Origin of the sequence: Empedobacter stercoris, from assembly GCF_020281205.1 — a bacterium.
GTDB classification, from domain to species: Bacteria; Bacteroidota; Bacteroidia; order Flavobacteriales; family Weeksellaceae; genus Empedobacter; species Empedobacter stercoris.
The window spans coordinates 57672-115342 of sequence record NZ_JACXZC010000006.1 but is presented as its reverse complement, the minus strand read 5'-3'; the positions used below and the strand labels follow the sequence as shown (position 1 = coordinate 115342).

60 protein-coding genes, 1 pseudogene and 1 riboswitch (1 of these 62 only partly in view) are annotated in these 57671 nt (G+C 32.2%); of the genes and pseudogenes, 17 read left to right on the top strand and 44 right to left on the bottom strand.

Annotation, left to right across the window (positions count from 1 at the left end; genetic code table 11):
- The 18 genes in view from IF125_RS04810 to IF125_RS04725 are tightly spaced (at most 50 nt apart) and all read right to left on the bottom strand, a layout consistent with a single transcriptional unit that may run on beyond the window.
- Positions 1–362 carry the 5' end (the start) of a beta-ketoacyl-[acyl-carrier-protein] synthase family protein gene (locus IF125_RS04810; RefSeq protein WP_225541703.1) on the bottom strand. It extends 835 nt beyond the left edge of the window, so 362 of the gene's 1197 nt are visible here — the first part of the coding sequence; it begins with the start codon at positions 360–362; its stop codon lies off the left edge, out of view.
- Entirely contained in the window at positions 362–619 is a 258-nt protein-coding gene (locus tag IF125_RS04805) for a phosphopantetheine-binding protein (protein WP_188319844.1), read from the bottom strand. The genes IF125_RS04810 and IF125_RS04805 overlap by 1 nt, the downstream gene beginning before the upstream one ends.
- A 27-nt stretch (positions 620–646) precedes the next feature.
- On the bottom strand, positions 647–1186 hold the full coding sequence (locus tag IF125_RS04800) for a 3-oxoacyl-ACP synthase (protein ID WP_225541702.1): 540 nt from the start codon (positions 1184–1186) through the stop codon (positions 647–649).
- Positions 1179–2300: a beta-ketoacyl synthase N-terminal-like domain-containing protein gene (locus IF125_RS04795; RefSeq protein WP_225541701.1), complete on the bottom strand. Its 1122-nt coding sequence runs from the start codon at positions 2298–2300 to the stop codon at positions 1179–1181. Before IF125_RS04795 ends, IF125_RS04800 begins: the two co-directional genes overlap by 8 nt.
- Entirely contained in the window at positions 2300–2737 is a 438-nt protein-coding gene (locus tag IF125_RS04790) for an acyl-CoA thioesterase (RefSeq protein WP_171623085.1), read from the bottom strand. Before IF125_RS04790 ends, IF125_RS04795 begins: the two co-directional genes overlap by 1 nt.
- Entirely contained in the window at positions 2712–3989 is a 1278-nt protein-coding gene (locus tag IF125_RS04785; RefSeq protein ID WP_225541700.1) for an ABC transporter permease, read from the bottom strand. Before IF125_RS04785 ends, IF125_RS04790 begins: the two co-directional genes overlap by 26 nt.
- A gap of 1 nt (position 3990) precedes the next feature.
- Positions 3991–4716 carry an ABC transporter ATP-binding protein gene (locus tag IF125_RS04780; protein ID WP_225541699.1) on the bottom strand — a complete coding sequence of 242 codons (726 nt, stop codon included), beginning with the start codon at positions 4714–4716 and terminating at the stop codon, positions 3991–3993.
- A gap of 2 nt (positions 4717–4718) precedes the next feature.
- Entirely contained in the window at positions 4719–5720 is a 1002-nt protein-coding gene (locus IF125_RS04775; protein ID WP_188319840.1) for a BtrH N-terminal domain-containing protein, read from the bottom strand.
- Positions 5704–6108, bottom strand: coding sequence for a hypothetical protein (locus IF125_RS04770; protein ID WP_171623081.1), 405 nt, complete (start codon positions 6106–6108; stop codon positions 5704–5706). Before IF125_RS04770 ends, IF125_RS04775 begins: the two co-directional genes overlap by 17 nt.
- Positions 6105–6560, bottom strand: a complete 456-nt coding sequence (locus IF125_RS04765) for a hypothetical protein (RefSeq protein ID WP_225541698.1) — start codon at positions 6558–6560, stop codon at positions 6105–6107. The genes IF125_RS04770 and IF125_RS04765 overlap by 4 nt, the downstream gene beginning before the upstream one ends.
- A gap of 3 nt (positions 6561–6563) precedes the next feature.
- On the bottom strand, positions 6564–7004 hold the full coding sequence (locus tag IF125_RS04760; RefSeq protein ID WP_225541697.1) for a hypothetical protein: 441 nt from the start codon (positions 7002–7004) through the stop codon (positions 6564–6566).
- A 1-nt stretch (position 7005) separates the two neighbouring features.
- Entirely contained in the window at positions 7006–8145 is a 1140-nt protein-coding gene (locus IF125_RS04755; RefSeq protein WP_225541696.1) for a beta-ketoacyl-ACP synthase III, read from the bottom strand.
- Between the two features lies 1 nt (position 8146).
- Entirely contained in the window at positions 8147–9058 is a 912-nt protein-coding gene (locus IF125_RS04750; protein WP_225541695.1) for a dialkylrecorsinol condensing enzyme DarA, read from the bottom strand.
- Between the two features lie 50 nt (positions 9059–9108).
- Complete coding sequence (locus IF125_RS04745; protein ID WP_225541694.1) at positions 9109–9978, bottom strand: LpxL/LpxP family acyltransferase; 870 nt, start codon at positions 9976–9978, stop codon at positions 9109–9111.
- A gap of 5 nt (positions 9979–9983) precedes the next feature.
- Positions 9984–10232, bottom strand: a complete 249-nt coding sequence (locus IF125_RS04740) for a phosphopantetheine-binding protein (RefSeq protein ID WP_225541693.1) — start codon at positions 10230–10232, stop codon at positions 9984–9986.
- Positions 10233–10235: 3 nt separating this feature from the next.
- The gene (locus IF125_RS04735) at positions 10236–11462 is read right to left on the bottom strand and encodes a beta-ketoacyl-[acyl-carrier-protein] synthase family protein (RefSeq protein WP_171623074.1); all 1227 of its coding nucleotides are present in this window, start codon (positions 11460–11462) and stop codon (positions 10236–10238) included.
- Between the two features lie 5 nt (positions 11463–11467).
- Positions 11468–12199 (bottom strand): 3-oxoacyl-ACP reductase FabG, encoded by a 732-nt coding sequence (fabG, locus tag IF125_RS04730; protein ID WP_225541692.1) that lies wholly within the window; start codon positions 12197–12199, stop codon positions 11468–11470.
- Positions 12200–12202: 3 nt separating this feature from the next.
- The gene (locus IF125_RS04725) at positions 12203–13717 is read right to left on the bottom strand and encodes an HAL/PAL/TAL family ammonia-lyase (protein WP_225541691.1); all 1515 of its coding nucleotides are present in this window, start codon (positions 13715–13717) and stop codon (positions 12203–12205) included.
- 86 nt (positions 13718–13803) lie between these two features.
- Here IF125_RS04725 and IF125_RS04720 point away from each other — a divergent pair, with 86 nt between their 5' ends.
- Positions 13804–15048, top strand: coding sequence for an NAD(P)/FAD-dependent oxidoreductase (locus IF125_RS04720; protein WP_225541716.1), 1245 nt, complete (start codon positions 13804–13806; stop codon positions 15046–15048).
- An 84-nt stretch (positions 15049–15132) separates the two neighbouring features.
- Positions 15133–15999 (top strand): cupin-like domain-containing protein, encoded by an 867-nt coding sequence (locus IF125_RS04715; protein ID WP_225541690.1) that lies wholly within the window; start codon positions 15133–15135, stop codon positions 15997–15999.
- A gap of 60 nt (positions 16000–16059) precedes the next feature.
- Here the strand turns inward: IF125_RS04715 and rplS are convergent, their stop codons facing one another.
- From rplS to ppk2 (IF125_RS04695), 5 genes are all read right to left on the bottom strand, one after another.
- Entirely contained in the window at positions 16060–16410 is a 351-nt protein-coding gene (gene rplS / locus IF125_RS04710) for a 50S ribosomal protein L19 (RefSeq protein ID WP_171623070.1), read from the bottom strand.
- 115 nt (positions 16411–16525) lie between these two features.
- Positions 16526–16981: a polyphosphate kinase 2 family protein gene (locus tag IF125_RS14235; RefSeq protein WP_262903653.1), complete on the bottom strand. Its 456-nt coding sequence runs from the start codon at positions 16979–16981 to the stop codon at positions 16526–16528.
- A 4-nt stretch (positions 16982–16985) separates the two neighbouring features.
- Positions 16986–17330, bottom strand: a complete 345-nt coding sequence (locus tag IF125_RS14230; RefSeq protein WP_262903652.1) for a polyphosphate kinase 2 family protein — start codon at positions 17328–17330, stop codon at positions 16986–16988.
- A gap of 17 nt (positions 17331–17347) precedes the next feature.
- Entirely contained in the window at positions 17348–18166 is an 819-nt protein-coding gene (ppk2, locus tag IF125_RS04700; protein WP_225541689.1) for a polyphosphate kinase 2, read from the bottom strand.
- A 17-nt stretch (positions 18167–18183) separates the two neighbouring features.
- A complete protein-coding gene (ppk2, locus tag IF125_RS04695) occupies positions 18184–18990 on the bottom strand; it encodes a polyphosphate kinase 2 (RefSeq protein WP_375781345.1) in 807 nt (268 codons plus the stop codon).
- 193 nt (positions 18991–19183) lie between these two features.
- Here ppk2 (IF125_RS04695) and IF125_RS04690 point away from each other — a divergent pair, with 193 nt between their 5' ends.
- From IF125_RS04690 to IF125_RS04675, 4 genes and pseudogenes are all read left to right on the top strand, one after another.
- Positions 19184–19555, top strand: coding sequence for a hypothetical protein (locus IF125_RS04690; RefSeq protein WP_225541687.1), 372 nt, complete (start codon positions 19184–19186; stop codon positions 19553–19555).
- A 153-nt stretch (positions 19556–19708) separates the two neighbouring features.
- A complete protein-coding gene (locus IF125_RS04685; protein ID WP_225541686.1) occupies positions 19709–20005 on the top strand; it encodes a YHS domain-containing protein in 297 nt (98 codons plus the stop codon).
- On the top strand, positions 19998–20654 hold the full coding sequence (locus tag IF125_RS04680; RefSeq protein WP_225541685.1) for an SCO family protein: 657 nt from the start codon (positions 19998–20000) through the stop codon (positions 20652–20654). The genes IF125_RS04685 and IF125_RS04680 overlap by 8 nt, the downstream gene beginning before the upstream one ends.
- Positions 20655–20819: 165 nt before the next feature.
- A pseudogene (locus IF125_RS04675) lies at positions 20820–22004 on the top strand (IS256 family transposase).
- A gap of 142 nt (positions 22005–22146) precedes the next feature.
- On the opposite strand, the gene IF125_RS04670 reads toward IF125_RS04675, so the two are convergent.
- The 3 genes from IF125_RS04670 to IF125_RS04660 all read right to left on the bottom strand — a co-directional run bounded on the left by IF125_RS04670 (position 22147) and on the right by IF125_RS04660 (position 24727).
- Complete coding sequence (locus IF125_RS04670) at positions 22147–22812, bottom strand: response regulator (protein WP_225541684.1); 666 nt, start codon at positions 22810–22812, stop codon at positions 22147–22149.
- Between the two features lie 14 nt (positions 22813–22826).
- Positions 22827–24485 carry a tetratricopeptide repeat-containing sensor histidine kinase gene (locus IF125_RS04665; RefSeq protein WP_188319831.1) on the bottom strand — a complete coding sequence of 553 codons (1659 nt, stop codon included), beginning with the start codon at positions 24483–24485 and terminating at the stop codon, positions 22827–22829.
- 86 nt (positions 24486–24571) lie between these two features.
- Complete coding sequence (locus tag IF125_RS04660; protein WP_188319830.1) at positions 24572–24727, bottom strand: hypothetical protein; 156 nt, start codon at positions 24725–24727, stop codon at positions 24572–24574.
- Positions 24728–25080: 353 nt separating this feature from the next.
- On the opposite strand from IF125_RS04660, the gene IF125_RS04655 reads away from it, so the two are divergent.
- The 4 genes from IF125_RS04655 to IF125_RS04640 all read left to right on the top strand — a co-directional run bounded on the left by IF125_RS04655 (position 25081) and on the right by IF125_RS04640 (position 28586).
- On the top strand, positions 25081–25839 hold the full coding sequence (locus IF125_RS04655) for a hypothetical protein (RefSeq protein WP_188319829.1): 759 nt from the start codon (positions 25081–25083) through the stop codon (positions 25837–25839).
- A 69-nt stretch (positions 25840–25908) separates the two neighbouring features.
- Entirely contained in the window at positions 25909–27327 is a 1419-nt protein-coding gene (gene rlmD / locus IF125_RS04650; RefSeq protein WP_188319828.1) for a 23S rRNA (uracil(1939)-C(5))-methyltransferase RlmD, read from the top strand.
- A 16-nt stretch (positions 27328–27343) separates the two neighbouring features.
- Complete coding sequence (locus IF125_RS04645; RefSeq protein ID WP_171623059.1) at positions 27344–27946, top strand: DUF6452 family protein; 603 nt, start codon at positions 27344–27346, stop codon at positions 27944–27946.
- Positions 27900–28586: a DUF6048 family protein gene (locus IF125_RS04640; RefSeq protein ID WP_171623058.1), complete on the top strand. Its 687-nt coding sequence runs from the start codon at positions 27900–27902 to the stop codon at positions 28584–28586. The genes IF125_RS04645 and IF125_RS04640 overlap by 47 nt, the downstream gene beginning before the upstream one ends.
- 69 nt (positions 28587–28655) lie before the next feature.
- On the opposite strand, the gene lon is transcribed toward IF125_RS04640, so the two are convergent.
- The 4 genes from lon to IF125_RS04620 form a co-directional block, all read right to left on the bottom strand.
- Positions 28656–31094, bottom strand: coding sequence for an endopeptidase La (gene lon, locus IF125_RS04635; RefSeq protein WP_171623057.1), 2439 nt, complete (start codon positions 31092–31094; stop codon positions 28656–28658).
- 197 nt (positions 31095–31291) lie between these two features.
- Complete coding sequence (gene bshA / locus IF125_RS04630; RefSeq protein ID WP_225541683.1) at positions 31292–32428, bottom strand: N-acetyl-alpha-D-glucosaminyl L-malate synthase BshA; 1137 nt, start codon at positions 32426–32428, stop codon at positions 31292–31294.
- 23 nt (positions 32429–32451) lie between these two features.
- Positions 32452–33534, bottom strand: coding sequence for a serine hydrolase domain-containing protein (locus IF125_RS04625; protein ID WP_262903651.1), 1083 nt, complete (start codon positions 33532–33534; stop codon positions 32452–32454).
- A 44-nt stretch (positions 33535–33578) separates the two neighbouring features.
- Entirely contained in the window at positions 33579–35333 is a 1755-nt protein-coding gene (locus IF125_RS04620) for a glycoside hydrolase family 3 protein (RefSeq protein ID WP_225541682.1), read from the bottom strand.
- A 113-nt stretch (positions 35334–35446) separates the two neighbouring features.
- Between IF125_RS04620 and IF125_RS04615 the strand changes: the two genes are divergently transcribed.
- Positions 35447–36526, top strand: a complete 1080-nt coding sequence (locus IF125_RS04615) for a TerC family protein (protein WP_225541681.1) — start codon at positions 35447–35449, stop codon at positions 36524–36526.
- Positions 36527–36592: 66 nt separating this feature from the next.
- Here IF125_RS04615 and IF125_RS04610 read toward each other — a convergent pair whose 3' ends face one another.
- From IF125_RS04610 to IF125_RS04595, 4 genes are all read right to left on the bottom strand, one after another.
- The gene (locus tag IF125_RS04610; RefSeq protein WP_225541680.1) at positions 36593–37081 is read right to left on the bottom strand and encodes a c-type cytochrome; all 489 of its coding nucleotides are present in this window, start codon (positions 37079–37081) and stop codon (positions 36593–36595) included.
- Between the two features lie 88 nt (positions 37082–37169).
- The gene (gene rlmF / locus IF125_RS04605; protein WP_171621987.1) at positions 37170–38084 is read right to left on the bottom strand and encodes a 23S rRNA (adenine(1618)-N(6))-methyltransferase RlmF; all 915 of its coding nucleotides are present in this window, start codon (positions 38082–38084) and stop codon (positions 37170–37172) included.
- 67 nt (positions 38085–38151) lie between these two features.
- Positions 38152–38409: a chaperone modulator CbpM gene (locus tag IF125_RS04600; RefSeq protein WP_225541679.1), complete on the bottom strand. Its 258-nt coding sequence runs from the start codon at positions 38407–38409 to the stop codon at positions 38152–38154.
- Positions 38410–38413: 4 nt separating this feature from the next.
- Positions 38414–39307: a DnaJ C-terminal domain-containing protein gene (locus tag IF125_RS04595; protein ID WP_225541678.1), complete on the bottom strand. Its 894-nt coding sequence runs from the start codon at positions 39305–39307 to the stop codon at positions 38414–38416.
- 211 nt (positions 39308–39518) lie between these two features.
- Here IF125_RS04595 and IF125_RS04590 point away from each other — a divergent pair, with 211 nt between their 5' ends.
- The 3 genes from IF125_RS04590 to IF125_RS04580 are packed head-to-tail and all read left to right on the top strand — an operon-like array spanning position 39519 to position 41123.
- Entirely contained in the window at positions 39519–40463 is a 945-nt protein-coding gene (locus IF125_RS04590) for an ADP-ribosylglycohydrolase family protein (RefSeq protein ID WP_225541677.1), read from the top strand.
- Positions 40464–40515: 52 nt separating this feature from the next.
- Positions 40516–40737: a VF530 family protein gene (locus tag IF125_RS04585; RefSeq protein ID WP_171621992.1), complete on the top strand. Its 222-nt coding sequence runs from the start codon at positions 40516–40518 to the stop codon at positions 40735–40737.
- On the top strand, positions 40737–41123 hold the full coding sequence (locus IF125_RS04580; RefSeq protein ID WP_171621993.1) for a hypothetical protein: 387 nt from the start codon (positions 40737–40739) through the stop codon (positions 41121–41123). Before IF125_RS04585 ends, IF125_RS04580 begins: the two co-directional genes overlap by 1 nt.
- A gap of 54 nt (positions 41124–41177) precedes the next feature.
- Here IF125_RS04580 and purD read toward each other — a convergent pair whose 3' ends face one another.
- From purD to IF125_RS04555, 5 genes are all read right to left on the bottom strand, one after another.
- The gene (purD, locus tag IF125_RS04575) at positions 41178–42434 is read right to left on the bottom strand and encodes a phosphoribosylamine--glycine ligase (RefSeq protein WP_225541676.1); all 1257 of its coding nucleotides are present in this window, start codon (positions 42432–42434) and stop codon (positions 41178–41180) included.
- A gap of 119 nt (positions 42435–42553) precedes the next feature.
- Positions 42554–44065 (bottom strand): bifunctional phosphoribosylaminoimidazolecarboxamide formyltransferase/IMP cyclohydrolase, encoded by a 1512-nt coding sequence (gene purH / locus IF125_RS04570; protein ID WP_225541675.1) that lies wholly within the window; start codon positions 44063–44065, stop codon positions 42554–42556.
- A gap of 90 nt (positions 44066–44155) precedes the next feature.
- Positions 44156–44716: a phosphoribosylglycinamide formyltransferase gene (gene purN, locus IF125_RS04565; protein WP_225541714.1), complete on the bottom strand. Its 561-nt coding sequence runs from the start codon at positions 44714–44716 to the stop codon at positions 44156–44158.
- Positions 44717–44876: 160 nt separating this feature from the next.
- Entirely contained in the window at positions 44877–45377 is a 501-nt protein-coding gene (locus IF125_RS04560) for an FKBP-type peptidyl-prolyl cis-trans isomerase (protein ID WP_171621997.1), read from the bottom strand.
- 136 nt (positions 45378–45513) lie between these two features.
- The gene (locus tag IF125_RS04555; RefSeq protein ID WP_171621998.1) at positions 45514–47193 is read right to left on the bottom strand and encodes an AAA family ATPase; all 1680 of its coding nucleotides are present in this window, start codon (positions 47191–47193) and stop codon (positions 45514–45516) included.
- 98 nt (positions 47194–47291) lie between these two features.
- On the opposite strand from IF125_RS04555, the gene IF125_RS04550 reads away from it, so the two are divergent.
- Positions 47292–47510 carry a zinc-ribbon domain-containing protein gene (locus IF125_RS04550; protein ID WP_225541674.1) on the top strand — a complete coding sequence of 73 codons (219 nt, stop codon included), beginning with the start codon at positions 47292–47294 and terminating at the stop codon, positions 47508–47510.
- 77 nt (positions 47511–47587) lie between these two features.
- On the opposite strand, the gene purM is transcribed toward IF125_RS04550, so the two are convergent.
- From purM to IF125_RS04525, 5 genes are all read right to left on the bottom strand, one after another.
- Complete coding sequence (gene purM, locus IF125_RS04545; RefSeq protein WP_225541673.1) at positions 47588–48580, bottom strand: phosphoribosylformylglycinamidine cyclo-ligase; 993 nt, start codon at positions 48578–48580, stop codon at positions 47588–47590.
- Between the two features lie 71 nt (positions 48581–48651).
- Positions 48652–50157, bottom strand: coding sequence for an amidophosphoribosyltransferase (gene purF, locus IF125_RS04540; protein ID WP_188319816.1), 1506 nt, complete (start codon positions 50155–50157; stop codon positions 48652–48654).
- Between the two features lie 18 nt (positions 50158–50175).
- Positions 50176–50898, bottom strand: a complete 723-nt coding sequence (gene purC, locus IF125_RS04535) for a phosphoribosylaminoimidazolesuccinocarboxamide synthase (protein ID WP_171622002.1) — start codon at positions 50896–50898, stop codon at positions 50176–50178.
- A 240-nt stretch (positions 50899–51138) separates the two neighbouring features.
- Positions 51139–54846 carry a phosphoribosylformylglycinamidine synthase gene (locus IF125_RS04530; protein WP_225541672.1) on the bottom strand — a complete coding sequence of 1236 codons (3708 nt, stop codon included), beginning with the start codon at positions 54844–54846 and terminating at the stop codon, positions 51139–51141.
- Between the two features lie 104 nt (positions 54847–54950).
- Positions 54951–55049, bottom strand: a riboswitch (purine riboswitch).
- Between the two features lie 162 nt (positions 55050–55211).
- Positions 55212–56453, bottom strand: a complete 1242-nt coding sequence (locus IF125_RS04525; protein WP_171622004.1) for a glycosyltransferase — start codon at positions 56451–56453, stop codon at positions 55212–55214.
- Between the two features lie 104 nt (positions 56454–56557).
- On the opposite strand from IF125_RS04525, the gene IF125_RS04520 reads away from it, so the two are divergent.
- Positions 56558–56959 carry a hypothetical protein gene (locus IF125_RS04520; RefSeq protein ID WP_225541671.1) on the top strand — a complete coding sequence of 134 codons (402 nt, stop codon included), beginning with the start codon at positions 56558–56560 and terminating at the stop codon, positions 56957–56959.
- Between the two features lie 99 nt (positions 56960–57058).
- Positions 57059–57640, top strand: coding sequence for a tRNA-(ms[2]io[6]A)-hydroxylase (miaE, locus tag IF125_RS04515; protein ID WP_171622006.1), 582 nt, complete (start codon positions 57059–57061; stop codon positions 57638–57640).
- Positions 57641–57671 lie beyond the last annotated feature (31 nt).

Below are 57671 nucleotides of genomic sequence, written 5' to 3'. Positions count from 1 at the left end.
AAATCAAAAAAATAATTTTCAGTTCGATCCATTCCTCCTACACTCGTAGAGGAAATCAACCCCGTTCTTACTTCATTTACATCTTCTATCTTAGCTTTTTTTAAAGCTTCTTTTACAGCTACAAGCCCTAGCATTGCTGTTCTGGAAAAGTTGTTGTCCGAAGATAAATTTAAAAAAGTTGCTAATTCATCATTAGATAATTTTATTTCACCCACAAAAATTTCATTTTGATGAATAGATTCAAAATTTTCAAGGCGTGATAAGCCATGTTTTTGATGAATTAAAGAATCATGGTTATCTTCGACATTCTTACCAATTGCCGAGATAATTCCCATTCCAGTTATAGCAACTTTTTTTGTCATTATTTTGTTCTATTTTTTTGGATATAATCTGCCATAACTTCAACCGATTGAAAGATTGTTTTTCCTTCTTTTGGATCAGTAATTTTAATTCCATATTCCTTATCCAATAAAACAATCAATTCTAATGCATCAATAGAATCTAACCCCAAACCGTCTCCAAATAGAGGGTCATCATTTTTAATCTCTTCTACCGAAACATCTTCAAGATTTAAAATTTCGATAATTTTCACTTTTAAATCGTTTATTAAATTTTCCATAATGTTTTTATTCTAACTAATATTATTTTAATCTATTAAGTACATTTTTATTTCGTAATCTTCTTGCAAATAATCAACCCAAGCCAACACAACTTTTTTTGCTTTATTTTTGATAATCAAATAATTTGCATATTTCTTTAGTCGATCTTCATCAAAATTCGATGAAATAAAAAAAGCATTTTCAGTTTTCAAATGATGACGAATACTGACTTCTCCTAAACAAACATTTGCTAATGTGTAAACAAATACAGCTGGACTTGGAAAAATTTCATCAGTCGATTGAATACTTTTTTGATGTTTCAAATCTGAATCTAAACTTGAATTTCTATTGGCAAAAACCAACGCTATTTCTTGATTTTCATTCAATGTATTCTCGTCTTTTAGAATGATCTCAGCAGCTAAAAAAGCCAATTTACTTTGATTATCCATTTTATAGAATTTTGGATAATCTATTTCTAACAATTTAAATAAATTTTTAGAAAATAACCCAAAATCTCCTGAAGAATCTTCGAAATAAAGTTCGTCATTCAACCAAACTTGTTCTTTTTTAATTTCAACTTTAGTCATCTTGAACTTTTTTAAGTATGATTACAGCATTACTTCCGCCAAATCCAGAAGAAGTTTTTAGAATAACATTGATTTCTTTTTGAAGATTTTCCTTTAAAATATTTTGAGAAACTGAAGTTCCTACTTCTTTGAAATTATTACTTTTCAATATAATGTTTTCTTCTGCTTGTTTCATCGAAATCACCAATTCTAACAATCCAGACGCACCCAATGTATGTCCGTAAAAAGCTTTTAGACTATTGGTCGGGGTTTTACTCATTTGCAAACGATTAAAAGCAATTGATTCCATTTCATCGTTATACAAAGTCGCCGTTCCATGAGCTGAAATATAATCTATTTCATTTGATGAAACATTTGCTTCTTTCATCGCCGACTCGATACTCAAAACCAAACCTTCACCTGTTCGTGATGGTCCCGAAATATGGTTTGCATCATTAATAGAAGCTTCTCCCAAAATTTGAAAACTATTTTTTTCTTTATTTTTCGAAAGATAAATACAAGCTGCTGCTTCGCCTAAATTAACACCTTTTCGAGCCTGATCAAAAGGTTTGCACAACTCGAAATCCATTGCTTGAAATGAATTGAAACCTGTTAAAACAAAATCTGTTAATTCATCTAAAGCCAAAACATATACATTGTCAAAAGTATCCATTTCAATGAAACGTTTTGCTACATTTACCGCCAAAACACCAGATACACATGCATTTGATACGATTATTGGTTCTGATTTGAATTCAAAATAATCAGCGATTTTTTTAGCGAAATTTGGAATAGATGCTTCGTTTATAGAATGTGAAAGATGATTAATATTTCCTTTCGTTGTGGATAAAACAAAACCCGTTCGAGAACTTATTTCCGCTTGCTCAACAATAGATTGAAGAGCTATAATCCCAATTAATTCTAATCGAGTATATTTTTTATTATCAATTATTTGATCTTTTAAATTACAGAAAATTTCTTCATTAATTTTTCCTGCATAAAAATGTTTTAAATGACCAAATGATTCAACTTTAGTGACGGCAGAATTTCCCTCCAACAATTGATTCCAGTTCGTTTCAATTGTATTACCGAAAGGCGTTAAAATATTCGCACGATTGATGTAAATTTTCTCCATTACAATAATCCTACTTTTTTCTTCCATTGTTCAAAGAATGCTGGAAATGTTAACATTAATTCCCCTTCGTTGTCTAAAAATACTTGAATTGTTTCACCAATACAAACTAATTTTTCATCTTGATTAAAAATCTTGAATTTATAAATCATCTTTGCAGCCAAAGTATCTACAAAAGTGGTTTCTATTCTACATTTATCTCCATATTTCAACGGAAACTTATGCTCGCAAACTGATTTGATAATCGGCGTTACAAAGCCACTTTTTTGAATATCCAAGTAACTAATTCCAAAATGACGGCCAAAAGCTTCTCTTCCATCTTCAAAATATGTAATATAATTCCCATGCCAAACGATTCCCAACGGGTCGGTTTCATTAAATCGAACAGCGAAATTAGAATGATGTACTAAGGTTTTAATCTTCTCTTTTGAATCTATCATAATATAATGCGACAAACAAGGTAATAATATAGAACAAAATTAACAAAATAATATTCGGTACAATCTCTATGAATGACTGATTTCGTAGAATAAGACTATAATAGCCATCTAGCGCCCAATTCATCGGTGAGATTTTTGCGAAATGTTGCATAAAATCTGACATTGCAAAAACAGGAATCCATACTCCTCCTATCGCTGCTAAAATAACGACTAAAGTTGCTCCAAATGGAGCAGATTGTTCTTGTGTTTTGGCTATTGTTCCAATTAAAAGTCCCAAACCAATTGCGGCTAAAGACGCAAAAACAGTCAGTCCATAAATAGAAAATAAAATACCATCTGTTTTAAAACTTGGTAAATCAATCAATGGAAAAACGAATTTAGCTACACCTAAAATCATTATAAACTGAAATAAACTTATGGTTAAATAAGTGATTGTTTTACCAATAATTTGAACTGAATAAGGCATCGGACTAGTTAATAATCGTACGTGTGTTCCTAAACTTTTTTCTTTTACAATATTGATAGATAAAGGAACAACGATAAAAAATATAGCAAATAATGTCCAAGCAGGAACATTATGTTGTGTCACGTTTGGTTTTAAAATTGATTTTGAATCTTCGGGAACAATTTCTTGAAAATGAATGAATTTTTCATTTTGAAAACTCAAATCTTCAGACCCCATTTCTTGTTGAAATGCCTTATAAATACTTTTATTTTCTGTGTCCGTTATTAATTGATCCAATACATTCGAAACATTGTCCTTAAATGCCAAGGAAGTTGCTGGATCAAAATAAAGTTTAATCGTTTTTGGACTAACCTGTTGATTGTATTTAACTTCCGTACTATCGAAAGCAAATTCATTTAAAATTTGCTCAACATTTTGATTGATTTTATAATCCAAATCTTTTGATAATCGTTCAGGTATAACAATTCCGACTTGATATTTCCCTTTGAACACCTCTGATTTTAGTTCATCTTCTGTTAATTTTTTTCCATTTAATTCTGAAACAATTTTCAAATTGCCCGATTGAGAAATATGTTTTTTAACCACAGCAGAAATACTATCCTGATCATGATCAATAAATAGTACTGGAATAGTTGCTTCTGCAAACGAATCGTAGGTACTTTTCTGAATTTTAGTTACCGTTACAACCAAAATCAAAGGCATTATAAAAAGAATCACCAACCCACCAATATCGCGAATCAGCAATAATATTTCTTTTTTAATACATGCTAAAAGTTGTTTCAACATATCATGACAATTTAGTTAGATAAACAAATGCTTCTTCAAGATTATACGCATTTACTTGTTGAATCAATTGTTTTGGTTGGGCAGTTATAATCGATTTTCCTTGATTCATAATAGTAACCTGCGTACAAAAACCCTCCGCTTCTGCCATATGATGCGATGTATAAACGATCGACATTCCTTGCTGATGAAGTTCTTGTAAATAATCCAATAACGCAATTTTGGACTGAATATCAACACCAACAGTTGGCTCATCTAAAAATAGAATTTCTGGTTGATGAAGAATGCCTGCCAATAAATTAATACGGCGTTTCATTCCACCCGAAAAAGATTCAATTTTTCTATCCAAAAATTTACTCATTCCAACTTTTTCTGTCAAAAGCAAAATCTTTTCATGCAATTCTTTTGAAGGAACTTTATAAATCTTTCCGAAAAATTCTAAATTTTCTCGTGCTGTCAACGTTGGATACAATGCATATTCTTGTGGAACAATTCCAATAATATTTTGAATCTTTTTTAAATCATTTTTCTGATTAAAATTCTGAATCACAATATTCCCAGAAGTGGGTTTAATCAAACCTGAAAGTATCGACATCAATGTTGTTTTCCCTGCTCCATTTGGACCAAGAACACCATGAATTTCGTTTTGTTTTATCGTTAATGAGAAGTCTTCTAACGCAAAAACATCCGAATTTTTATATTTTTTATATAATTTTTCAATCTCAATCATCTCTAAATTGCTTTTCTTAAACGCTTAAAAAACGACTCTTCTAAATCTGCTAATTCCAACAATTGATCAGAAATTACATCATAAATATCTTGGGCATTGTTTCTTTTTTTATATACTCTTGAAGCATTTAAAGCAAAATCGCGCCATTTATCGCCTATTTCAGAAATTTCTAAGGCAAAATCATTCAGATGTGGTTGGTTTATTTTTTGTGCAGCCTCTTGTAAAAAAGCAGCATAAATATAACGAAAACCTCCACCACCAGTTCCGATTTCTTCTTGCATACGAATCATTTGAGCCAAGAAATAATTGGTTTTTGCATTTCCAACTTTCTTTGGCATTTTTTTAATTCTTTTTGCAACCATTCGTATACCTTTAACACCAACAATTGGTACTGGTGCTAACATTTCGCGACACGTTTTTTTTATTCCTTTTGTAATCGCTTTCTGATAATCTATATGTTCTGGAATATATTCAGGATAATACAAATGACCTTTTGGAGCTAAAACTCCTTTCGAAAAACGAACTTTTTCTAATTCATTTTCTGTCAATTTTGTTGTTTCTTGCATCACAGGATCACTAATTAAATAAGTTTGATCTTGTTTACCAAAAACAACCAAATTATGTCCATTGAAATGGAATTTATATTCTTCGGGAAAATAAGTTAAATTGTATACACCAACCTGCAAACCACATGGACGATTAGCTAATAGTTGTTGATCTAAAAAGGTTTGAGCAGACTTTGTAGAACGAAATTTATGACGTTTAACCTTTATTCCAAGATTTTTTGCTGCACGATTAAAGATCATTCCAGGCATTGGACGATAACTAATAGCAGGCGCATGATTCACTTTAAGAAATGGCAAGAAGACAAAGAATAGTCCCGAACCAATTCCAAAAATCATTGGTTCTGAAATATCAATTCCTTTATTTTTTAACAAATTAGAAGCAACACCGTTCTCGCAATGTGCAGATTGAAAATGTTTAAAATCAGTTAGGGTTTCCATTAAAGTTTTTTAGTTCATCAACCGAAATTTCAAAAGCTTCGGCATATTTTTTTAGTGTTGATTCTTTTAGTTTTGCGAAAACAGTTGGCTTTGAATGTCGTTTGACAAAAAATTTCCAAATTCCAACATAATTAGAAAGGATATCCCAATCCATACGTTTCAATTCCATGAAATATAATATTGGACTTGCTTTTCCTTCCATCACTTGTTGTCTTGCTTGCTCTGTACGCTCATCTAATATTTTTAATGTTTCGGACTGAACAAGATTCTTCGCTTCCCAACCCGTACTCAACGTTTGAGAAAACTCGCCTTGATCATCAATCGCGTAATATACTTCATTAAAATCTTTTAAATGTCCTTTATCTTGTGGTACTTCTGATTGTTTCATTTTTTATGGTTTTGAAGCATCAAATTCATCGTAGCTGTTGCAATAATCTCTTCGTCAAGTACAACTATTGCCTGCATTAAACTAATTGTAAATTCATCATAATCATAAACTTCTAACAATGTTGATTTTGTTGTTATTGTTTGATTAATTTTTGGTAATTTCAAGATTTCAGCCTGTTTTATCGTACTAATAAAACCTATCACATCTCCTTTATGAAGATCAGCAAAATTGATAAAATAATTTTGTCCTATAATCGTTGAGCAAACTTGCGCCATATTTTCGAGTAAACCGACTTCAGTAAAATATTCGTTCTGAATAAATAGTTGAGTTGGTTTTATCGTAAATAATGCTTCAACATACGTTTTTTCTAACCAAGAAATCGTATCCACAAAAAGCATTGGCTCACGATGTGGAAGGTATTGTTGAATATCAATTTGTTGATTTACTTTCATAAATTATGTTTCTGCAATCACTGTTTTCATCTCTCCTTTTGCAATTACCTCTTCTTCAATCTTTGTTTCGATTGATACCAAAGTCACTCCCATCACTTCGTGTAAAATAGTGGCAGTTGTTACCAAATATTCATTAACCTTAGGCAAACGGTTAATTTGTATTGACTTCATTGACCCAATATAACCTGTTGGTGCTGATTCATTTCGAATATAAAATTGATACCCTGTATACAACGCTACTGTTTGCGCCATATGTTCTAACACTCCTGGTTCTTTTAATTCATTATTACTCACAAATATTGAATCATTTTGTACCGATAAACCACCAACTACTTTTCCTTCTTCAAAATCAAAAATAGCATCAACCATTATCATTGGTTCGCGTTGTGGAATCAATAATTTGATAAACTCTATCGAACGATTAGGTAATTGTAAAGTATTCATTTTATACGACAGTTAAATAAGCATACGAATAAGAAAAACGTCCACTTTCTGGTACACAAAGCATGATACGATTTCCTTTTTCAAGGTTTCCTTTCTGAAAAAGTTCATCAAGCATTAAAAAAACAGATGCCGAGCCTACATTTCCAACTTTACTCAAATTCATAAACCATTTTTCAAGCGGAATTGTGATACCTTTCTTACAAAATTCATCATATAATCCTTGAACAAAATAATTTGATGAGACATGAGGCAATAAATAATCGATCTGATCTGATGATAATTGATGTTTATCCATTGCAGCTTTCATGCTTTCCACACCTTTAATTAAAATATTGTCGTTTAAAACTTTGACATCTTGTTTCAATGAAAAAACCGATTTTTTTAGCCAATCTTCCGAAGAATAATCGCTCCAAGGTTTCATTTCTCCATTCGGTAATTTATCACCACCTGCATACATACAGGTTTCTAATTCGTGTGCGTAAGAATAAGATTCCATCCACTCTATTTTTAATGAAATAGTATCTTCGTTTGGTGTATTTTCTAATAAAAAAGCACCTGCACCATCAGACAACATCCAACGTAAGAAATCTTTTTTGAAAGCGATAATCGGTTGTTCTTCTAATTCTTTCAAATTTTCAACTTCATGTTCAAATTTTTCTGCTTTCATCCATGTCGAAACTCGTTCCGATCCAGAACAAATTGCATTTTTAGAATTACCCGATTTTACTGAAAGATATCCAAATTTCAGTGCATTCATTCCCGAATTACAAACACCAGAAGAAGAATTTAATTCTACTGAAACGTTATTAGCTAATAATCCATGTACCATTGCTGCATGAGAAGGTAATAGGAAATCTGGTGTAGAAGTTCCACAAGACAATACCTCAATATCGTTTTGTGTAAATCGATCATCCAACAAATTGACGATTGCTTTCATCGTCAATTCAGCATTAGAATGCGTTATATTCCCTGATTTATCAAGTGCGTAATAACGTGTTTTGATTCCATTGTTTCTTAAAACGATTCTTCTTGCTTTTGACGGAATTTGATTAATCTTCCCTAAAAAATCTTCCATTTCTTCATTTGAAATAGGTTGATTTGGCAAAAACTTAGAAGTTTTGGTGATATATACGTGCTGCATATTATTTTATTCCTTGATAATATTTTACCTGTTTTTTGTATTTAAAATAATTAAACGGATAAAATATAATATATAACAAATTTACTATCGGAGATATTATCCAAATAGCCACAATTAAATAATAATAAAAGAATTTTAAGAACTTTTCTCGCTGTTTACCTTGCTTAGAATCAATCATTTTTGACCAAACTTTAAACATTCGGTTTCCCTTTTTATCTACAGAAACCAAAAAAGGTTTAACCTCTACAGCACCAGCTAGTACTAATTTTTCTTGTAAATCTGAATAATTATTATTTTGGATTGAATTTAGAATAATTTTACCAAATCTTCTACTTTCTTGTATTGTTTTTTCATTAATTCCTGGCAAAGGCAACAAATTAAACATTCGTTTTTTAACTCCTGAAAACATCCAATTTACAATCGTCATTGCACTTATTAAATTTGGTGTATGATCTACTAACGCAATATTTCCGACCAATTTCGCTTTTTGTTCTTTCAAAATTACCTTGATTTTTTCCTGTGCTAAAAACCACATATTTCGCGAGCCACTAATCGTAATAATTTTAGTATGTTCTAAAAGTTTTTGCGATTGCGAATCTCTTAAAAAAGAATTAATTGGAATGGAAGGAGATAAAAACCAAACCTGATAATACAATAAAATCAAATCATATTTTTGATTTAAAATTTCAGAGGGGATTGGTTTAATTTTCTTCTTTTTTTGAAGAAAGCTGTCAGGAAAAGCATTAAAAAAAGAATAAAAATCCCACGGAAAAGGAAACTTCTCCTCCATTTTTATGTTATAGGTCGTTAAACTAATATCTTGGCTTTTATTTAAATCATAAGTTGTTTGATTTACAATCTCTTTCAATTGTCCTGACTGCGAATAATAGACAACTAATATGTTCGGTTTCATGGAATAGAAAATGTTTTATAGTGGTTTGAAAATTCATAATGTTGTGTAATTTACTTCCAAAAATCGAAATAATTGAACCATTGATAAGGATATTTTTTTACAATGATTTCTAAATTCGTACAAAACTCCTTCAATAGAGCGTTTGCATCACGATGTTTGAAATTCGCTTGACGAGCATATAGATGATAATGTAGATTTTTTTCTTTCATGACATACACGAAAGCAACGGGCACTTTCAATCGAGAAGCAATAGAAAATGGTCCTGCAGGGAAATTAGCTTCTTTGCCAAGAAGAACTTCTGACATGGTCTTATTTCCTTCGAAATAACGATCACCTGTAAAACAAATCAATTCATTTCGGCTAAGCGCATTGTTAATTTCGAAAATATGTGATAAATCCTCTTGAATTAAGATAAATTTCACCGAAGGTTTCATGGAAATACTTTCCAAATATTCTTTGATGACGTTTCGTTCTAAATCTGTCGTTACCAAATTTATTTGACAATCTAAATCGATGTCAGCAAAAAAATGTTCTGCAACTTCGAAATTTCCAACATGTGCGCTGATTAAAATTCCTCCTTGTTTTTGATCTAACAAATTTTTCAACAATTCAATCCCATCAAATTCATACGTAAATTTATTACGTAAACCTGCATTAATTGCTGTTTTATCAATTAATGTTTGACCAAACGTATAATAACTTTTATAAACGCTTAAAATTGATTTGAAAATGGAAAAATTTAGACGATGACGAAAGTAATTGTAGATTGATTTATTGCTATCGACAGCTGTTATAAAGTAATAAAAAGCTACAAAAATTAAGACTGAATATGCAGCCTTAATTCCGAGCTTTTTCATCACGTTGACAAATATTTTGTAACCAAGGACCGTTCCTTTAGAACGACCATCCCATTGTTTCATATTTGTTATTTGTTCTCTAACTTTTGTTCTACAATTGTATAAAAGTCTTCAAAAGTAATCATACTTTGAAAATCTTCTTTTACTAATTTAACACCAAAATTAGATTCAATGATTACCACTAAATCGACATAGTCTAAACTATCTAAATCTAATGATTCTTTGATATTTTTTTCTTCTGAAATCACAGAAGTATCAACTTCAAATTCATCAATTAAGATAGCGTTTAATTTTTCAGCGATTTGACTTTTCACCATTTTTTAGGAATTAATTTTTTTAATTACAAGGGCAGAATTCGTTCCACCGAATCCAAAAGAATTTGACAAATATACATCAAATTCTTTATTTAAGGTTTCTTTAACAATGTTTAATTTAGCTGAATCTTCATCTGCATCTTCGAAATTAATATTAGGCGCAATAAAATTATTCATCATCATTAAGTTAGAATATATAATTTCACTTGCACCCGCCATCCAACATTCATGTCCTGTCATCGATTTTGTCGAACTAACATAAGGTCTCGTTTTCCCAAAAACTTGATCGATTGCTTTTGCTTCATTCGCATCACCAACTGGTGTAGAAGTCGCATGAGCATTGATATATTGAATTTCATCAGCCGATAGATTTGCTTGTTTTAACGCTCTATTCATTGCTATCGCAGGCCCATCTACATTAGGTGTAGAAATATGCCCCCCATTTGATGAAAAACCATAACCCAAAACCTCAGCTATAATTGGAGCACCACGTTTTATAGCCGATTCATAACTCTCTAAAATCAACGTTGCCCCTCCTCCACTTGGTACTAATCCATCACGATTTTTATCAAAAGGACGGCATGCTTTTTCTGGATGCTTTTCATTGGCTGAAAAAACACCTAACCCATCAAAGCTTGCCATAGCATATTTATTTATTTCTTGCGCTCCACCGCATATAATCATGTCTTGCAAACCATCTTTGATCATCATAAAACCCAAACCAACAGAATGAGAACCACTTGCACAAGCAGCACTAATGGTCATGTTAATTCCTGTCAATTCGAAAATTGTAGCAAGATTCATGGTCACAGTAGAATTCATTGATTTAAAAATAGCTCCAGAACCTATTAATTCTGTGTCTTTTTTCTCCCGAACAATATCAATAGCATCAATAATTGCTTTCGAAACGCTATCGTTTCCGTAAATAATGCCAACTTCGTTTGATTTCACATATTCTTCCGTCAAACCAGCATTCTTCAAGGCTTCTAAAGTTGCCATATACGCAAACTCTGTTTCTTGGCCAACTGTAATTCGTTGACGACGATTTAAAAAAGGTTTCAAATCAGCATGAGGAACCATTCCTGTTAATGCGGATTTGAATCCAAATTCTTTACGTTCTTCATCAAAAATAATCCCTGATTTTCCTTGACGCAAAGATTCGGTTACTTCTTCTAATGATGTTCCTAAACAAGAATAAATTCCCATTCCTGTTATTACGACTCTTTGACTCATTTTAGCTAAGAATAAATTCCTCCATTTATATTGATTACTTCACCTGTAATATAACTCGATTTTTTAGAAACCAAGAAACTTACCAAATCAGCTACTTCTTCGGTTTTTCCAAAACGATTGGCTGGAATTATTTTTTTTAATTCCTTTTGATCCAATTCATCTGTCATATCGGTTTCGATAAAACCTGGCGCAACAGCATTTACTGTCACATTGCGTTTGGCAATTTCCTGTGCTAAGGCTTTTGTAGCACCAATAACTGCTGCTTTCGCTGCTGAATAATTCGTTTGTCCTGGCGTTCCTTTCAATCCAGAAACAGAAACAATATTCACAATTCGACCAAATCTATTTCTTAATAATGGATTGATAAAGAAATGCGTCACGTTGTAAAAACCATTTAAACTTGTATTAATCACATTCGACCAATCATCTTGCGAAATCCACATAAACAAATTGTCTTTTGTTATTCCAGCATTGTTAACAATTACTTCTACAATTGCATCTGAATTTTTTTCTGACCAATCTGTCAAAACTTGTTGGGTTTGATTAGTATCAGCTACATCAAATTTCAAAATTTCACCTGAACCTCCTAACCTTTCCACTTCTCTCAAAGTCTCTAACGCAGCAGCTTCATTCGAATTATAATTGATTAAAAGATGATACTCATGGTCTTCGGCAATTTTTAAACAAATTGCTTTTCCTATTCCACGCGAACCACCTGTTACTATTGCACATTTCATGCTTTATTTTACTTTATTATTTAGTAAATAATTTTTAACTTCCTTAAGATAAGGATAAATCACCTCATCTTCCTTAAATGCAGGAACAATTTTACGAATTGAATCATAAAATGCTTTTCCTTTTGATGATAATTTATCTTGTATTTGTAGATATTCTATCGCTTGTGTTACAGCTAAACTTTGAACTGTCAATACCTCAAATGTATTATCAATCACTTTTGCACAAATTGTAGCGGCATTCGTTCCCATGCTCACAATATCTTGATTATCATTGTTATTTGGAATACTATGCACATACATCGACGTAGAAAGTGTTTGATTTTCTGCCGTTGTAGACGTAGCTGTAAACTGCGCTGCTTGTAAACCAAAGTTAAAACCAAGTGTTCCTAAATTCACAAAAGGTGGTAGAATATCATTAATTTTTGGATTCACTAAATAATTTAATTGACGCTCACTAAGCATCGATAAACGCGTGACTGCTAATTTCAATTTATCTAACTCTAACGAAACATAATCGCCATGAAAATTACCTCCGTGATGAACCGTTTGATTTTCTACATCAATAATTGGATTGTCACTTGCCGAATTAATCTCGTTTTCTATTACTTCTTTTGCAGCATTCCATGTATCGTAAATTGGACCTAAAATTTGCGGAACACAACGTAACGAATAATATTCTTGTACTTTTTCTTGGAAAATTTTCTCTTTACGTTCTTGGTACAATTCATTTTCTCGTTTTTTCACCAATTGACTATCATATAAAAAGTCGGTCATTTTATCTGCAACAACTCGCTGTCCTATATGTTGTTTAGCTTCATTTAATGGTTTTGAATAATGGTCATCAAAAGATTGAACAATCTCATTCATCATCGAACTCAACGTAATCGATAGATTAATCAATTGATCTACTTTAATCAAATTTACCATTCCGATACCTGTCATAACCGAAGTCCCATTCATAATAGACAAACCTTCGCGAATATGAACTTCTATTGGCTGAAGATTTTCAATCTCAAAAACTTCTTTCGTTGATTTGATTTCTCCTTTATAAAACACTTCCCCTTCACCGATTAAAGCTAATGCTAAATGTGCTAACTGAACTAAATCTCCACTGGCTCCTACGCTACCATGTTGATAAATAACCGGTAAAATATCACGATTCACCAACTCTTGCATCAACAACAAGACCGATGGATGAATTCCTGAAAAACCAAGAGACAACGTATTTAAACGCGCAATAATTGCTGCTTTTGTTTGATCTAACGTCAATGGTTCTCCTATTCCTGTACAGTGGCTTCTGATTAAATTATATTGAAGTTGAATTGTATCTTCTTCCTCAATACGATATTGAGCCATTGGACCAAAACCTGTATTTACTCCATAAATTATTTTATTTGTTGAAAACTCTTTCAGAAAATTAAAACTATTCTCCACTCGCTCAAGTGTTGATTTATCCAGCACTAATTTTTTATTTGCAAAAAGTATGTTTTCTATAGTGTCAATTGTTAATTTTGTCATGTTATTGATTAGGTAAAATATTTAGCGATTTTTGGTTACTTGTTTCCTCAATCAATTGCAAAAATAATTAAAAAACTATACAAAAAATCATGATTGAAAATACAGATGTTTTAATCATTGGTGCAGGACCTTCTGGATCTGTTGCTGCAGCCTATTTGAGAAAGCACAACGTCAATGTAATTGTGTTAGAAAAAACACAATTTCCACGAATTGTTGTTGGCGAAAGTTTAATTCCTCGTTCAATGGATCATTTCAAAGAAGCGGGTTTATTGCCTTATTTGGATCAACAAAATTTTGAAGTAAAAGCTGGAGCAAGATTTATTCGTGATGAACAAATTTGTGTTTTCGATTTCAGTAAAAAATTTGGTAAAGGTCAAGATTGGACCTGGCAAGTTCCTCGTGCTGATTTTGACATGACTCTTGCGAATGCAATTATTGACAAAGGTGCTGATTTACGTTTTAATGAAGAAGTTATTGATGTACAATTTGAACAGAAAAGATCAATCACAACTGTAAAAAAACAAAACGGTGAAACCTATCAAATTAACGCTAAATTTTTAATTGACGCAAGTGGATATGGTCGTGTTTTACCTCGATTATTAAACATTGATAGCCCCTCAAAATTAAATCCTCATTCGGCTATTTTCACACATATAGATGATGTTCGTCGACCTCAAGGACAAGAAGGTACACAGATTTCTTTTGATATCATCGAAACAAAAGTTTGGCTATGGGTAATTCCTTTTTCAAATGGTAAAACGAGTGTCGGAATTGTTGGTCCAACAAATTATATCAATCAATTATCAACCAATCAAAGTACTGTTGAGGCTTTACAAAATGCAATTAAAAAGTCTGATTTTTATTTCAATCGATTTGGTGATTTACCGTTTGAGTTTGAACCTAAATGGTTGAAAAATTATTCGGCAGCAGTTACAAAAATGTATGGAGATGGTTATGTTTTGACAGGAAATAGTACCGAATTTTTAGATCCTGTTTTTTCTTCTGGAGTTTGTTTTGCGACAGAAAGCGGTTTGAAAGCTGCAAAACTCGCCATTAAAGAAATAAACAACGAAAAAGTTGATTGGCAATCTGAATATGAAGATTATATGAAAGAAGGCATTGATGTTTTTACAACTTATGTACAAGAATGGTATACTGGAAATTTGCAAGAATTATTTTTTCATCAACCCGAAAATCCTGATGTTAAAGAAAAAATTTGTGCTGTTTTAGCTGGATATGTTTGGAATAAAGAAAATCCTTTTGTCAAAAAACACAGTAGCGTGATTCGAAATATGGCCTATTTGATCCGAATGGTAAACGAAAAAGAATAATAATGAAGTCGACAATCTGTCGATTTTTTTTATTTCAAATTCAATTAGTTTCTCTATTTTTGAGTAATCCAATACTACAAATACATGCAATTTCAGACAATTGATACGGTAGAATCGATATCGAAAGAAGAATTTATAAAAAATTATCTCAAAAAAAGAAAACCTTTATTATTAAAAGGTTATGCTAAAAACTGGAAGGATTTTGATAAATGGAATCTTGATTATATCAAAGAAAAAGCTGGTGAACAAATTGTTCCTTTGTACGATAGTAAACCCGCTGATGCAACAAAAAGTTCGGATACACCTGCTACACACATGAAATTTAACAAATATGTTGATTTAATAAAAAAGCAACCTTCTGACTTAAGAATTTTCTTTTTTATTATTAAAGATAAAATTCCTGAATTACTTAACAATTTTACTTATCCAGATCTTGGGTTAAAATATTTTGAACGATTACCTACTTTATTCTTCGGCGGAAGTGAGGCAAAAGTTTTGATGCATTATGATGTAGACATGACGGATTTTATTCATTTTCAATTTCAAGGCGACAAACGCATTTTATTATTCGAACCTCAACAATCAAAAGCATTGTACAAAGTTCCCCTTTCGGTTCATACGATTTACGAAATAGATTACGATCACCCTGATTATGAAAAATTTCCAGCCTTGAAACACGCCAAAGGATTTGATTTTGTAATGAATCACGGCGATGCTTTATTTATTCCGCGTGGTTATTGGCATTATAACCGTTATTTGGAAGCTGGTTTTTCGATGTCATTGCGTGCTTTTCCGAATGAATTTTTTCAAGTCTTGAATACCGTTTATCATGTTTTTATTATGCGTTACACTGATAAATTCATGCGCAAAATATTTCAAATCAAATGGATTCATTTTAAAGAAAAATGGGCAATCAAGAAAAGTCACCGTTTTTATAATATTAAAAATTAACCAATAAAAAAATCCGCTCGAATAATCGAACGGATTTTATTTCTTCTAAAAAAGTACTTATTAGTAAGAAGCGTCTTTGATACGAGCTTTTTTACCACGTAATGCTCTGAAGTAGAAGATACGAGCTCTACGAACTTTACCTCTTTTGTTCACTTCAATTTTTTGTAATGCTGGCATGTTTACTGGGAAGATACGCTCTACACCTACATCTCCAGACATTTTACGGATAGTGAAAGTTTCTGTAGTTCCTTGTCCTCTTCTTTGGATAACAACCCCTTTAAAGAACTGAACACGAGTTTTTCCACCCTCTGTAATTTCTTGATAAACTGTAATAGTATCACCTGCTGCGAAAGCTGGGAACTCTTTTTTAGCTACGTATTTCTCTTGTACGTATTTTACTAAATTTTCCATTTTAATAATTTCAATTTATTTAAATTGAGCAACTTAAACGTCCTTCGTCAGAGGTTGAACAATGTGGGTGCAAAATTAATCAAAAATCTTGATTATACAAATGATTCTCTTAATTTTATATGTGATATTTTATTAATTCGTGTGTATAAACTTGATTGTTTAATTGCGCAATTATAGATTTCATCGCAACAATTCGTGCCGATTTTTTGTCATCTGTCTCAATTTCTATCCAAGGCGAATCTTTTGTTCCAGTTTCTTGAAACATTTTATCAATATAATTGGTATAAACCTCCCATAACTCTTGTGCTTTTTGATCCAATGCTCCTAACTTCCATTGTTTCATCTCATTTTCTTTTCGTTCCTGCAAACGTTCTGCTTGCTCATCTTTCGAAATAGAAAGAAAAATTTTAATCAAAATAATTCCGTCTTCTTGTAAAAGTTGTTCTATTTCACTTACTTGTTTCAAGAATCGATTGTATTGTTCTTCTGTACAAAATCCGAAAACTGGCTCAACTACTGCTCGATTGTACCACGAACGATCAAAAAAAACAATTTCTCCTGCATTTGGCAATTCTTTAAAAGTATCGCTGAAAGTACCATTGTCCCACTTCTATTTCTGTTGGTTTTGGTAAAGCTTCTACACGATATTTTTTAGGATTTAGAAATTCGGTAATACGAGAAATTGTTCCTCCTTTTCCTGCTGCATCTCGACCTTCAAAAATAATTAAAACTCGTTTATCTTCTTGAATAACTTTGGTTTGTATTTTCAATAGTTTTTCTTGAAGTTGCTTTAACTCTTTTTCGTAAGCTAATTGTTCTTTGAATTTCTTTTCTTTAATGATATCATGTTCAACTAAAAAATCAATGATTTCTTGTTTATTATTTATTTTCTCTAAATCACTTAAATCAAATTCTGCCATAGTATTAGGTTTAAAGACTATATTTCAACTTCTAAATTTTGATGTTTCAAAATGCGTTTATTTTTATCATCATAAGGTATTTTAGACAAAATATATTCCATTGCTTCAACCCTTGCTTTATATTTTTTATTGGCATCAATTATTTTCCAAGGTGCTATTTTTGTATGGGTTAATTCAAACATTTTATCTTTATATTCAGAATAAACTTCGAACAAATCTTGTGCTTTTTGATCAACAGAACTATACTTCCAACGCTTAATAGGAGAGTTAACAATATCGTTAAAACGTTTCATTTGTTGTTCTTTTGTAATGGAGAAATAAATCTTGATTAGATAAATCCCAGAATTAATCCACATTTTCTCCACATCATTTACTTCATTCATAAAAGTTGCGTATTCATCTTGAGTACAAAACCCGTTAACTGGCTCTACTACAGCTCTATTATACCAACTTCTATCATAAAAAACAATTTCTCCTTCGCGTGGTAATTGACGAACATAACGCTGAAAATACCATTGTCCACTTTCAACTTCATTCGGTTTTGGTAAAGCGACAATACGATGTTCTCGAGGATTTAGATGTTCCACAATTCGGCGTATAGCACCACCTTTTCCTGCTGCATCTCGACCTTCGAAAACAATCACCACTTTTTTCTTGTGATTTGCCACCCAAGTTTGAAGTTTAATCAATTCCTCTTGTAACTCTTCGATTCGTTTTTCATATTTTACGGTACGCAATGCTTTTGCAAAATTTAATTGGTCATGATCTGACTGCAAAAGTCCAACAAGTCCTTTTTTAGTTTCGATTAATTTTAAATCCTTCGGTTTAAATTCCATTTTATCAACATATAAAATTAATGATTCATTTCTTTTACCATTCGATAATAACGTTCAATCACATTTGGATCGACCATCAAATCAGCTTTCGACTCATCTTTCCCCTTGTAATTAAACAAAGATAGAACATAACGAATCGTTTCTAATCGAGCCAAATTTTTATTATTTGCATTTACAATAATCCATGGTGAAAACGAATTATGTGTTCGAGAAAACATTTGATTGATGTAAGTCGAAAAATCGTTCCATAATTCTTGCCCTTTCGCATCAACAGGGCTATATTTCCACTTTTTAAGTGGATTATTTAAACGAGAATCAAAGCGTGCTTGCTGTTCCTCTTTTGTAATGGAAAACCACAATTTGATAATGTGTGTACCAGATTCGTATAGCATATGTTCAAATTCTGAAACTTGAACCATAAATTGTTCATATTGTTTTTCTGTACAAAACCCCATCACAGGCTCTACAACCGCTCTATTGTACCAACTTCTATCAAAAAAAACAATTTCTCCTGCATTTGGCAATTCTTTAATGTAACGCGTAAAATACCATTGACTTTGCTCTACTTCTGTTGGTTTGTTTAATGCAACAACACGCATAGATCGTGGGTTAAGATGTTCTCTAAAACGACGTATTGTTCCTCCTTTACCTGAAGCATCTCTACCTTCGAAAATAATGGCTACTTTTTTGTTTTCTGTTGAAATCCAATTTTGAAGATTGACTAATTCCGATTGTAATTTTAACAATTCAGTTTCATATTCAAATTTCTTCAAAACATTTTTATATAATGTATTTTCTTCCTGATTTTCAACCAAAAACTGCATTAATTCTTCGGTTGTTGTAAAATCAGAAACCTTGCTTTTTTTCATAAGTAATATAGATTGTAAAATATTCCTTAATATAAATATTTTGAGTTATATAAACGTAAAAAAAATGATGAAAATTTCCGTTAAAATCATAAATTTTATCATATTCAACCTCAATGAATTTGGTTAAATTTGTAGTAAAATTAGTTTTTTGCGTCTATTATTATTCATATCAATCCTATTTTCTATCGCATTTCGCCCTTTAATGCCCGTGTTAGATTATATTTTGAATTATAATGAAATTGCAAACAAACTTTGTATAAACAAAGATGAGTCTGAGCTGCTTTGCAATGGTTTTTGCTATTTGAAAGAGGAAGTTTCGGAGAATGAGAAAAATCGACCTGAAAATAATTATGTCAAGAATTCGGTTAAACTTCTTGATGCGATCGTTCCGCAAAACGATATACTTTCTCTAAAAAAATATTTTTCTCAAAAGAATAATTCATCCATCGATCAATATCTTGATATTGATTCTAATTATATTATTCGATTAGTTTTTCATCCACCAATTGTTTACTTTTAATTACTAATCTAAACTATAACTCCATATTGGTAATATGAATTAAAATTCGTCAGTCGAGTGATTTTTCGAAATATTATGTAGAAAAAGTGTATCGAGAATAGAATTTTATCTTAAACAAAATGAACCACGAGTTCAACAATTAATTTTAAAAAAATGAAAAATTCAAAAAACATATTCGCTCTTACCATTTTAGCTATCGCTTTCACATCTTGCAACAAGGAACAAGCAAAACAAGAAGAGTTTGAAGTACAACATGTTTCTCATGAAGAAATGAAAGCCGTAAAGAAATTGGACGTTGCGGTTGTTAACGAAATTGATCCAATTTGCGGAATGAAAACCGCTGATCATTTGAGTGATACAGCTAATTATGAAGGGAAAACGTACGGTTTTTGTTCGACAATGTGCAAAGAAGAATTTCTAAAAAATCCAGAAAGTCATATTCATGAATAAACAATTAGTTGCTGTTATAGTCATTATTATAGGTGTAATTGGATCTGTTTTTTGGTTAAAAAATAAACCAAAAGATAAACTATATAACGTGATGAAAGTTCCTTCATTTTCGATGATAAATCAACATAACGAAACGATTACTGATCGTGATATGCTAGGAAAAGTATATGTTGTAGAATTTTTCTTTACGAGTTGTCCTACGATTTGTCCTGTGATGAGTACTAATTTACGTTCTATAGAAGATGAAATCAATAATCCTAATCTTGGTTTTATTTCCGTAACAATTGATCCAAAGCGTGATACTCCTACTCGTTTGTTAGAATATTCGAAACAAATTGGTGTAAAAACACCCAATTGGCATTATTTAACGTCGGATCGGGAAACAATTGAGCAACTTTCTGAACAATTCAATATTTATGTTGGGAAAGATGAAACGACAGCAGAAGGATTAAATCATAGTGGTAAGCTTGCATTAGTAGACAAACAAGGAAATATCAGAAGTCGATACAACAAATCTGGTGTTCCGATGTTATTCTATTCAGGGCTGAATTATAAAGATCCTGAGGGTAAGGAAACTTCACTTGGAGGAACATATCATCCAGAAATAGAATATTTAAAAGAAGATATTAAAAAGCTTTTGGCTGAGTAATAAAAAGAGGCTGTATCACGACTCGTGAAAACAGCCTTTTTATTATGTGGCAGTATCCAAAAAACTGTGTAAACATAAAATAGGGTGGGTTATTATAACTCACCATTATTTTTTTTAAATTACATTTATAAAACACAGTTTGTTATGAAGAAATCTGTCGGCAAAATGATCAAAGATCATGGTTTATTAGAAGGTGTTAAAACGCAAGAAGACCTTAGTAAATTACTAAAAGAACTCCATTCAGAATTATTAGAAGCCATGCTCCATGGCGAGCTTGAAGCACATTTAGGCTATTAAAAAAATGAAAAAAGTGATAATTCTAATTCACGAAATGGGACTACTTCCAAACGTATAAAAAGCGAATACGGAGAATCTACAATAGAAGTTCCACGTGATCGAGAGGGTAGTTTTGAGCCTATAATTGTTCCAAAGCATCAATCCAAATCAGTTTCAGTCGAAAATATGGTGATATCGCTATACGCTAAAGGTCTGAGTGTATCGGATATCGAATCGGAACTTTACGAATTATATGGTTATAAACTCTCTACTTCTGCGATATCTATTATCACCGATAAAGTGAATCAGCAAGTATTAGATTGGCAAAACCGTCCATTAGAATCGGTTTATTGCATTGTTTGGATGGATGGTATCGTTTTTAAAGTTCGACAAGCTGGAAAAGTGATAAATAAGACTATTTATTTAGCCGTTGGTCTAAACCGTGAAGGATACAAAGAAATCCTTGGAATGTGGCTTGGAGAGAACGAGTCTGCTGCTTTTTGGCAAGGTGTAATGACAGATTTAAAAGTACGTGGTGTGGAAGATATTTTGGTTTCTGTAACCGATAATTTGAATGGTTTTACACAAGCAATTAGCAATATTTTCCCTCAAACAAACACGCAAATTTGTGTAGTTCATCAGATCAGAAATTCAGCTCGATATGTGGTATGGAAAGATAAAAAAGAGTTTACTTCGGATATGAAATTAATTTATAATGCGACAAGCAGAGAAATGGCAGCGCATGAATTAGATCGTTTTGCAGAAAAATGGAATCAAAAGTATCCTTATGCAATACAATCTTGGAGAAAGAATTGGGACGAATTAACCGTATTTTTTGACTTCCCGGTAGAAATTAGAAAAATTATATATACCACTAATTTAATTGAAAATCTAAATGGAAAAGTCCGTAAATACACTAAAAATAAGATGGTTTTCCCAACGGATGATGCGCTTAAAAAATCGGTATATTTATCATTAATGCAGATATCCAAAAAATGGACAAAACCAATTCAAAACTGGGGATTAATTTTAAATCAATTTTTAGCAATATTTGAAAAAAGGGTTCAACTATAAAATAGTCAAACCCATCTGAAATATGTTTACACAAAATTTTGGACAGTGTCTATTATTGTTTTTCTTGGTACTATCTAAGAATAGTTTCATAATGAAAATTTTCACCCTATCTCATAAAAAATTGAGACAGCCTCTTTATTTATCATATACTTCCCAAATCTTTAAAAAGAGCTACTAATTGGTGATTACTTGATACCTCTAACGTTTCTTTAAGGGTGCTCAATCTTTTTTCTACACTACTTTTACTTGAAGGTTTGATATTTCTATCTACTAAAAAATTAGGTATATCTTTTAACAAAACGCCTTTTGATAGCAAGGAAACCAACGTAACATCATACGAGGTAATTTCATAGGTGTTTTTTTGTTTGATGCTACGTTTCATTTCTAATTCTAAATGTTTTTCACCCTCAAAAACAGCTTGAATGGCTTTTTTTAATTCCTTCGAATCTTCTCTACCTTTTGCTACAAAACCATTAATTTCGAATTGTTCAAAAAGATTATCAACCATATCCGCTTTTTTTTCTACTGAAAAAACAATCACTTTTAAATTTGGTTGAATCGCTTTTACAGCTTCTATTAACTCTCTTCCTCCTTTCAGTTTTTGTTCGCGATGATCTTCTTCAAATGATAAATCAGAAATCAATAAATCATAAGGTTGTTCGTCGTATAAAGCTTTCTTTACTTTCAAAAAAGCATCATCGCAATAAAAAGCATAATCTGGATTTTCTACTTTCAAATCCTTCAATACTTTTTGAACTGAAATATTAAAACTTTCAAAATCTTCTGCAATCAATACTTTTTTAAACATACTTTTTTATTAGGTTATAGAATAGGAAATTTGATAATAATTTTTAGACCATTTACATTTTCTGTTTCAAAAATAACATCTCCTTTTAAACTAGAAATACGTGAAACCGTATTTTGCAAACCATTTTTAGGATTTAACTCCGAAATTCCAATTCCGTTATCCGAATAATTCATGAAAAATTGTTGATTTTCTTGTTTGAAATTCAAGACAACTCGCGAAGCTTGACTATGTTTTTTCATATTCGTCAATAACTCTTGTATGACCAAAAAAATCTCTGCTTTAGCTTGGTGAGAAATAATTGACCAAAGCTCATTTTCGTTTCCGATCAAATATATTTTAGCCTTATCCGAATCAAAAGAACTTATTAATTGTGATAATTTAGCTGCAAAATTTTCATGTTGCGCTTCATCCTTTTTATCATACGAAATATCCCGTGATATTTCATAAACTTCTTCTAATTTATCTAAAATTTCATCTCGATTAAATTCCGATTTATTTTCTATATCAGACATCACATGGTAAATTCCGTTTGCCACCTTGTCATGTACTTTTTTTGAATATTTTAACTCTGTTTTCTTTACCTCTAAAACTTTTTCTTGTTCTAATTTTTGTTTTCTTCTTTTGTGCCAAAAATATGCGAAACACAAAAGGAACAACAACAAAATAACAACAATATATAAGCTTAAAATTTTGTTCTTTTTCTTTTCGTTTTCGGCTTCAGCTTTTAAAAAATTTGCTTTATTTTTTTCTGAATCAAAACGAATCAATGCAAATTGATTTTTCGCTTTATTTCGTTCTAATTGAATGCTATCATTGAGTTTTTGATAGGCTTCAAAATATTTTTTAGAATTCGTTGGATTCTCAAGTAAAATCAATTGCTGATAAACTTCTAATTGATCCTCTACGCTCTTATTCTCAAATACAATTGTTTTTCTCTTATAAGCAAAATCCAATGCTTTTTTAACATCTTTATTGGAGAAATAATCTGTCAAATGTGCATAACTTGCATTTTGTCCCCACAAATCATTTTCTTTTATTCGAATATCTAATGCTTTGTTTAGCTCATTTTCTACAACTCGGTTTTTATTTTGCAACCATTTTGTGTACGCTAAATTATCTAAAACACGTGCATATTCTTTTGGGCTATCATGAATCTGTTTCTCATCCAACAAATCTTTATAAATCTTTATAGCTTCATCAAATTGATTATTGTAACGATAACTATTGGCAATATTATTTTGATTGACAATAAAAACGTTCTCATCTTTTGTGAAATCTATTGAATTTTGGAAATAATTTATCGCTTCTTTATAGTTTTTTAATTCATGTGTACTTTGCCCTAAACTATTATAAGCACTCGATAAAGTTTCAGCCTCCTCTTTAATTTGAGGATTTAATAATTTGATAGCTTCTATATTTAATTCCTGACTTCCAAACCAATCTCCCTTTTTATAACTTATATACCCCAAATTAATCAAACATTTTGAAGCCTGATGTTTATTGTTCTGTTTTATAAATTCTGAATAAGCCTTATTGAAATAAACATACGCGCTATCATTCTCTTCTTTTTCGTAAAACTCCCAAGCCTTATCATACGCTTTATTCTGCGAAACTTCATTTTGTTCATCAAATTTATTATCAGAAGATTGACATGAAAAAATCACTAATAACAAACAAAAAAATATACCTCTTACCAAACCTTACTATTTCTCTCTAAAGCTAAAGAAAAAACGGATAGATTTCTCTATCCGTATTATGTTTATTTTTTTGGCGGAATATGTCCTGTTTCTCCACCTGTATCTCCATCCACACTATCTGTAGAAGTTTGTGTAATTGGATGTTGATCTTGTGTTATTGTATGTGCATTTTGGTTTGGAAAAAAGAATCCCAATAAAGCGAATAATAATTCTAACATAATTTTAAATTTTATTGTTTTTTACATAGGTGTTCTTTCTCGCAAAACAGATTACGAGCAGTGTACACGAGAAAAAAGAAGCGCTTCTTCTATGGGAAGTTTTTGCAGTCTGAAAACAGTTAAGGAAAAATGCTTCCCTTCAGTTAACCTCAACTGTTTTCAACACTACATTTTTAGAAATCAAATTGTTTTGTTTTAGTATTGATTTCTATGGCAAAGTAAATGCAGGCACACAAATAGCTGTTAGACATACATTAGACAAGTTTTGTACAATTATCAGACAGTCTGTTTTACGTGAAACCGTAATTTATTTTGTCCAATTTTTGTCTACTTTGTAAAAGAATTAAAATGAAATGTCGGCGAAGAAACATCTATTCGAAAAGGTTTTTGAACAAGCAAAAAAAGAATGTGGAAACTCAAGTAAAAATGCAATTTCAAATTATTTGAATACATTGATTACTGAGGAATATAGTTTTCAGATCAGTAGTAAATCTTTTTCAAGGTATTACGATGATATCTTAAATGATAAAATTGATGAGCGAACAATTTCTCCTATATTATTAAATCATTTAGCTACTTATATTGGTTATAATAGTTTTGGAGAATTTAGCCAGCAATTTGAAAAGACATTAATTAACGAAAAAGTAGATATTGAATCAGAAGGAATTCAGAAAATAAATACTGATGAAACTTCAAAAAGTGCTAACCCTCCAAAAAAGAAAAAATTCTTTGAAAAAAATCAACGTAATAAAATAATTGTAGGAAGTGGAATTGCTTCTCTTTTGGTTGGAAGTGGTTTGTTTTTGAATTCATTTGATAACTCTTCGTCTTGTATGGTTTGGAAAGAAAGTCATTATTTAGAAATCGATTGCGAAGAATCAACTCCGCAAATGAATGCTGTTCCATACAACGAAACTGTTTTTCGATTAAAAAAAATTACTCGAATAGACACTTTAAACATAGACAATGCAATCGATAAAGTTTGGTACACAAAGAAAAATGGTGAAATCGAATTTTATACCAATTATGGCTTACATCCCGAAAATGGTAAAACATTAAAACCTGTTACCAAGTATATTTTAACAAAATATGTTCTGAACAAAGAACCATAAAATCTTAATTTTTTAGCTACAAGAAATATAAAAAATTGAATATTTCGGCGACTTCCTTACCTTTGCAAAATGTCAAGAAAAGTAAAGCAAAAAATCATACTAAATAATATAGAAGTTTTACGTGCTGGTGCAAAAGGTGTATCGGTTGGTAAAACAGAGGAAGGTAAAACGGTTCTGATAAAAGGTGCGATTCCTGGGGATGTTGTAGATGTACACGTTTTGAAGAAAAAAAGCAGCTATTTAGAAGGACAAGCAATCGAAATTCATACAAAATCTCCTTATCGTATTCAACCAGAGTGCGAGCATTTCGGTGTTTGTGGTGGATGTAAATGGCAAGATATGAGCTATGATGCGCAACTTAAATTTAAACACGACGAAGTGGTTAACAATTTAGTTCGTATTGGAGGTTTCAAAGATTTAGAAGCAGAAATTGTTCCGATTTTAGGATCTAAAGAACACTATTTTTACCGCAATAAATTAGAGTTTACGTTTTCTAATGCTCGTTGGTTAACGTTAGAAGAAATTCAATCAGGAAAAGAATTTGACGACCGAGATGTGCTTGGATTCCATATTCCAGGAGCTTGGTCTAAAGTTTTAGATGTTACGAAATGTCATTTACAACGTGATCCTTCGAATGCGATTCGTGTCGAAGCAAAACGTTTTGCATTAGAACATAACTTAGATTTCTTCGATCTAAAAAATCAAGAAGGTTTATTGAGAACGCTGATGATCAGAACTTCTCAAAATGGGCAAGTCATGGTTTTAGTTCAATTTTTCCGCGAAGAAAAAGAAAATCGTGAAGCTTTCTTACAAAACTTAAAAGATAAATTTCCAGAAATTACCTCTTTATTGTATGCGATTAATCCAAAGCAAAACGATTCTGTTTATGATTTAGACATCGAAGTTTTTGCTGGTGAGGATCATATTATGGAAAAGATGGAAGATTTAAATTTCAAAATTGGTCCGAAATCTTTTTATCAAACAAATCCAGAACAAGCATACGAATTATACAAATTAACACGTGATTTTGCTGGTTTAACAGGAAACGAATTAGTGTACGATTTATATACAGGAACAGGAACAATTGCACAATTCGTTTCGAAAAATGCAAAAAAAGTAGTGGGTGTAGAATCAGTTCAAGAAGCAATTGATGCGGCGAAAGCAGCAGCTAAATTCAATGGTATTGAAAATTGTGATTTCTATTGTGGTGATATGAAAGATGTCTTGAATCAAGATTTCATCAACGAACATGGAATTCCAGATGTTTTGATTACTGATCCTCCTCGTGATGGAATGCATAAAAAAGTGGTTGAAAATATTTTATTCATGAATCCAAAACGTATTGTTTATGTTTCTTGTAACTCTGCAACACAAGCAAGAGATTTAGAATTGATGAAAGATCAATATAAAATTGTTAAAGTTCAGCCAGTTGATATGTTTCCACAAACACATCATGTAGAAAATATTGTACTTTTAGAACGAATTTAAAATTCAATTCTTGAAAATGAAAAAGTTTCAATCTATTTTAACCGTTTCAATCCTCTCTATTTTAACAAGTTTTGTTATCTATAGTTGCGAAGATGATGATATTTGTACAGATGAAGGCGAAGTGCCACGTATGGTTGTAGACATGTATTACAACATTGATAAAACAACAAAATTAGAAGATACAATTTTCTATTGGGCCTATGTTTTAAAAGATTCTATTCCTACAGGAACAAGCAAAGACACTCTATTAATTGATCAAGGTTCTGTCAATATGAAATCGAGTTTTGCTACGCCAATTCGTCAGAATAAGCAAAAAGAAATTTATTATACTGTTGCGCAAGGAAAAGATAGAGAAGTTAAAGATCCTATTACGGGGCAAGTTATTGAAACAATTAAAGCAAAACGAGATCGTTTGGTTTTAACTTACGATACAATTGGAAATGCTTATACGTCTAAAGCATGCGGTTTTGGATTAACTTTTCAAGGAGTTGATGTAAAATTGGTAACCAAAAGTGAAAGTAGCGCTGGAAATTGGATTAAAGGAATAGAAACTGTAAATACTGAAATAAAAGATGGTTCGACAACTATTATTAAGCTTTTTGCTGACGAGCGCAACTAATTTTGCTTTTGCGCAAATAAATAAAACTGACTCAACAAAAGTAACAGTCACGGATTCTATTCCAAAGAAAAAGAACCATGATATTTTTATTGGTGTAGACGTTTTCAATCCTATTGTTGCAGCTTTTAGCGATAAAAAAGGTATTAGCGCTTATGCTTCCTACCAAATTAATAATAAGTGGCACGCAGTTATAGAAGCTGGTTTTGAGAAAAATAATTTCAATGAAATCAATTGGGATGTAGATGTTGATGGAATTTTTGCGAAAGTTGGTGCCAACTGGTTTGTGACACAAGATGTCGACAATCAATCGAACGGAATTTACATTGGTGGACGTATTGCCTATTCACATTATTCGCAAACAATTAACAGCTATGCGATTCGTGATTTACAATCAAATGAAATTATTGATACCGGAAGTTTGCCTAAAGCAAATGTAAGTAGTTATTGGATAGAAGCTGTGGTTGGTGGACGTGTAGAGATTTTTAAGAACTTTTATGGTGAATTATCTTTGCATCCTGCAGCTTATATTGGTGGTAAAAAAGATCAAGGAATTGATCCTTTGGTTATTCCTGGTTACGGGAAATATAGCGGCCCATTTAATATGCCAGTTTTTTGGGGAATTGCTTATAAGATAAAGTAAATTACTATTTATATACGAAAAAAAGGAACTCTAATTGAGTTCCTTTTTTAGTTTTGAGAAGATTTCAGATTAATCAAAAACCTTTGCTCCTTTTACTTTTTGATTCGTTAAAGCAATATCCAAAACTTCTTTCATTTCTTTAACGAAATGGAAAGTCATTCCTTTTACGTATTCCGCTTTAATTTCTTCGATATCTTTTCGGTTGTCTTCGCACAAAATAATTTCTTTGATATTTGCACGTTTTGCCGCTAAAATTTTCTCTTTAATTCCACCAACTGGTAAAACTTTTCCACGAAGTGTAATCTCACCTGTCATTGCTAATTTCGCTTTCACTTTTCGCTGTGTAAAAGACGAAACCAAAGACGTCAACATCGTAATTCCAGCAGATGGTCCATCTTTTGGTGTTGCTCCTTCTGGAACGTGAATATGCACTTTATAATTTTCGAAAACTTCTGGTTTAATACCTAATTCATCTGCATGCGATTTGATATATTCTAATGCAATTGTTGCAGATTCCTTCATCACAGTTCCTAAATTACCTGTAATAGAAAGTCCACCATTTTTCGCTTTCGATAAAATTGATTCGATAAATAAAATATCTCCACCAACACTTGTCCAAGCTAAACCTACGACAACTCCAGGAACTTCATTATTCTCATATTGATCTGGCGTGATAGAAGGTCCTAAAATTTTAGAAATATCTTCGATTGAATATTTAGCATCAAATTCTTCTTCCAACGCAATGTGTTTTGCAGCTGAACGAACCAATTTAGCAACTTTCTGATTCAATTTACGAACTCCAGATTCGCGTGTATAACCGGTGATTAAATATTCGATTTCTTTTTTTCCTAAAACAACATCTTTCTCTTTCAAACCATGATCTAACAATTGTTTTGGTAAAAGGTGACGTTTTACAATCTCTGTTTTCTCTTCGATGGTGTAACCTGCGATATTAATCATCTCCATACGATCACGTAAAGGACTTGGAATATCTCCAACATTATTTGCTGTCGCGATGAAAAACACTTTAGATAAATCGTAACCAATTTCTAAGAAATTATCATAAAAATTCGAGTTTTGTTCTGGATCTAAAACCTCTAACATTGCTGACGAAGGATCTCCATGTGCACTTGCCGTCATTTTATCAATCTCATCTAATACAAAAACAGGATTAGATGATTCAGATTTTTTGATCGATTGCAAAATACGTCCTGGCATAGCTCCGATATATGTTTTGCGATGTCCGCGAATCTCCGATTCATCATGCAAACCACCCAACGACATTCGTACATATTTACGACCAATCGCATCAGAAATAGAACGTCCTAACGAAGTTTTACCAACACCTGGAGGTCCATATAAACAAAGAATTGGCGAACGCATATCTCCTTTCAATTTCAATACGGCAAGATGTTCTAAAATACGCTCTTTTACATCTTCTAACCCATAATGATCGTGATCTAAGATTTTCTTCGCATGTTTAATATCAAAGTTATCTTTTGTCAACGTATTCCATGGTAAATCCAACATAAATTCAAGGTAATTACGCTGAATATTATGTTCTGGCATTTGTGGATTAAGGCGAGAAAGACGATTAATTTCTTTATCAAAATGGTTTGCTACATCTTCGCTCCAACTCTTTTTTAGAGCTCGTTTGCGCATGTCATTGATTTCTTCTTCCGTCGTGTTTCCTCCTAATTCTTCTTGAATCGACTTGATTTGTTGATTTAAGAAATATTCTTTTTGTTGTTGATCTAATTCTTTTCGAACTTTATTTTGAATGGTATTCTTCAACTCTAACTTCTGAAGCTCAACATTCATAAAACGCATCACTTCCATTGCGCGAAGTTTCATATCAGAAATTTCTAACAACAATTGTTTTTCATCTAAACTCAATGTTAAGTTAGACGCCACAAAATTGATTAAAAATGTATTACTTTCAATACTTTTTATCGCACCTGCAGCTTCAGAAGGTAACATTGGATTTTCTTCTACAATCTGAAAAGCTAAATCACGAATTGACTCAATAATTATTGGGTATTCTTTGTTTCGAGAAGTCGGAACTTTTTCATTCAAAGTCTCTACTTCAGCTTTAAAATAAGGATCGTCTGTAACAAACTCTTTCACTCTAAAGCGTTTCATTCCTTGTAATATCACCGTGATGTTTCCGTCTGGTAACTTAATCATTCGCATAATTTTGGCAACCGTACCTACTTTATACAAATCATCTTGTGTTGGATCTTCTACTGCAATTTCTTTCTGCGAAAGCACCCCAATAATGCGATCTTCTTTGTAAGCTTGCGTTAATAGTTGTATAGATTTATCTCTACCTGCTGTAATTGGCGCAACGACACCAGGAAATAAGACAGTATTTCTTAACGATAAAATAGGCAATACCGAAGAAATATCGTGCTTATTTAGCTTACTTTCTTCGTCTTTACTCATCAAAGGAATTAATTCAATTTCTTCTTCCATTACTTGTGCTAATGACAAATTGTCTATGTTCATAATTTTTTTGTACGTTCAAAGTGTCAGTAAAACTATTTTTAACTGACGAATGCTTTTCTTACTATCAGAAAAACCAAGTTATAGTTCTTGTTTAAAACAATTAGAAAGGCGAATATAAATAAGTCAAACGTTATGCCAATAAAATAGATTGTCAGTTTTTCAATAAAGGTTTTGAATGAGAATAAAAAAATCGGGGATTACCCGATTTTAGATTTTGCGATTACTTTGCGATATAATTCTTCGTATTGTGGAAGAATATTCGTTTTATCAAATCGTATAGCTTGTTCTTTTGCTTGATGACTAAATGTTGACAAACGCTTTTCGTCCTCTAAAATATAGATTGCTTTTTGAGCCATCATTTCTACATCGCCGACTGGACAAACAAAACCAGTTACACCGTCTATATTAACTTCTGGAATTCCTCCTGCATTTGATGATATTACAGGTACACTTGCTGCCATTGCTTCTAACGCTGCCAAACCAAAACTTTCTTGTTCAGAAGGTAAAAGGAATAAATCTGCCGCTTTCAATACATCGTTTAAATCACTTACCATTCCAAGACTTTTTACTTTATCTTGAATCCCTAAATCTTGAATCATTTGATCTGCCATTTCCCATTCTGGTCCTTCTCCAGCAATGATTAATTTGGATGGGATTTGTTTTTGAATCAAATTAAATGTACTGATCACATCTTGTATACGTTTTACTTTTCGTAAGTTAGAGGTATGTAAAATAACTTTCTCCTTTGGTAACGCAAAATTATCACGACAACAGACGCATTTTTCTGGTAAATATTGATCGTTATCGATAAAATTTGGTACAACTTCTATCTCATTTGTAATATCAAATGCACATAAAGTTTCTTGTTTTAAACTTTCGGAAACCGATGTAACTACATCCGATTCATTAATTGAAAATTCAACAGCCGTTTTATACACAGGATGTTTCCCAACTAATGTAATGTCTGTTCCATGCAAAGTTGTCACGATTGGTAAATGATACCCTTTTCTTGCCAACATTTGTTTTGTAAAATATGCGGCATACGCATGCGGAATGGCATAATGTACATGCACCAAATCTAATTCGTAATGTAACACTTTATCATATAAAATTGTACTCAACGCCAAATCATAGGGTTGATATTGAAACAATGGATAAGTCTCAACATGAATACGATGAAAGTATATATTTGGTAATTTAATGTTTAATCTTGCAGGTACATTTGTACTAAAAAAATGTACTTCATGCCCTTTCTCCGCTAAATCCATTCCGAGTTCTGTTGCTACAATTCCACTACCTCCGTAGGTTGGATAGCATACAATTCCTATTTTCATTCGCGATTTTTATTTAGACAAATTTAAGGCAAAATTGCGTCATATATTACTTGTCGGATATTTTCTCTCACTTTTTTTATCGATAAATAATTTGGTTCAATAGTTTGATTCACTCTATTTGATAGAAAAATATAAACAATATTGTATTTAGGATCCGCCCAGACCATAGTTCCTGTAAAACCTGTATGACCAAAACTTTCGGCTGATGGACCTTTTGTAGAAACCGTTTGCATTTTGTCAAAGCCTGCACCTCGATGATTTCCTTTGAATTGTTGTTTGGTAAATTCTGGAACCACTTCTGGTTTCAAATAAACCTCATCACCATATTCGCCACCATTCAAATAGAGTTGCATCAACTTTGCCAAATCAATCGAGTTAGAAAATAAACCCGCATGACCAGCAATTCCGCCAATCATAGCCGCACCTTGATCGTGTACAAAACCATGCACCAATTGATTTCTGTAGGTTTTATCGTATTCAGTTGGAATGATATCTTCTAAACTAAATTTTTCTTTCGGATTAAAAGTGGTGCGGTACATTCCAATATTTTGGTAAAATTTTTCTTGCGTTAATTGATTTAGATCTTTTCCAAAATCTTTTTCTAATTTCTTCTTAAAAATATAATAGCCTAAATCTGAGTATTCATAAGACTTACGACCAAGTTGTGATTTATAAATATCTTCATAAATCGTATCTTTTATCGAATTGATGATGTAAATATTATCCGTTACTTTTATTTGATGTTCCTCATCTTGTTTACGTGAATAGAAATCCAAATAAAGACGCGCGTTTTTCACATTAACCGTTTCGTTGTAAAAGCCAATCCAAGGTTTAAGACCAGCTTGATGTGCTAAAATTTCACGAACTTTTAAAGAAGATTTGTTCGTATTCTTAGCATCGGTATCAATTTCACCAATTGTTTGATCGAGGTTTAACTTTCCTTCGCCGACCCCCAACATCAACAAAGGCAACGTTGCCGTCACCTTTGTTACAGAAGCAACATCATACAAATCTGTCCACTTCACTTTTTTTGAAGAATTTTTATCTTGTGTTCCAAAGCTTTTGTCGTACACGATTTTTCCATCTTTCGCAACTAAAATTTGCATTCCAGGCGTGTAACGATTTGCTATTGCTTCTTCGGCAAGTCTATCTATTTCTGAGAGTTTTTTTTTCCTAAACTTACATTTTCAGGCGCTGTAAACCCTAAACGATTGATATGTTTGGTTACAATTCCTTGACCTTCTTTCAAATTTTGATTGATATCTACAGGAAAAGTTCCGTCAGCATCAATTGCTCCAAAAATAATTTGTGCTGCTGCTACTTGCGCATCTTTCGTATTTTGATAATGAACCGTAACGGCATCTAAATTTGATAAATCAAGATCTTTCAATCCATAAGGACTTGTAAACAATGAAAAGATTTTCTTTTTGTCTTTTGGCAATGCATTCAATATAGCTTTCGAATTTGCAGACAATTTATAAGGTTTGTAAACTGTTTCGTTTGACAAAAATGCCCCAGCAATAACAACATCATAATCATTTAGTAAATTGATTTGATTTGGATTTGAAATTTTTACTAACTCAACATTTGTATATTTTTGTAAATGTGTCAAAAATTGATCATAATCAGTTTGTTCCAATGGGACAAACGCTATTTTTTGATTTATTTTTTTGATTGGTAAAACCTTGTGTTGATTTTTAACCACAGTTGAAGCTTTCTCGAAAATTTTTGTTGTTAAAGCTAAATTTTCAGGCGAGTTTAAATCTTCTAAAACATTTGCTGGATTTAATGGTTTTATCTCGTTTAAACCTGTGATGTATTTGGCCATTAAAATTTTCTTCACACTTTCTTCTAAACGTGCTTCAGAAATTTCTCCATTGTTAATTGCATCGATAATTTTTTGTTTCCCGATATGTACATTTTGAGAAAACAGTAAAATATCATTTCCAGCCACAAAAGCTCTATAATCTACATCGCCTGCAGGAAATCTTTTTGCTACACCATCCATATTCAACGCGTCTGTAATCACAATTCCTTTAAACTGTAATTCACCTTTCAAATAATCTGTAATAATTCGTTTGGATAAGGTTGAAGGAATAGTACCATCTGGCTCCAAAGCTGGAACATTAAGATGTGCTATCATGATTGATTGTACACCAGCTTCAATCATTTTCTTGAAAGGTGCAATATGGTATTTTTCTAAATCAGTTTTATTATCCGGTATCAATGGTAAAACTTTGTGCGAATCTTGGTCGGTATTTCCATGTCCTGGAAAATGTTTTGCAGACGATAAAACATTTTGTGTACGCATTCCGTTCATATAAGCAATTCCTTTTTCTGCTACACGATCGGGATTAGAGCCAAACGAACGATTTCCAATCACTGGATTATTCGAATTGACATTGACATCAACCGAAGGTGAAAAATTAAATTGTACACCCATTCTATTCGCTTGCAAACCGATTTGTTTTCCTACTTGATACACCAAATTATTATCTCGTAATGCTCCAAGTGTCATATTCCAAGGAAAACGTTCTACACTTTTCAAACGCATTGCTAATCCCCATTCTGCATCCATTCCTATTAACAAAGGCGTTTTTGAAATGGATTGAAATTTATTGGTTAACTCGATTTGATGAGCAGCTTGATCCTGCATAAAAATCAAACCTCCGATATGTTCTTCTTCGATTAATTTTTGAATCTCAATCTCATGCGCAGCATCTCTATTTGTATACGCAGCTACAATAAATAATTGTCCAACTTTCTCTTCCAATGTCATGGTACTGTATTTTTCATCAACCCATTTCATTTGAATGGAATCCTTAAATAATGGAGAAATTTGTTGCGCTTTTGTCGCGATAGGTAAAATAATTGTTAAGAATACGTATGTTATAACTTTTTTCATGCTAGAATAAATTAATTTTGTATGTTTTTTCCCTTTGATAAAAACTTTTTTTTAAAGGCTTACCGATTAGGATTGGTAAATTTATAGTAAATTGTGAAATTAAATAAAATTATATGAGTATTTTCAGTGTTGTACAGGATAGTATGTTAAATCATCCTGGACTAGTAACTGTTTTTGGAGTAGCTGTAATTATTATGCTACTTTTAGATTTAGGTGTTTTTAACAAAAACGCACATGTTGTTTCGAATAAAGAAGCACTTATCTGGACGATTGTTTGGATTTCCTTAGCAATGATTTTTAGTGGAGTAATTTATTTTGTTTTCAAGGAAGCTGATGGGCACGCGTTTGCTCTCAACAAATTCTCCCAATTTCAGGCGGCTTATTGGATTGAAAAAGCGTTATCCGTCGACAATCTATTTGTTTTTATTTTAGTTTTCGGGTTCTTTAAAATTCCGAAGGAATATCAACATAAAGTTCTCTTTTGGGGAATTTTAGGTGCATTATTATTCCGTGCAATCTTTATTTTTGCTGGAGTTGAATTAATCAAAATGACTTATTTACCTTCTTTTTCTATTGGAGATTGGCACTTTAATTTAGGTGATGAAGCAACGCACGCTAATTTTGCTGCAAAAGAATTTTTCCGTCCAAATGTAGTTTTAACTCTTTTCGGATTCTTCCTAATTGTAGCGGGAATCAAATCTTGGAAATCAAGTGATGAGGATGAAAATCAAGATTTATCACAAAACCTTGGAGTAAAATTGGTGCACAAATTTTTTAAAGTAACACCTAATTTTGGTGGAGATAAATTCTTCAGTGTACAAAACGGAATCAAAATGGCGACGCCTCTTTTCGTTGCATTGATGGTGATTGAAGTAACAGATTTAGTATTTGCTGTAGATAGTATTCCTGCGATTTTTGCTGTTGCTCCAGACGATCCTTTTATTCTTTATTCATCTAATATTTTTGCTATTTTAGGATTGCGTTCGTTGTATTTCTTGTTAGCAAACTCGATGGATAAATTCAATAAATTACACTATGGTTTGGCTGTAATTTTAACTTTCATTGGAATTAAAATGATCATTATGCCTTTCTATCATTTCGAATCGACTGTTTCATTATCAATAATTGGTGGAGTTTTATTAACAACAATTATATGGTCTTTGCTTTCGAATCGAACAGAAAAAAGTAATTAAATCTATATTAATTAATCATAAAAAAATCGCTCAATTGAGCGATTTTTTTATGATTGAATTCTACTTTTATTTTTTTATAGCCTCCTTTAATGGTTTTGTAACTTCCACTACACTTTTTATTTCAGCTGCATTCTTTAATGATTCAGTAGGACTTTCGTTTCCTCTGTGGCACATTGCGCACGTCACAACGTTGATCATTTCAGGATTTTCGACATTCTCCCAATTGAAATTTTTTGCATTAATGTCACGTGTCATCACAATCATATGACGAGCGAACTCTTTTTCTTTTTTTGCATCACTTGCAAAATCCATTTCATTTGTTTCTGGATTCTCCGCGTGACAAAAATTACATTTCACTCCTAATGCTGCATTATAGCCACGCATTAGACCTTTCAAACTATCTTTAGAAATATTTTGTGGTAAAACTTTTAAATTTTTCCATTCAGAAGTTGCAATTGCTTTTCCTGTATCAATTTGAAGAGAAGTTGTAAAAGAAAAAATACTAAACATCAAAGCTGCTGCTCCCAAAGAAGCTACAATTTTATTCGATTTCATTTTTGATTAATTTTATTTTCCCAAGGTAAAAAATTATTAATCCTAAACTATTTATTTAAAAAATTTGGAATAATTTTAAATAAATGGTTTAAAATCTCCAAACCAACAAACGAGAAACTTTATTTCCTTGTTGCATATTTACAATTCGGTAATCTCTTACTTTTTCACGTTTCAAAATTCCTTCTAAAATTCGAACATTCTCTTTCTTTGACACTAAAGTTGTAAACCATTTCACTTGATGTTTAAACTCTGCACTTTCTTTGATCATTTTCGTGATAAATAAGCGCTCTCCTCCTCTACACCAAAGTTCTGAATTATTTCCACCAAAGTTTTGAATAGGTTTTTGATCCGATTTTTGACCTAAATTTTTCAATTTACGCATGGTTTGTTCCATCACTTCTTGATTTGATCTAAAAAATGGCGGATTACAAATCGTAATGTCGAATTTTTCACCTTGTTTTATAATATTCTTAAAAATATTATTTGGATTAAATTGCATTCTAATCTCTACTTTATTGCGTAATCGTGTATTTTTCTTCACAATTTCTTCCGCATTTTTGAAAGATGCATAATCCAATTCTGCTCCTACAAAATTCCAATCATATTCGTGATTTCCAATAATCGGATAAATACAATTCGCACCAACTCCAATATCTAAAACTCTTACGTCTTTTCCGCGTGGAATTACTCCATCAAAACCTTCGCCCAAAATATCTGCGATATAATGAATATAATCTGCACGACCTGGGATAGGTGGACATAAGTTATCTTTTGGTAATTCCCAATAATCAATATCGTAATACGTTTTTAACAAAGCTTTGTTTAACGCTTTTACTGCTTCTCTGTCCGAAAAATTAATCGTTGGTTCGTTCTCTTTATTTGGTTTGATATATTTAGAAAGTGCTGGATGAATAGCACATAGTTTTTCAAAATTATAGGGCGCTAAATGACGATTGCGCGAATGTAATTTTTTTAATTTACTCTTTTTCTCGGGAGTATCCATACAAAAATATTTATGCAAAAATAAGACAACCTTTGCATTTATCTGCAAAGGTTGTTTTTGATTTCGATTATTTTAATTGTTTTTGTAATGTTTCTATTTGTTTCAACAAATGATGAATCACTTCTAAACCTTCTAAATTAACGCCTAAATCATAATGAAATTGAATAAATCGTTCGATTAATTTCAAATCATTTTCTTCGATAAAATATTCTTGGTTACGTTCGTGTAAAACGACTAAATCATTCTTGTATAAATCAATTAAAAATTGAGGTTCAATCTGATGATAATGACAATATTGAACAACTGATATTGTGATGTTTTTCATGGTTTTATACTTTTTTAATTGAACGTAATTTCTCGAATAATTCTTTCTCTTCGACCGATAATTGCGTCGGAATTTTGACAGAAAATGTCACATACAAATCTCCAAACTGATTCTCTTTCTTATAAATTGGCAAACCTTTTCCTTTCAATTTTACCTTTTTATTATTTTCTGTTCCTTCTTTAATTGGCACTTTTACTTTTCCAGAAAGTGTATCAATCATCACTTCTCCTCCCAGTATTGCGTCGTACATATCCACCTCAACGGTTGTCGATAAATCCGCACCATTCACTTCAAACTGTGTATTATTTTGAATATGAAATGTGAGATACAAATCTCCATTCGGACCATTGTTATAGCCTTTCCCGCCATGACCTTTTATCTTAATTGTTTGTCCATCTTCTACACCTGCAGGAATTGTAATTCGAATATTTTTACCATTTACAGCGAAAGTTTGTTTGTGAGAAGTCAACGTATCTGTCAAATTCAATGTCAAACTGGCATTTACATCTTGTCCTTTATAACCTGTTGAACGGCTTCTACCTTCGCGTCCAAACATCGAACTAAAAAAATCTGAATAACCATCAAAATCACCGAAACCTTCAGCTCCATCAAAATCTCTATTACTATATTGATATTGTTGCTGTTGTTGACGTGCTTTTTCATATTCTTCTCCATGTTGCCAATTTTCCCCATACTTATCGTATTTTTTACGTTTTTCTGGATCGCTCAGCACTTCGTTTGCTTCGTTTAATTCTTTAAATTTATGTGCAGCTTCTTCATTATTAGGATTAAGATCAGGGTGATACTTACGCGCCAATTTCCGATACGCTTTTTTTATCTCATCTTGTGATGCGGTTTTTTGCAAACCTAATGTTGTATAATAATCTATAAAAGCCATAGTAATTTATAAGTTTTGTGATTTAAATCAATCAAAATCAGTTCCAATTTTAACAAAACTGACAAGTCGACTCATACTTTGATGTCTATTATAACTTTTTTAATGTTTTATCCGAAATAGATAAATTTATTATGATTAATTCATAATATTTTAAAAATAATTTGGATATATTCAAAAAAAACAAGTATTTTCAATTCATAAAATAGTAGAAATGAATAGTAGATATTTTTCGAAAAATATATTAATTGGATCAGCCGTTGCTGATGCATTAGGAGTGCCAGTTGAGTTTAAAAGTAGGCAAGATTTACAACAAAATCCAATAACGGATATGATAGGTTATGGAACTTACAATATGCCTCCCGGAACTTTTTCCGATGACAGCTCGTTGATGTTTTGTTTGGCCGAATCGCTTTGTAATGGATACAATGTTAACGATATTGCAGAAAAATTTCAGATGTGGATGCACGAAGGTTACTGGACTGCTGACGGTGAAGTTTTTGATGTTGGAATTACGACAAGAAAAGCGATTAATCGCCTACGAGTAGTAAAACATCCAAGTGAAGCTGGTTCTAAAGAGGAAGGTGAGAATGGAAATGGTTCGTTGATGCGCATTTTACCTTTGGCTGTTTTTACAAAAGATTTATCGATTGAAGAACGTTTCGAAATTGTAAAAGAAGTTTCGTCTATTACGCATGCACACAATCGTTCTATTTTAGCTTGTGTTTATTATATTGAATTTGCATTGAACACTTTGGATGCTGAAAATTTGGAAGAAGCATATTTGAATACTAATTTTTGGTTGAAATTATTTTTAGAAGAAAATGAAATCTATAAAAAAGAGCTTACATACTTTGATCGAATTTTAAGTGGAAAATTAATTGATCTAAAAGAAGATGATATAAATTCAACAGGTTATGTGATTGATAGTTTAGAAGCTTCTATATGGTGTTTATTGCATACCGATTCGTATAAAAACTGTGTTTTAAAAGCTGTTAATTTAGGACATGACACCGATACAACTGCATGTATTGCTGGCGGAATAGCCGGAATATTTTATGGAATAGAAACTATACCTTCTCATTGGATTGAACAATTAGCTCGCGTAGATGATATTCTTCTTTTAGCAAAACAATTGGAAGAAAAGTACGAGTTTTAGAAAGATTATTTTATCTTAAATTCAACAAAAACATTTTTCGTAATTTTGCAAAATGGAAAGTCAAAAAAATAATCCATTACACGGAAAACGATTAGACGATATTATCGAAGAATTAATCATTTATTATGGTGGATGGGAAGGTTTAGGTAATCAAATAAACATCAAATGTTTTAATGATAATCCGAGTTTAAAATCTTCTTTAAAATTTCTTCGAAAAACAGATTGGGCACGAAAAAAAGTAGAAGAATTGTACATCAAAAAAATTGCAAAATAATGAGTGCAACTATTCTTGAAGAGAAAATTTTTATTGATACTGAACTTTTAACAAATATAGAAGAAGAAAGTCAAGTCATTATACATTGTTGTATGAATGCTGACGAATATGCAAATGCAGCTCGGATTTGGCCATCTACTTTTATAATTGATAATCAATCAGGAAAACGTTGTCAATTGGTTTTTGCAGACGGAATTACAATGTATCCAAATTGGACATATATCGAAGAAAAATCTTCTTTAAATTTTACTTTAATCTTTAATGGTTTACCAAAAAGTTGTCGATCGTTTGATCTTGTCGAAATTATCCCTCAAGCTGGAGGGTTTGAATACCGAAAAATAAATCGAAATAAAAGCGATGTTTATCACGTCGAATTTTCAGAATAAACTAAAAATGCGTTTCAAATGAAACGCATTTTTTAATCATATAAACTGTATTTTTTATTGAATTACTCCAATATCATTTCGGTAATATTCGTAATCAAAATGTACTTTCTTGATGTTTTCATAAGCTGTTTCTCGTGCTTGTTCTAACGTATCTCCTAAACCAACAACATTAATTACACGTCCGCCAGAAGTCACAATTTGATCTTCTGACAACTTGGCTCCTGCAATAAAATTAGGACAAGTTACATTTTGTAAACCACGAATCTCAAAACCTTTGTCATAATTTCCTGGGTATCCGCCCGAAACCATCACTACACAACATGCATGTTGATTTTTGAAATTCAAGTTAAAGTCTTCACCTTTGATTGCTTTGTTAACCGCATCAAATAAATCATTTTCTAATAAAGGTAAAGTTGTTTGCGTTTCTGGATCGCCCATTCTTAGGTTATATTCTAACAAATAAACACCTTTTGTTGTAATCATCAATCCAAAGAAAATTACGCCGGCGAACTCTAATCCTTCTTTGATCAAACCACATTTAGTTGGTTCCATAATTTCTTCTTCGAACATTTTGAAATGCTCGTCCGTAAACAATGGATTTGGAGCAATAACGCCCATTCCACCAGTGTTTAAACCAGTTTCTCCTTCACCAATTTTTTTGTGGTCTTTTGCTGATACAAACGGAACGATTTTCTTTCCATTGAAAAAAGATAAAATAGACGCTTCAAAACCTTCTAAATATTCTTCGATTACCACTTCATTTCCTGCATCTCCAAAGGTTTTATCTTCCATAATATCTAAGACAGCTTGTTTAGCTTCATCGAAATCTTGACAGATAATAACACCTTTTCCTGCAGCTAAACCAGAAGCTTTTACAACAATTGGATATTCTTGTTCTTTTAAATAATCAATCGCCAACATTGGTCCTTGAAAATTTTTATATTTCGCAGTTTTCACACCATATTGATCCATAAAATCTTTCGCAAAAGCTTTAGAAGCTTCCAATTGAGCGGCATCTTTATGTGGTCCAAAAACATTTAAATTTTCTTTCTGAAAAATATCAACAATTCCTTCCGATAATTCTGCTTCTGGACCTACAAAAGTTAAATCGATTTGATTTTCCTTTGCAAAATCCTTCATCTCTTCAATCGAAGAAACTGAAACATTCGTACCTATTTGCGCCGTACCTGCGTTTCCTGGAATAAAGAACAATTCTAATTCTTGTCCTTTTCGTTTGAAATCCTCAGCAAATTTCCACCCAATTGCGTGCTCGCGACCACCAGAACCGATGATTAATATTTTTGTGTTCATTTGTTTTATTTTTAAATGAAAAGTGAATAATAATAAACGAAAATTCTATTCTCGATACATTTTCTACGAAAACACTCGAATTGACGAATTTTCAAATTAGTACATTAACTGATTATCAATTAATGCATAAAATGTCTCATTCCTGTAAATACCATTGGGATGTTTTTCTCATTACAAGCATCAATTGACTCTTGATCTTTGATTGATCCACCTGGTTGAATAATCGCTTTGATTCCGTTTTCAGCAGCAAAATCAGCTACATCACGGAAAGGGAAAAAGGCATCAGAAGCTAAAACTAAATCTTCTTCCACTTTTTCTTTCGCGCGAGAAATTGCTTGCTGAGCCGCCCAAATACGATTCGTTTGACCACCTCCAATACCGTAAGCTTGACCATTCGTTGCAACAACAATTGCATTCGATTTTACCCATTTTACAATTTTTTGAGCAAAAACTAAATCTGTCATTTGACGATCTGTAGGTTGCACATCTGTTACCACTTTAAGATCTGTTGAAAATTGATTATCTGTCGATTGAACAATTAAACCTCCATCAACTTTTACGTAAGTTACTTTATCCGAAACTGGATTTTTAACTTTGATGATGCGTACATTTTTCTTTTGTTTGAAAATCTCTAAAGCCTCTTCTGTAAATGAAGGTGCGATAACTATTTCTAAGAAAATTTTATTTAATTCAACCGCAGTTTTACCATCAACTTCTTTGTTAAAAGCGATGATTCCACCAAAAATTGACATTGGATCACATTCGTATGCTTTTTCGTAAGCTTCTAACACATTCTCTCCTATTGCTACACCACAAGGCGTTGAGTGTTTAACGGCACAACATGTTGTTTCTTCAAATTCTGAAACCACTTTGTAAGCTAAATCCATATCACGAATATTATTGAAAGAAAGTTCTTTTCCTTGTAAATATTCGAAATCTTTCATTGCCCCATTTTTCGTTTTATCAACGTAATAGGCTGCTTTTTGATGTGGATTTTCACCATAACGTAAATCCATTACCTTTTCATAAGAAGACTCTAAAAATTGAGGAAAGTTTTCACCTAAAATGTACGTAGAAATCGCTGCATCATAAGCAGAAGTTAAGTTGAACACTTTACCAGCACATAATTTACGTGTTTCTATAGAAGTAGAACCATTCTCACGAATCTCATTCATCACCACTTCATAATCGTTTACATCTGTTACAACTGTTACGTCATAGAAATTCTTTGCTGATGATCGCAACATAGATGGTCCTCCTATGTCAATAAATTCGATCATTTCTGCTTCGGAAAGACCTGTGTTCATCTTCTCGAAGAATGGATATAAGTTTACAATTACGATATCAATTGGATTAATTCCGTGCTCTGCAATTGTTGCCATATGATTTTCATCTGAACGACGAGCCATTATACCTCCGTGAATAGCAGGATGCAAAGACTTTACACGACCATCTAAAATTTCTGGAAAACCTGTCACATCTTTTACTTCTGTCACTTCGATTCCATTGTCTTGTAAATGTTTGTACGTTCCTCCTGTTGATAAAATTTTGTAATCTTGCTCAACCAAGAATTTTGCAAATTCTAACAAGTTCGACTTGTCCGAAACACTGATTAGCGCCTGTTTTTGCATTTTGTTTTAGTTTTTAAAGTTTATTGTTTGTTTATTATTTCGGGAAAAATAAAATACCTCAATGCAGAACACATTGAGGTATTTTTCTATTTATGCTTCACTAATTTGCTTAATTGCTTTGATGTAGATTTCACTTTCTACTTCAGCCACTTTTCGTTGCAAATCTGCTATTTCATCATTTTCTTCGATTTCAAAAGTTCCTTGACATATGATTTGCCCTTCGTCTACACCAGCCGTTACATAATGCACTGTTGCTCCCGAAGTTTTTTCACCAGCTTCTAAAACCGCTTTGTGAACTTTTGCGCCATACATTCCTTTACCTCCAAATTTTGGTAACAATGCCGGATGTATATTTATCATTTTAGCACCCCATTTCTCTGTAAATTCTGAAGATAAAATGGTTAAAAAACCTGCCAAAACAATTAGATCAATATCTTCTCCTTCTAAGTTATGTTCGGCATCTTCCGAAAAAGTTTTTCGGTCTAAAACATACGTTCGGATATTTTTATCCAACGATCGTTCAATTGCATAACAGTCGCGGTCTGCCATCACCATCGAAATCTCGACATTTGGTAAGGTTCCGTCTTCAACTGCATCAATAATATTTTGAAGATTTGTTCCGCCTCCGGAAACAAATACAGCTATTTTCATGTTTGTTTGTAAGTAATCTTGTTTGTTTTGCAAAGATAAGATTTTAGTTGAAGGTAGCTGTAAAATATAACTTGAATTTAATCTATATTATAATGATATTTACGATACAAATAGATATAAAAAAGGCTACTTCATATTGAAATAGCCTTTGAAATATTTTTTAGTGAGTTGCTGATCCGTCTACTCCGTGAGCATGTCCATGAGACAATTCTTCTTCTGTTGCTGGACGAACGTTTAAAATTTCTACTTCAAATTCTAAAGTCTTTCCTGCCATTGGAGGATTTAAATCTGCAATTACTGCTTCTTCAGTAACTTCAGTAACAGTTGCACGGAATTGATTTCCTGCATCATCTGTTAATGGTAATAAAGCACCAACTGGTGGTAATCCAGACTCTTTGAACATATCTAAAGGTAACTGAGCAACAGCTTCTTCTACTCTTTGTCCATACCCTTCTTCTGGAGAAATTACAAAAGATTTTTTATCACCTGCTGATAATCCTTTTAATTCTTCTTCAAATTTTGGAATCATCATCCCAGCTCCAACTAAAAAAGCCAAAGGTTCTTTTGCATTTGATTGTTCTACAAATACTTTTTCACCATTCGCTTCGATGGTATGCAATGAGTAGTTAACAGCTACTACGTGGTTGTTTTCTATTGTCATAAATTTAAAATTATGGATGCTTTCTATACAAAAAGCGTTCATTTTTTATTGCTATCTATTTAGCAATAATTATTCCTTTGGGTAATATGACCAATTCTGTCAGTTATTTATCCTTTTTAAACTGACATCATCATATTTAATCAATAAAAAGTAATGCTTTCTTGATATCTTCGTACCCTATTTCGCCATTGTAATAGTCATAAATAGGTTTTAAAATTTTATTTTCTTCAAATTCGATTTCACTGTACGCCATTCTAACTTTATCTAAAATTTTGTCAGAAGGTTTGAATTTTGAGTAATCCAAATCTGGTTCGATTTCTTTTATTTTACCAATATGATCAACAATTGCGGATGACGTTAAACCTCTTTTTTCAGCAATTTGATCTAACGATAAACCTTCTTTTACATATTCTAACGTGATTTCGTATGTTGATTTCTTTTGACCTTTTTCTTTGGTCTTATTTTTTTCGATATTTTTTGCAATTTGCTTTTTATCTAATGTTCCGCCTGAATATCGAATAAAAGCTGCCCAAGAATTTTGTAATTCTTTTTCATCTAAAAACGAATCAATTTCATTCGATAAAACCTGAAAACGTCTGTCAGCCTTCATGGCTAACGAGTCAATTTCTAATGCTGTTTGATTAAGTCCGTGCAACATCAACGAATTTAGATCGCGTAAACGAGATAATGCCACATATCCTTGACCTTTCTCAAAAGCTTTTGATAAATCAATAAAAGCCGAATCTAATGTCATTCCTTGCGATTTGTGAATGGTAATTGCCCAAGCTAATCTTAACGGAACCTGAGTAAATGAAGCCAATGCTTTTCCACTTTCGTCTTCAATGGCCCATGTTTCAGGCTTTGCTATATAAAATTCTCCATCCAATGTTTTGATGATTGGTTCATCTTTTTCTGTATATCCGGATACATTTCCAAGTGTTCCGTTTACAAAACCAACTTCAAAATTATTACGAACAAACATTACTTTTGCACCAATTTTAAGCTCTAAAACTTCGTCTGCTAAAACTGATTTTTTCAACACTTCGACTAAAGCAGGATTTCCTGCCACTTTAGCTTCAAATACTTTTGAAGAAGAATCGATACTAATCAATTGACCTTTATTAATTCGATCAACATCCATATTATGCGTATATAAACGCGTTTGAGAATCGATTTCATCTGGAAAATATTCGATTCGAGATTCTAATAAATCAACTGTTTTTTGGGTGATATTCCCTGAACGAATTTCATTCAAAATATCATTCAATGCATTATTCGTCTGACGATATTGCTCTGTTAAATAACAAATATGCACTTTAGATTGTACCCAAGCATCGGACATAAAACAGAATTTATCTTTCGATTCCTCCCATTCTTCACCAATTGGTGGTAACTGGAAAAAATCTCCCGAAAATATGACTTGAACACCTCCAAAAGGTTCATCATTTTGTTTAAAAAACTTCAACACATAATCTACAGCATCTAATTGGTTTCGGTGCAACATCGAGATTTCATCAATAATCAAGACTTTGACTTTATCCATTTTATCGCGAAAATATTTTTTATCACGAAGTGAAGCTAAATACCGATCAGAAACATAATCTTTTATCCCAATTCCTGCCCATGAGTGTATTGTTTGACCATTCATATGCGTTGCGGCAATTCCGGTAGAAGCTGTAATAGCTACAGGAACACCATGTTGTTTTAGGTATTTTATATACTGATTGAGCACATATGTTTTTCCGGCACCAGCAGAACCTGTTAAAAAAACATTTCGACCAGATTTCAAAATTGCTAAAGCCTTTGATTGTTGCATAATATGATGTGTAAGTTTGGATTTTTAGTATGAATTGCAAAGATAGGAATTTTAGCACGAACTATTAATTTGCGTAATTTTGAACAAACGATTAAAATATGATATTTATAGCAGGTGTAACCGAACGATCAAAAACAATAGAAGAAGGACTATTTGATTGTCCTATTTGTCAACAACAAAGACAATATGTTCATAAACAATTTCGTAATTACCTATCATTTTTCTTCATCCCGTTAATTCCAGTTCATAAAGCAAGAGAAAATGTGACATGTAAATTTTGTTTAACAAACATGCCCGTTCATGTTCTTAATAAATAATTATTGCCTTTAATTTTTAAAGCAAATAAAAAACCGGATAAGAAAATCTTATCCGGCTTTTTAAACTATTTAATCTACTATTTCAATATAATTTTGTCCGCACCAGCCTGAATTTCTCCAATCACAGCACTTCCATCAATAATATTCACTACTTTTTCAGCATCAGATTGGTCAACGATGACAACCATTCCGACACCCATATTAAATGTTCCAAACATTTCGTCTTCTGCAATATTTCCGCGTTTTGCTAATTCTTGCATCACTGTTGGTACGTTGATTTTTGCCTTTTCTATTACAGCAGTCAATCCATCATTTATAATACGAGGAACATTCTCGATTAATCCACCACCTGTAATGTGAGCAATTCCAGTCATTTCGATACCTGCATCTTTGATTTTAAAAATATCGTTTTGATATAATTTTGTTGGAACTAATAATGTTTCGAATAAAGGTTTACCTTCAAATTCTTCGTTAAAATCTGGGAAAATTCTACGCACTAATGAGAATCCGTTTGAATGGAAACCACTTGATGGTAACGCAACAATTACTTGTCCAGCTTTTATTTTAGATCCATCAATAATTTCGTCACGCTCTACTACTCCAACACAAAAACCTGCAACATCATAATCACCAACCTGGTACATTCCTGGCATTTCTGCAGTTTCTCCACCAATTAATGCTGTTCCTGTTTCCTTACACGCTTGTGCAATTCCACCTACAATTTCTGCTGCAATATCAGAATCTAATTTTCCACAAGCTAAATAATCTAAGAAAAATAATGGTTTTGCTCCGTGGCATAAAATATCATTTGCACACATGGCAAAACAATCAATACCAACTGTATCGTAAACTTTAGAATCCAAAGCTACACGTAGTTTAGTTCCTACACCATCAGTTCCTGATACCAAAACAGGATTTTTATATCCTTCTAATTGGTAAAAAGCTCCAAAACTTCCAATTCCGTTTAACACATTTTCGTTATGTGTTGCTGCAACTGCATCTTTAATTTTCGATACCGTTTGATAACCTTCTTCCTTATCTACTCCGGCTTGTTTATATGTATTGCTCATTTTTTTGCTGTATTAGTGTAAAATGTAACAAGTATTAAGTACATTTTATTTTTGACTTTTTACAATTATAATTAATCGATATGCAAAGGATTAACCTCTTTACACTCTTCATTTGTATAATTTACCGGATATTTTTCTGTAAAACATCCAAAACAATGTTCTTTACTTCCTAATAAATCAATTAGATTATCAACTGTTAAGAAATCCAACGAATCTACATTCAAATATTCTTCAACCTCTTTAATTGATTTGTTTCCCGAAATTAAATCTGCTTTAGAAGGCATATCAATTCCTAAATAACAAGGAGCAATAATTGGAGGCGAAGCAGAACGGAAATGAATTTCTTTTGCTCCAGCTTCTTTTAAGATTTTGATTAAAAGTTTTGAAGTCGTTCCACGTACAATCGAATCATCTAAAACAACCAAACGTTTTCCTTTGATTTTTTCTTTAATTGGATTCAATTTTAAGTTGACCACTCGCTCACGCATTTCTTGCGAAGGAACGATAAACGAACGCGACATATAACGGTTCTTAATCAAAATTGGTTCGTAAGGAATACCCGATGCTTCTGAATATCCAATCGCAGAGGGAATTCCAGAATCTGGAACACCAATCACAACATCTGCATCAATTGGAGATTGTTCGTATAATTTTCGCCCAGATTCCACACGTAAATCATAGATTTCTTTTCCTTCCATATTCGAGTCAGGACGTGCGAAATAAATGTACTCAAATGCACAAATATTACGATGTTTTGGTTGCTTTAATGAATATGATTTCAATCCCTTTTCATTGATTACAATCAATTCTCCAGGTTCTACATCACGAATAAATTCAGCTCCAACAGCATCTAAAGCACATGTCTCAGAACAAACTATATAAGCATCATCTAATTTACCTAAACACAATGGTCGAATTCCGTTAGGATCTCGGAAAGCTGCCATTTGATTATTCGTTAATAATAAAACCGAATAAGCTCCTTTTACTTTCTCTGTTCCTTTCTGAATGGCTTCTACAAGATCTAAATGCGAATATTTTTGGATAGAACGTAATAAAACCTCAGTGTCCGAAGTGGCTAAAAATGGTAGACCTTCAGCTTCTAACTCTGCTCTTAATTCATCAACTTCAATTAAATTTCCGTTGTGAGCAAGCGAAAAGTGAGGTTTTCCATAGATATTGTATGTGTACAGTGGCTGAATATTACGGCGACTTCCACCACCAGCTGTTGTATAACGTGTATGTCCAATTGCTGCGTTTCCTTGGTAATCATCAATTTCTGCTTCGATCAACTTGAAAACATCCAACACCAATCCTGATCTTTTAACCGTTTTGATATTTCCATCTTTCAAAAAAGAAACTCCACACCCCTCTTGTCCACGGTGCTGAAGTGCGAATAAACCAAACTGTGCGATAGAATAGGTGTTGATATTGTTGGGAGAATAAACGCCAAAAATACCACATTCTTCGTTCACGCTATCCACCGTATCAGCTGCATATTTTTTAAGTAAATTTCGTTCATAGAAATTTGTTAAATACTCAGCTTTCAACTGGCTTTTATGTAATTTTTTATCAATCATTTTGAATGAAAAAAATGATTATTTTAAAACTTCTAATAAACGATTATAAACTTCGTGATAAGCTTCTGAAACATCACCTAAATCACGACGAAAACGATCTTTGTCTAATTTCTTACCTGTTTCTACATCCCACAAACGACATGTATCAGGAGAAATTTCGTCTGCTAAAATAATGTTACCATCAACATCTTTACCAAATTCGATTTTGAAATCTGCTAAAATTAATCCTGCTTTCAAGAATAATTCTTTCAAAGCTTCGTTGATTACATCAGTTTGAGCGTACATTTCTTTCAACTCATCATACGTAGCAGCTCCTAATAAAACCGCGTGATGATCGTTGATTAATGGATCTCCTAATTCATCTTTTTTGTAACAGATATCGAAGATTGTAACAGGAGATTTTCCTCCTTCCTCTAATCCTAAACGTTGAGCCATAGACCCAGCAACATAGTTGCGAACAACCATTTCAATTGGAATAATAGATACTTTTTTTACCAATTGCTCACGATCATTCAACTGCTCAATAAAGTGAGTTTTCACTCCTTTCTCTATCAAATAGTTGAAAATTAAAGTCGAAATTTTGTTATTCATTTCGCCTTTATCCTCAACAGTTCCACGCTTTTGAGCATTAAATGCTGTTGCGTCATCTTTGTAATAAACAATTACTTTGTCTGCTTCCTCTGTTGAGTAAACTTGTTTTGCTTTCCCTTCGTAAATGAAGTCTTTTTTTGTTAAGCTCATCGTTGTTTGTTGTTAAAACGTTTTTGTTTTTTTGTTTTGTTTGAAATGAAAAAGTCCACTTCGTGTTTGTTTGTCTGTTTGAAATTTAACTTGTTCAGGGTTAAATTTCGGAATAATTTCGATTGGTTCAGGATCGAAATTGATATTTGTTTGTTGTTTGTTTTTTTCTTTTAGTATTAGATGTTAGATATTAGTATTTAGATATTCTTCATCTAATTTCTAAGATCTCCTATCTATATTCTATCCTTTAAAATACGCTACCGCATTTTTAAAGATATTCATGTATCCATTTCCTGGAATATTTTTGAATAATCCTTCTTCGTAACGCTCTGGATGTCCCATACGTCCATACACTTTTCCACAAGGCGATACAATTCCTTCTACCGCAAACGTAGATCCATTTGGATTATAAGGCATTTGTCCAGCTAATTTTCCTTCTAAATCTACAAACTGAGTAGCGATTTGTCCTTTGTCAATTAACTTTTCTAACTCCTCCTCATTGGCAACAAAACGACCTTCTCCATGTGAAAACGGAATCCAATATTCTTGACCTTCCATTCCTTTTAACCAAGGTGAATGCGATTTATTTACTCTAATTTTTGCCAATTGTGTGATATGTCGACCAATTTCGTTAAACGTTAATGTTGGCGTATTTTCTTCCAAATCTTGAATTTTACCATAAGGCAATAATCCCGATTTTATCAATGCTTGAAAACCATTACAAATTCCTAAAACCAATCCATCGCGCTCTAATAGATTGTGAATTGCATTTTTTATTTTCTCATTACGTAAAACCGTTGCTATAAATTTCCCTGATCCGTCTGGCTCATCAGCAGCTGAGAAACCTCCTGGTATAAAGAAAATATTGGCTTGATTAATTTCTTTCACAAAAGCATCTACCGATTCTTCAACATCTTGTTGTGTTAAATTACGGAAAGGTAAAGTCGAAACAATCGCTCCTTCTCTACGAAACGCTTTTGCTGAATCATATTCTGAATTTGTTCCTGGAAAAATTGGAATAAAAACTTTCGGATTTTCTACTTTATGATCAGCGAAAGCAAAACAAATTTGTTCAGCTTTCAAATCTTTTTCTTCTACAAGCGTTTCAGAAGATGATTTATATGGAAACAATGAATTGAATGTTTCTTTCCACTGTTGTTTCAACTCTTTCAAGTTAATTTCTTCTCCATTAAATTGGAATGAAGCTGAATCATTTGTCTGACCTAAAACATGATAATTTTGAGCAATTTCAGCAGGAATGTTTAATTCTTCTGAATGTTCTATAACAATTGATGCTGGATAATATTTTGCTAAATCTAAATCAGTGTTAATTTCAAATCCAATTTCATTACCAAAAGCCATATTCGCTACAGTTTCGGCGATACCACCAAATTTAACCGTCATCATTGATTTTACATCAGCATTAATTGATCCGATAAAATCAAAAATAGCTTTGGTATTTGCTTCGTCAATTAAATATTCAGCTGTTAAAGTTGGAATAAAAACTGAAAGTTTAGAATTCTTTTCAGCTAACGTTCCTTGTACAATTTTTTCAGCCTTAGAAGGTGCTACTGCAAACGAAATCAATGTTGGTGGCACATCAATATCTTGGTAAGATCCAGACATCGAATCTTTACCTCCAATTGCAGGAATTCCAAATTGTTTTTGTGCTTCTATCGTTCCTAACAAAGCTGCAAATGGTTTTCCCCAACGCGTAGCTTCGTCACGTAATTTCTCAAAATACTCTTGAAAAGTTAAACGGATATCAGCGTAATTTCCTCCTGCTGCAACAATTTTCGTCATCGAATCAATTACCGCAAAATAGGCTCCGTGATAATTTGACCAACGAGAAACAATCGGATTGTAACCAAATGAAGCAATTGAAACTGCATTTGTAAATCCATCTGTCGGAAATTTTTGTACTGAAACATCTTCTGGTGTATCCATTGTTTTTCCACCAAAAGCATTCAAAATAGTAGAACGTCCAACATTATTGTCAAACATTTCTACCATACCTTTTTGCGATGCGTGATTTAACTCTTGCATCATAGCAATAAAAGCTTCTTTACTGAATGCTTTATTCTCAAAAGGATTTGTATATTCTTCGTCCGTAACTTCTATTTTAGCTTGTTTACGAACACCGTTTGTATCTAAAAATTGACGGTCTAATTCAACAATCTTAGTTCCTTTCCAAACTAAAGTCATTTTATCATCTCCCGTTACCTCTGCAACGCAAGTCGCATCAAGGTTTTCTTCTTTTGCTAATGCAATAAATGTGTCTACATCTTTTGCTTCTACCGCAACAGCCATACGTTCCTGAGATTCAGAAATCGCTAATTCTGTTCCGTTTAATCCAGCATATTTTAATGGAACTAAATCTAAGTCAACATTAATTCCGCGTGCAATTTCACCAATTGCAACAGAAACACCTCCTGCTCCGAAATCGTTACATTTTTTGATTAATGCTAAAACTTCTGGATTACGGAATAAACGTTGAATTTTACGCTCAACGATTGCATTTCCTTTTTGAACTTCTGCCGATAAATCGTCTAATTTTAAACCATCATGTGTTTTAGATGAACCTGAAGCTCCACCTACTCCATCACGCCCTGTTGCTCCACCTAATAAAATAATTCGGTCTCCTGCAACTGGTTCTTCACGACGAACATATTCTTTTTTTACAGCTCCAGCTACAAAACCAACTTCCATGCGTTTTGCTTTGTATCCTTCGTCATAAATTTCTTTCACAAAAGTTGTCGCTAAACCAATTTGATTTCCATACGAACTATACCCATTTGCTGCTTCTTTCGAGATTTTACGTTGTGGTAATTTACCTGGTAATGTATCTTCAATTTTTTCTAAAGGATTTGCAGCTCCTGTAATACGCATGGCTTGGAAAACGTAAGAACGTCCACTCAAAGGGTCGCGAATTGCACCTCCAACACATGTAGAAGCTCCTCCAAAAGGCTCAACTTCTGTTGGGTGATTATGTGTTTCGTTTTTAAATTGTAATAACCATTCTTCCTCAACACCTTCTACATCAATTGGTACAACGATAGAACATGCATTGATTTCTTCTGAAACATCAATATTTTTAACCACTCCTGTACGAGAAAGATATTTCCCCATAACAGTTGCTAAATCCATCAAACGAATTGGTTTAGTTGTTCCCAATTCTTGACGAACTTGTTGGTAATAATTGAATGTTTTTTGTAGCGTTTCGTTAAATTTAGAATTAAATTCAACATCTGTAATTTCTGTCTCGAAAGTGGTATGACGACAATGATCAGACCAATAAGTATCTAAAACTTTTAATTCAGTTTCAGTTGGATTACGATCAATAGATTTGAAATAGTCTCGAATAAAAACTAAATCATCCATCTCTAATGATAATCCAAACTGGTTGTAAATATCTTGTAATTTATTTTCGTCAGCAGAAATAAAACCTTCTATAATTGGAACTTCTGTTGCTTCTGGATTCGCAGGTATTTCCATTTTAGAAAGATCTTTCTCACGCGATTCTATTGGATTGATTAAGTAATCTTTTACTTTCTTCAAATCCTCCGCAGACAAATCTTCGTTGAACACATATAATAAACCAGATTTTACGGTTACATTATCAACATTCATCAAAACCAAACATTGTTCCGAAGAATCATCACGTTGATTGTATTGACCCGGTAAAAATTCGGTTGCAAAATAGTTTTTAGTGTGAGGAATGTTTTCAATAATTGCATCTTCCACATACTTGAAAACAACATCTGTCACAGGATCGACAAACACTTTGTTTTGAACCTCTTGCAACTGGCTTTCTTGTATATTAAAAAGATCATAAATAACAAAAACCTTGCACACAATATTAGGTACAAGGTTTCTAAGTTCTATTGTAGTCTTCTGACTGATAACGTCAAAATTCGATTTCTTCTGAATGAAAAGTCTTTGGTTCATTGTATTGTTTGCTGTACTATTTGGTTTATTTTGTTTAAACCATTTGTATCATCTACATCAACAAACAAACTATTTTCTACATTGAGTGGTTCAAGACTCATTTTATAGAAAAAAAATTCATTTGTAGTGGCAAGTATTTATGGTCTGCCGTAGAGACGCTCAACCTTATTATGAGCTATACAAATGTTGTAAACTTTAAAAACTAAATCACCTTTAAAAGTGAATTGCAAAATTAAACATTTTAATTAGTAAAATCAAATCTAAATCAACAATATTTTGTTTAATTTATTTGTTAAATATTTTCATTAAAAATTAACAATGATTATCAATCAGATGTCAATAATTATTCTTGAAACTTCTTTAATTTATTTCAAACTATTTTTATTTTTCTGCTCTATCCAAAGCGACATGTATTTTGTACTTTGATTGTTGTGATGTTGTAAAATCTGTCCCATAAAATTCTGATTTCGATGCGAGATTAGATTAGCTTCTATAGATTTGATTTTATTTGAAAAATCAGCTTCAAACTTATTCTTATTGTAATTTTCGTTCAGAATTAGCTTTCCATTTTGTTGTGCAGTTGTCCATTCATTTTCATTCGTGTAAAGCAACGTTGCTTTTTCCACAAAAGATTCTACATCATCTACCACATAACCATTCCAAGCAAAATCTCCTTTCATTGCTTCTGCTCCAATTGTTGTCGTAACAGAAGGTGTTCCCGTTTGCATTGCATCCACAAATTTCCCCTTTACACCTGCTCCAAAATTAATCGGCGCTAACAAAACTTTGTAAGTAGACATTGTATCTTGCGCATTTTCTGCACGTCCTTTTATAAAAAATCGTTCTTTCGGATTATGCAATTGCAAAACTTTTTGCGACACATAAGCGCCGTAAATGTGCAATTCGGCTTTTGGAAGTTTCTTTCTTAATATAGGCCAAATCTCTTTTTTTAAGGTTTGCACACAATTATAATTCGGTTCGTGAATAAAATTTCCGATGAACATAAAATTTGTTCTCTGCTCAAAATTCTTCCACAAACTAACTTTTGACTCAGTAATTTCTTCTTCTAAAAATGGAAGATAGTACAATACAGTATGATCAATTTTAAATTGATTTTGAAGAATCTCAAGCTCTTTTTTTGATATAATCAAGGATAGATCACAACGTAAAATTGAAGCTATTTCTCGCTTTGCTAAATCGGAAAATAATAATTCAGATGTAAATTCAACACCTTTTTTAATTGCTTCCTGTCTCGCATTTCGAAGAAAATGTAGATCTTCTGTATCCAATATTTTCAAAGCATTTGGACATTCTTTAGCGACACGCCAACCATATTGCTCCTCGATCATAAAGCGATCAAAGACAACAATTTCTGGAGAAAGTTCTCGCACAAAATCATCAAAACTTTCATCATTTAATTGTATTTCAACTTCTTTAATTCCTTTCGAAATCAAATCAAAACTAAAATCTGATTTTGAAGCAGCGCAAGCAAATGTAATTTCAACTTCTGTTTTTAGAAAACAATCTATTAACTGAATCATTCGAGTTCCAGCCGCAGAAGAAGTTGGCTCTGGCCAAACTTGACCAATGATTAAAAGTTTTTTCATCCAACAAAATTAAGCTTTCTGATGCTGATTTGGAATATTAATTAATCCGTCAACGATTTGATATATTTTAATGTAAATTTGTCCTTCAAAAAATTATATAAAAAATGTCTTATCAAGCTGTATTTACAGAATTTTACGAAGAGGTGAAATCAAGTATCAACCAAGGAACTTTTGCTAAACTTACGATGGCCAAAACCATTGGAGACACTGATTTGAAGAACATTTTTGTGCGATTACATCTTTTGGAAGACAATACGTATAATTTTGCTTTTACGTTTCGTTACAAAAGGGAAGAAGTGGAACAATATCACAGCATCGAACAAACGTTTTTAATTTTGAGCTCGTACATCAAAAATCCATTCACGAATGCATTATTGTTCACCACTGAAAAAGATATCATCTTTAAAGTAAACAAAAAAAATGCTGCAAGTTTGACAGAACAAGCACCTACTTTTAAACATGCTTCTGATGTAATGATCGAAATGATTGAGAAAAAAATCGTTTAATCAACTGATTATTTTAACTCAATCTAATTATTTTGGTTAAAAGTTTCGGTTCTTTTATCCTAATTATAATTTGTATTTTTGTAGTTTAATTTTTCGAAAATGCTTGGATTAAAACTTTTAACAGACCCACGTTGGGCTGATATTGCGGAAAGAAATTTAGAAGAAATCTTAACGGATCATGCGTGGTGCGAGCAAAAAGCAGCCACAAATGCGATTACCATGATTGCTTACAATTCTGAACATGATGAATTTATTCAAGAAATGTCTGATATTGCAATCGAAGAAATGCAACATTTCAAAATGGTTGTAGAAATTATCGAACGTCGTGGTTATACATTAGGTCGCGAACGAAAAGATGATTATGTAGGACAATTGATGAAATTTTGTAAAAAAGATGGTTCTCGTAACATGGCATTTGTCGATCGTTTGTTATTTGCAGCGATGATTGAAGCCAGAAGTTGTGAACGTTTTAGAGTATTATCTCAAAATATTAACGACGAAGAATTAGCTACATTTTATTACGATTTGATGGTTTCGGAAGCTAATCATTACACCACTTTCTTAAATTTTGCACGAAAATTATCAACCGATGTTGATGTAGATAAACGTTGGAAAGAATGGTTGGATTTCGAAGGAAAATTGATTCAATCTTATGGAAATAAAGAAGCAATTCACGGATAAAACTTAAAAGACACGAAATTAAATTTCGTGT

What these genes read in the sequence shown, in the direction of transcription:
- IF125_RS04805 (WP_188319844.1), bottom strand. Translation starts at nt 619, where the DNA reads ATGGAAAATTTAATAAACGATTTAAAAGTGAAAATTATCGAAATTTTA.
- IF125_RS04800 (WP_225541702.1), bottom strand. Translation starts at nt 1,186, where the DNA reads ATGACTAAAGTTGAAATTAAAAAAGAACAAGTTTGGTTGAATGACGAA.
- IF125_RS04795 (WP_225541701.1), bottom strand. Translation starts at nt 2,300, where the DNA reads ATGGAGAAAATTTACATCAATCGTGCGAATATTTTAACGCCTTTCGGT.
- IF125_RS04790 (WP_171623085.1), bottom strand. Translation starts at nt 2,737, where the DNA reads ATGATAGATTCAAAAGAGAAGATTAAAACCTTAGTACATCATTCTAAT.
- IF125_RS04785 (WP_225541700.1), bottom strand. Translation starts at nt 3,989, where the DNA reads ATGTTGAAACAACTTTTAGCATGTATTAAAAAAGAAATATTATTGCTG.
- IF125_RS04780 (WP_225541699.1), bottom strand. Translation starts at nt 4,716, where the DNA reads ATGATTGAGATTGAAAAATTATATAAAAAATATAAAAATTCGGATGTT.
- IF125_RS04775 (WP_188319840.1), bottom strand. Translation starts at nt 5,720, where the DNA reads ATGGAAACCCTAACTGATTTTAAACATTTTCAATCTGCACATTGCGAG.
- IF125_RS04770 (WP_171623081.1), bottom strand. Translation starts at nt 6,108, where the DNA reads ATGAAACAATCAGAAGTACCACAAGATAAAGGACATTTAAAAGATTTT.
- IF125_RS04765 (WP_225541698.1), bottom strand. Translation starts at nt 6,560, where the DNA reads ATGAAAGTAAATCAACAAATTGATATTCAACAATACCTTCCACATCGT.
- IF125_RS04760 (WP_225541697.1), bottom strand. Translation starts at nt 7,004, where the DNA reads ATGAATACTTTACAATTACCTAATCGTTCGATAGAGTTTATCAAATTA.
- IF125_RS04755 (WP_225541696.1), bottom strand. Translation starts at nt 8,145, where the DNA reads ATGCAGCACGTATATATCACCAAAACTTCTAAGTTTTTGCCAAATCAA.
- IF125_RS04750 (WP_225541695.1), bottom strand. Translation starts at nt 9,058, where the DNA reads ATGAAACCGAACATATTAGTTGTCTATTATTCGCAGTCAGGACAATTG.
- IF125_RS04745 (WP_225541694.1), bottom strand. Translation starts at nt 9,978, where the DNA reads ATGAAACAATGGGATGGTCGTTCTAAAGGAACGGTCCTTGGTTACAAA.
- IF125_RS04740 (WP_225541693.1), bottom strand. Translation starts at nt 10,232, where the DNA reads ATGGTGAAAAGTCAAATCGCTGAAAAATTAAACGCTATCTTAATTGAT.
- IF125_RS04735 (WP_171623074.1), bottom strand. Translation starts at nt 11,462, where the DNA reads ATGAGTCAAAGAGTCGTAATAACAGGAATGGGAATTTATTCTTGTTTA.
- fabG (WP_225541692.1), bottom strand. Translation starts at nt 12,199, where the DNA reads ATGAAATGTGCAATAGTAACAGGTGGTTCGCGTGGAATAGGAAAAGCA.
- IF125_RS04725 (WP_225541691.1), bottom strand. Translation starts at nt 13,717, where the DNA reads ATGACAAAATTAACAATTGACACTATAGAAAACATACTTTTTGCAAAT.
- IF125_RS04715 (WP_225541690.1), top strand. Translation starts at nt 15,133, where the DNA reads ATGCAATTTCAGACAATTGATACGGTAGAATCGATATCGAAAGAAGAA.
- rplS (WP_171623070.1), bottom strand. Translation starts at nt 16,410, where the DNA reads ATGGAAAATTTAGTAAAATACGTACAAGAGAAATACGTAGCTAAAAAA.
- IF125_RS14230 (WP_262903652.1), bottom strand. Translation starts at nt 17,330, where the DNA reads ATGGCAGAATTTGATTTAAGTGATTTAGAGAAAATAAATAATAAACAA.
- ppk2 (WP_225541689.1), bottom strand. Translation starts at nt 18,166, where the DNA reads ATGGAATTTAAACCGAAGGATTTAAAATTAATCGAAACTAAAAAAGGA.
- ppk2 (WP_375781345.1), bottom strand. Translation starts at nt 18,990, where the DNA reads ATGCAGTTTTTGGTTGAAAATCAGGAAGAAAATACATTATATAAAAAT.
- IF125_RS04685 (WP_225541686.1), top strand. Translation starts at nt 19,709, where the DNA reads ATGAAAAATTCAAAAAACATATTCGCTCTTACCATTTTAGCTATCGCT.
- IF125_RS04680 (WP_225541685.1), top strand. Translation starts at nt 19,998, where the DNA reads ATGAATAAACAATTAGTTGCTGTTATAGTCATTATTATAGGTGTAATT.
- IF125_RS04670 (WP_225541684.1), bottom strand. Translation starts at nt 22,812, where the DNA reads ATGTTTAAAAAAGTATTGATTGCAGAAGATTTTGAAAGTTTTAATATT.
- IF125_RS04660 (WP_188319830.1), bottom strand. Translation starts at nt 24,727, where the DNA reads ATGTTAGAATTATTATTCGCTTTATTGGGATTCTTTTTTCCAAACCAA.
- IF125_RS04655 (WP_188319829.1), top strand. Translation starts at nt 25,081, where the DNA reads ATGTCGGCGAAGAAACATCTATTCGAAAAGGTTTTTGAACAAGCAAAA.
- rlmD (WP_188319828.1), top strand. Translation starts at nt 25,909, where the DNA reads ATGTCAAGAAAAGTAAAGCAAAAAATCATACTAAATAATATAGAAGTT.
- IF125_RS04645 (WP_171623059.1), top strand. Translation starts at nt 27,344, where the DNA reads ATGAAAAAGTTTCAATCTATTTTAACCGTTTCAATCCTCTCTATTTTA.
- IF125_RS04640 (WP_171623058.1), top strand. Translation starts at nt 27,900, where the DNA reads ATGGTTCGACAACTATTATTAAGCTTTTTGCTGACGAGCGCAACTAAT.
- lon (WP_171623057.1), bottom strand. Translation starts at nt 31,094, where the DNA reads ATGAACATAGACAATTTGTCATTAGCACAAGTAATGGAAGAAGAAATT.
- bshA (WP_225541683.1), bottom strand. Translation starts at nt 32,428, where the DNA reads ATGAAAATAGGAATTGTATGCTATCCAACCTACGGAGGTAGTGGAATT.
- IF125_RS04625 (WP_262903651.1), bottom strand. Translation starts at nt 33,534, where the DNA reads ATGCAAATTTTAGTTGCGAAAGATGGAAAAATCGTGTACGACAAAAGC.
- IF125_RS04620 (WP_225541682.1), bottom strand. Translation starts at nt 35,333, where the DNA reads ATGAAAAAAGTTATAACATACGTATTCTTAACAATTATTTTACCTATC.
- IF125_RS04615 (WP_225541681.1), top strand. Translation starts at nt 35,447, where the DNA reads ATGAGTATTTTCAGTGTTGTACAGGATAGTATGTTAAATCATCCTGGA.
- IF125_RS04610 (WP_225541680.1), bottom strand. Translation starts at nt 37,081, where the DNA reads ATGAAATCGAATAAAATTGTAGCTTCTTTGGGAGCAGCAGCTTTGATG.
- rlmF (WP_171621987.1), bottom strand. Translation starts at nt 38,084, where the DNA reads ATGGATACTCCCGAGAAAAAGAGTAAATTAAAAAAATTACATTCGCGC.
- IF125_RS04600 (WP_225541679.1), bottom strand. Translation starts at nt 38,409, where the DNA reads ATGAAAAACATCACAATATCAGTTGTTCAATATTGTCATTATCATCAG.
- IF125_RS04595 (WP_225541678.1), bottom strand. Translation starts at nt 39,307, where the DNA reads ATGGCTTTTATAGATTATTATACAACATTAGGTTTGCAAAAAACCGCA.
- IF125_RS04590 (WP_225541677.1), top strand. Translation starts at nt 39,519, where the DNA reads ATGAATAGTAGATATTTTTCGAAAAATATATTAATTGGATCAGCCGTT.
- IF125_RS04585 (WP_171621992.1), top strand. Translation starts at nt 40,516, where the DNA reads ATGGAAAGTCAAAAAAATAATCCATTACACGGAAAACGATTAGACGAT.
- IF125_RS04580 (WP_171621993.1), top strand. Translation starts at nt 40,737, where the DNA reads ATGAGTGCAACTATTCTTGAAGAGAAAATTTTTATTGATACTGAACTT.
- purD (WP_225541676.1), bottom strand. Translation starts at nt 42,434, where the DNA reads ATGAACACAAAAATATTAATCATCGGTTCTGGTGGTCGCGAGCACGCA.
- purH (WP_225541675.1), bottom strand. Translation starts at nt 44,065, where the DNA reads ATGCAAAAACAGGCGCTAATCAGTGTTTCGGACAAGTCGAACTTGTTA.
- purN (WP_225541714.1), bottom strand. Translation starts at nt 44,716, where the DNA reads ATGAAAATAGCTGTATTTGTTTCCGGAGGCGGAACAAATCTTCAAAAT.
- IF125_RS04560 (WP_171621997.1), bottom strand. Translation starts at nt 45,377, where the DNA reads ATGACAATAGAAAACAACCACGTAGTAGCTGTTAACTACTCATTGCAT.
- IF125_RS04555 (WP_171621998.1), bottom strand. Translation starts at nt 47,193, where the DNA reads ATGCAACAATCAAAGGCTTTAGCAATTTTGAAATCTGGTCGAAATGTT.
- IF125_RS04550 (WP_225541674.1), top strand. Translation starts at nt 47,292, where the DNA reads ATGATATTTATAGCAGGTGTAACCGAACGATCAAAAACAATAGAAGAA.
- purM (WP_225541673.1), bottom strand. Translation starts at nt 48,580, where the DNA reads ATGAGCAATACATATAAACAAGCCGGAGTAGATAAGGAAGAAGGTTAT.
- purF (WP_188319816.1), bottom strand. Translation starts at nt 50,157, where the DNA reads ATGATTGATAAAAAATTACATAAAAGCCAGTTGAAAGCTGAGTATTTA.
- purC (WP_171622002.1), bottom strand. Translation starts at nt 50,898, where the DNA reads ATGAGCTTAACAAAAAAAGACTTCATTTACGAAGGGAAAGCAAAACAA.
- IF125_RS04530 (WP_225541672.1), bottom strand. Translation starts at nt 54,846, where the DNA reads ATGAACCAAAGACTTTTCATTCAGAAGAAATCGAATTTTGACGTTATC.
- IF125_RS04525 (WP_171622004.1), bottom strand. Translation starts at nt 56,453, where the DNA reads ATGAAAAAACTTTTAATCATTGGTCAAGTTTGGCCAGAGCCAACTTCT.
- IF125_RS04520 (WP_225541671.1), top strand. Translation starts at nt 56,558, where the DNA reads ATGTCTTATCAAGCTGTATTTACAGAATTTTACGAAGAGGTGAAATCA.
- miaE (WP_171622006.1), top strand. Translation starts at nt 57,059, where the DNA reads ATGCTTGGATTAAAACTTTTAACAGACCCACGTTGGGCTGATATTGCG.